The sequence below is a fragment of the Lactobacillus porci genome, from assembly GCF_009695985.1.
Lineage (GTDB): Bacteria > Bacillota > Bacilli > Lactobacillales > Lactobacillaceae > Lactobacillus > Lactobacillus absianus.
This window is the reverse complement of the sequence record NZ_VUMX01000008.1, coordinates 1-57671: the sequence shown is the minus strand read 5'-3', so window position 1 is coordinate 57671 and position 57671 is coordinate 1. Positions and strand designations below refer to the sequence as shown.

The following is a 57671-nucleotide window of genomic DNA, read 5'->3' as shown; positions in this document are numbered from 1 at the left end:
GCCAGAATCATGGTCGATGACCAGTATCTGGACGTCTGCTTCATGAGCCACTACCAAGGCCTGCGCGAGCGCGCCAAGATCATCCTGGCCATGAACCAGGTCGGCGAGCTGGCCTACCAGGAATTAGGCGGAACAATTTCATAATTATCCGCGCTGCCCGAACGGGAGACGCTTTAGAACACTCATCTCAGTTGGATGAGTGTTTTTGTGTGGGCTGGGGCACGCGCGGTGTTAGGTATTTTTTCAACATCGGTTTCCCGAAAAGTACCCAACTGAGACCAAATTGCTTTCTCCATGCAAAGTCAATCTCGTAATTGCCGCGCAGCGGGCCTTTCCAGCCACAATATTTTGATAATTTTTCAGAAATTATGATAAAATTGATAGTAACTGTTAATTTTATTTAAAAGTGGGGATTGCAAAACATGGACATCACTAATTTTTTCACGGTCGAGTCATCGGAGCTTTCCAAATCCGACCGTAAGATCATGAACCGCATGACCAAGGACTTGACCAACGTTGAATCCCTGACCATCAATCACCTGGCGGAAGAAGCCGGGACCAGCCTGGCCTCCGTACAGCGCTTTTGCCAGAAGATGGGCTATTCTGGCTTCAAGGAATTCAAGTTTCAGCTGCTGACCTACATCAAGAAGCAGGAAAGCCAGAGCGCCATGGTCTCGACCAGCGAATACCTGCAGGACTACCACGATGCCATCAATCAAGTCTGGACCACCAACGAGACCGATGCCGACGAGCTGGCTGACGTCCTGATCAACAGCTCCAACAATTTCATCTTCGGGATCTACTATTCTGAATTGCCGGCCCGCCTGCTCTGCATGGGGATGCGGGACCTGGGGAAGGCGACCTACTTCGGGGATGCCCTGGCTGCTGGCGAGCACCTCTTCCCTTTGAGCAATGAAGACTCAACTGCCGTCTTCTACTCGGTTTCCGGGATCTCCAAGCTTTTTGGCTCCTCCCCCCTGCCTAAGTCCATCTCACATTTCAAGCACAGCTACTTGATCACGATGAACCCAGACACGCCTTTGAAAAAGTACTTCAAGAAGGTCATCATCCTGCCAGGCAAGAACCTGGCTCAAGGGCTGCCGGTCGACCCGCAGTCAATCCCCGTCGTCTTTACCGAAAGAGTCATCGATATCGCCGCAACCAAATACCGCCATTAATCAGCTGCCGAAAGGCAGCTTTTTTGATTGGGCTGGAGGCGGCAGTTGGGGACTTTGCGGGGAACATTTTTTGAAAAATGACAACAGTTGGGGACTTCGCGGGGATTATTTTTTCAAAAATGACAACAGTTGGGGACTTTGCGGGGATTATTTTTTCAAAAATGACAACAGTTGGGGACTTTGCGGGGATCATTTTTTCAAAAATGACAACAGTTGGGGACTTCGCGGGGAACATTTTTTCAAAAATGACTAACTACATCGCAAATCAGCCCCTAAAAGTACCTAACTACTGACATTTTTACCAAAATGATCCCCTAAAAGTACCTAACTACTGACGTTTTTACCAAAATGATCCCCTAAAAGTACCTAACTGATGCAGAAATCACGTGGCTCAGTAATAAACGGGGATCGTTTTTCGAAAAGATCGCTTGGCTCAGTAATAAACGGGGATCATTTTTCGAAAAAATCGCTTGGCTCAGTAATAAACGGGGATCATTTTTCGAAAAAAACGTTTGGCTCAGTAATAAACGGGGATCTAAACAATAAATCAGCCCCGCTTTTACCGCAGCCAAAGCCAAATCAAACAAAATCAGCCCCGTTTTTACCGCAGCCAAAGCCGAATCAACAAAAATCAGCCCCGTTTTTACCGCAGCCAAAGCCAAATCAAACAAAATCAGCCCCGCTTTTACCGCAGCCAAAGCCAAATCAACAAAAATCAGCCCCGTTTTTACCGCAGCCAAAGCCAAATCAAACAAAATCAGCCCCGCTTTTACCGCAGCCAAAGCCGAATCAACAAAAATCAGCCCCGCTTTTACCGCAGCCAAAGCCAAATCAACAAAAATCAGCCCCGTTTTTACCGCAGCCAAAGCCAAATCAAACAAAATCAGCCCCGCTTTTACCGCAGCCAAAGCCAAATCAAACAAAATCAGCCCCGTTTTTACCGCAGCCAAAGCCAAATCAAACAAAATCAGCCCCGTTTTTACCGCAGCCATGGCAAAATCAACAAAAATCAGCCCCGCTTTTACCGCAGCCATGGCCAAATCAACGAAAATCAGCCCCGTTTTTACCGCAGCCAAAGCCCATGCCTAATTGTTTGCCAGGGCTGGCGAAGATTGTTAGAATTTTACTTAAGCATTTGGTTACTTTTTGTAACTAATCTGATAAAAGCAGCTGAAACAGGAGAAAATAATGGAATTAAACTACAAAGAACTCGCGGCAGCCAAAAAGGACGCCATCCTCAAGGACTTGGCGGAATTGATCGCCATCGACTCATCCGAAGACCTGGCCAAGGCCAGCGCGGAATACCCCGTTGGCCCTGGCCCGGTCAAGGCTATGACCAAGTTCCTCAGCTTCGCCCAGCGCGACGGCTTTGACACGGAAAACTTCGCCAACTACGCTGGCCGGGTCAACTTCGGTGAAGGCGACCAGCGCCTGGGCATCATCGGCCACATGGACGTCGTTCCTGCCGGCGATGGCTGGACCCATGACCCCTTCAAGATGGAAATCGACGCTGAAGGCCGGATCTACGGACGCGGCAGTGCCGACGACAAGGGACCAAGCCTGGCAGCCTACTACGGGATGCTCCTTTTAAAGGAAGCCGGATTTAAGCCCAAAAAGAAGATCGACTTCGTCTTGGGAACCAATGAGGAAACCAACTGGGTTGGCATCGACTACTACTTGAAGCATGAGCCAACGCCAGATATCGTCTTCTCCCCTGATGCTGAATACCCGATCATCAACGGCGAACAAGGGATCTTTACCCTGGAATTCACCTTCAAAAACGACGCCGCCAAGGGCGACTGCGTCCTGCAGTCCTTCAAGGCCGGCATCGCCACCAACGTGACTCCGCAGGTAACCCGAGCCACGATCACGGGGCCAAAGCTGGGCGACATGGCCGCTGCCTACCAGCTCTTCTTGGCCGACAATGGCCTGGAAGGCAGCTTTGACGTCAAGGGCGACGCGGCCGACATCGTGCTGGTTGGCCAAGGTGCCCACGCCTCTGCCCCGCAAGTCGGCAAGAACTCCGCCACCTTCCTGGCCTTGTTCTTGGACCGCTATGCTTTTGCCGGCAGAGACAAGAACTTCCTTCACTTCTTAGCCGACGTGGCTCACGAAGACTTCTACGGGAAAAAGCTGGGCATCTACCACAAGGACGACTTGATGGGCCAGATCGCCAGCTCCTCAACCATTTTTGCCTACGAACACGACGGCGAGGCCTTGATGAAGAACAACGTCCGCTACCCGCAAGGCACTGACCCTGACACCATGGTCAAGCAGGTCATGGCCAAGTTCGGCGGCATCCTGGACGTCAGCTACAATGGCTTTGAAGAGCCGCACTACGTGCCAGGCGACGATCCACTGGTTCAAACCCTGCTCAAGGTCTACGAAAAGCAGACCGGGAACAAGGGCCACGAAGTCGTTATCGGCGGCGGTACCTACGGCCGCCTCTTCAAGCGCGGGGTTGCCTTCGGCGCCCAGCCGGAAAACGGCCCGATGGTCATGCACGCGGCCAACGAATACATGATGGTCAAGGATCTGATCGACTCAATCGCGATCTACGCCGAAGCCATCTACGAACTGACTAAAGACGCTGATTAAACTGAAAAGCGGTGCGGTTGCATCGCTTTTTCTTTTTGCTAAAATTGCCTTAGCTCAAACCAATATCGGCAATTGCAAAAAAGCGAGGCAGATCATGAAATACACAACCGTGAACAAAATCAGCGACTTAGGTCCCATCAAAAAGCTCAGTCTTGTCAACAACCCCAAGATCATCCTGCAAACTTCTGAATTTTTGCCGGGTAATGACGTGCTCATCCAGGACTGCAAGCAGCGGCTCAGCTTAATGAGCAATGGCCATGGCAGCTATTCCGCCTTCGACTTGGTCACGGATTCCGAAATACCGCCACTTAGCTTTCCCATCCTGAATGCCAAGGTGCGCTGCCGGGAGCGCCACCGCTTCACCCTGCCTAAGCAGACGGCGAACTATCTTTTGACCAGCTTCCGCCAGTATTTCACTGAGCAGGAGGCAGCAGGCCAAGCCAGTGACCTAGACGACGCGCTGAAGCTGCGCTTTGAAGACGAGGACCTGCAGGTCTGGAAAGGCTATTTGCCTACTTGGACAGAACCATGCTTCAATGGCGCTGACCTGGCAGCCCTCTTGCGCAAGTCCCTGCCCGCCAGCTGCCAAGGCATCTGCTGGACAAACCGGATCCTGCCCGCGGCCGGCCAGCATGCCTTTGCCATCGTTGCCTTCACTGACGATGATGAAGACAGCGGCCGGGAGTACTGCTACCTGGCTGACCAAGTTCAGGCTTATGCAGGCGCGGTAGCCATCGTCCAGGCCGGCCAGGAGCTGAAGGCCGTCCGCGTCAAGCGCGTGGAGCTGCACGCCGCGCCTGACGCCCCCTATCCGCTGGACAAGTGCAAGCCGCTGCTTGGCCTCCTCGATTGCTAAATTAAATAGCAAGATCAGCAAACTGCCAGGCCTGCGTTCCTTTATTAGGAATGAAGGCCTGTTTTCTGTCATTTATAAGTTTTTTCCTTTACAAAGACAACTATTATCTATATTATGGATTTATTGTTTTGTTTCTAATTTAAATTTAAGGAGTCTTAACATGGCAGACAAAATCGAAAACAGGGACGGGACCATCCGCTCCCTGTCCAACCGCCACGTGCAGATGATCGCGATTGGCGGCACGATTGGGACTGGCCTCTTCTTGGGGGCTGGGACCACCATTTCGGCCACTGGGCCATCAGTCGTCTTCATCTATGCGATTATGGGGATCTTTTTCTTCTTTCTCCTGCGGGCATTGGGCGAGATGTTCTATTACGACTACAACAACCATACTTTCGTGTCCTTCATCAGCCGCTATTTGGCCACTTTGCCGGCTGGACCTACTGGATCGGCCTGCTTTTTTCCTGCATGGCTGAGCTTTCGGCAGTCAGCACCTACGTCCAGTTCTGGCTGCCTAACGTTCCAGCCTGGCTGATCCAAGTCGCCGCCTTAGTCCTCCTGACGACTTTGAACCTGACGGCCGCCAAGCTCTTCGGGGAAACCGAGTTCTGGTTTGCCATGATCAAGATCACCGCGATCATTGCCTTGATCGTGACTGGGATCATCATGGTCGCCGTCAACGCCAAGACGCCGGTCGGCCATGCCAGCCTGCGCAACTTTACCTATCGGTTCGCGCTGATGCCGAAGGGCCCATATGCCTTCTTTACTGCCTTCCCAATGGTCTTCTTCTCCTTTGCCGGGATTGAATTCGTGACCATCACCATCGGCGAGGCCAAGGACCCCCAGCACGTCATCAAGAAGGCCGTCAACGAAACTTTGCTCCGGATCCTCTTGTTCTACATCGCGACCTTGGTCGTGATCATGTGCGTCATCCCTTGGTGGACGATTTCCGCAAGCAGCTCCCCCTTCGTTCAGGTCTTCCAGATCGCCGGCTTCAACGCGGTCGCTTCCGTCTTTAACTTTATCGTCCTCACGGCAGCGGCAAGTGCCTTGAACTCCTGCATCTTCTCTTCTGGCCGCCACCTCTTCCAGCTGGCCGAAGAAGCGCCAAAGGGTTCCTTCCTTAAGAAGCATTTTGCCAAAATCTCACCAAATGGGGTGCCGGCCCGCGGATTGCTCGTTTCCGTCTGCTTCGTCCTCATCGCGCCGGCCCTGAGCTTCTCCAGCGCGGCGATTGAGGTCTTCAGCAAGGTTGCCGGGGCAACCAGCGACATGTTCATCCTGGTCTACGTTCTGGCCCTTCTGGCCCACCGCAAGTACCGGCAGTCAAGCGACTTTATGGAAGACGGCTTTAAGATGCCGCTTTACCAGGTGGCCAGTCCTTTGACCATCTTGTTCTTCTTGATCATCTTCTTCAGCCTCTTCTTCATTCCAAACGACGTCTTTGGCGCGACCCTGTCCGTCCTTTGGACCCTGTTTTTCGGCAGCTGGTGCTGGATCAGGGAACGGCGAAAAAAGGTAAATTCCTAGGCTTGGCTAATTTTATTTAGTTTTAGTCGACTGAAACAGAATATATTTAAGCTTAGCAGGTCTCCAACTTCATTTTGTTTTGGAGGCCTGTTTTTTTTACACTTTTGCAAATCGATTTTGCTTTACAAAAAATGCTGAAGATTATATTATAAAGCTACTGATTCTTATTTGTTTTTAATTTACTTGCATGAAAGGAATTGCTTATGGAAGATCGCAGCATTGAAAACGCGGACGGGACCATCCGCTCCCTGTCCAACCGGCACGTGCAGATGATTGCCATTGGCGGCACGATCGGGACTGGCCTCTTCTTGGGGGCAGGGACCACGATTTCCGCCACTGGCCCGTCAGTTATTTTTATCTACGCCATCATGGGCCTGTTCTTCTTCTTTCTCTTGCGGGCCTTGGGGGAAATGTTCTACTTTGACTGCAACAGTCACACCTTCGTCTCCTTCATCACCAGATATCTGGGCGACGCGGCCGGACGCTTTGCCGGCTGGACCTACTGGATCGGCATCCTCTTTGCCTGCATGGCGGAACTGACCGCCGTTTCGACTTATGTCCAGTACTGGCTGCCCAACCTGCCAGCCTGGCTGATTGAAGTCGCGGTCTTGGGCCTGTTGACCCTGCTTAACCTGACGGCCGCCAGACTGTTCGGGGAAACGGAATTCTGGTTTGCCATGATCAAGATCATCGCTATCGTCTCCCTGGTCGTGACGGGGATCATCATGGTTGCCATGAACGCTAAGACCCCGGTCGGCCACGCCAGCTTGAGCAACTTTACCGGCAATTTTTCCCTTTTGCCAAAAGGCAAGTATGCCTTCTTCACCGCCTTTCCAATGGTCTTCTTCTCCTTTGCCGGGATTGAATTCGTGACCATCACCATCGGTGAAGCCAAGAACCCGAAGAAGGTCATCAAGAAGGCTGTCAACGAAACCCTGCTCCGGATCCTCTTGTTCTACATCGCGACCCTGGTCGTAATCATGTGCGTCATCCCTTGGGGCAAGATCACGAGCGGATCAAGTCCTTTCGTTCAAGTCTTCAAGATTGCCGGCTTCAATGCCGTGGCCTCAATCTTCAACTTCGTCGTCTTGACGGCCGCGGCTTCTTCGCTTAACTCCGGGATCTTCTCAGCTGGCCGCCACTTCTTCCAATTGGCTGAAGAGGCGCCAAAGGATTCCTTCCTTAATAAGCACTTCGCCAAGATTTCCACCAACGGCGTGCCGGCCGCGGGGATCGCGGTTTCAGTTGCTTTGATGCTGATCGCGCCAATCATGAGTTTTTCAAGCACCGCGATTGAAGTCTTCGGCACCGTAGCTGGGGCAACCAGCGACATGTACATCTTGGTCTACGTTCTGGCCCTTTTTGCCCACCGCAAGTACCGTGCTTCCAGCGATTTCATGGAAGACGGCTTCAAGATGCCTTTCTACAAGGTCGCAAGTCCTTTGACCATCGCCTTCTTCCTGGTCATTTTCTTCAGCCTCTTCTTCATCAAGGCTGACGTCTTCGGTGCTACCCTGGCCGTGGCCTGGACCCTCTTGTTCGGCAGCTGGTGCTGGATCAGCGAGAAGCACCGCGGTGCCAACCCGCGCTTAAGCTAGTAAGTTAAAACATTGATTTCCGCACTCATCTAGGTCAGATGAGTGTTTTTGTGTGCCATCTTTGGTTGGGCGATTTTTTTAAAAGCAGTTGGGGATCTTTCGGGAAAAAGGCTTTGGAAAAGTACCCAACTAAAACAAAATCCGCGCCAGCCAATCCCCACAACTGCCGCAGACAAAGTCATATCGCATCATCAAGCAAACACCGACTGGTCAAAGTGCTATTTTTTCAACAAAAAGCGCTATGCAACTACCCTTGCATTAATAAGAGATACCAAATATAATCATTTCCGTAAGCGGTTTCCTAAAAGAGACGTAAAACAGTGAAAACAAGTCGTTATATACTGAAAACATATAACTAAAATGGAGGTTTCTTCAATGTACTCTGCAAAAATGCCAGAAGGATTTTTATGGGGCGGCGCGGTTGCGGCTCACCAGTTGGAAGGCGCCTGGGACGTTGGCGGCAAAGGCGTTTCAGTCGCGGACGTCATGACGGTTGGCTCAGCCACCAAGCCGCGGGAGATTACCGACGGCGTCCTGCCGGGCAAGAACTACCCGAACCACTCAGCCATCGACTTCTACCACCACTACAAAGAAGACATCAAATTGCTGGCCGGGATGGGCTTTAAGGCCTTCAGAACTTCTATTGCCTGGACCAGAATCTTCCCTAATGGCGACGACGAGCAGCCAAGCGAAGCAGGCTTGAAATTCTACGACGACCTGTTTGACGAAATGCACAAGTATGGCATTGAGCCAGTAATCACCCTGAGCCACTTCGAAATGCCCTTCAACCTAGCCAAGAATTATGGCGGCTTTACCAACCGCAAGACCATCGACTTCTTCGTCCGCTTCGCTGAAGTCTGCTTCAAGCGCTACAAGGACAAGGTCAAGTACTGGATGACCTTCAACGAAATCGATAACCAAAGTGCCTTCAACAACGACTTCCTGATGGCCACCAACTCCGGCATTCTTTTCAAGGACGGCATGACCGATGAAGAAAAAGAAGCCGCCATGTACCAGGCAGCCCACTACGAATTCGTGGCCAGCGCTTTGGCCGTCAAGATCGGCCACAAGATCAACCCGGACTTCAAGATCGGCTTGATGATCAACTACTCGCCAGTCCGGCCGCTCACTCCAAGCTCAGCTGATGCCCTTTTGGCCGACAAGTTCGAACAGCACCGGGACTTCTTCTCCGACGTGCAAGTTTTTGGCGAATATCCAAAAGCGATCGAAGCCTACATTGAAAAGCATTGCTACCGCCCAGACATCACCGATGAAGACCGGGTCGTCCTCAAGGAAGGAACCGTCGACTACGTTGCCTTCTCCTACTACCAGTCAACGACCGTTTCCAGTGAGAAAGTCGATCCTGACGACTTAAGCGACCTGGCCAAGGCCGTTGCCGTCAACCCAACCTTGGAAAGATCCGACTGGGGCTGGGAAATTGACCCGGTTGGCCTGCGGCTGGCCTTGAACCACCTGACCGACCGCTACCACCTGCCGCTGTTCATCGTTGAAAACGGCTTGGGCGCCTACGACAAGGTTGAAGATGGCAAGATCCACGACCCTTACCGGATTGACTATCTCAAGAAGCACATCAGCGAAATGGAAAAAGCCGTGGCAATCGATGGCGTCGACTTGATGGGCTACCTGCCATGGGGACCAATCGATTTGGTTTCTGCCGGGACCGGCCAGATGGACAAGCGCTATGGCTTCATCTACGTCAATAAGAACGATGCAGGCGTCGGCGACCTCAGCCGGACGCCAAAGGACTCCTACTTCTGGTACAAGAAGGTCATCGAATCCAACGGGACCGACTTGGATTAAGCGGAACAATTTTACTCGCATCTAAACAAAAAACGATCAAGACTGCGTTTGCAATCTTGATCGTTTTTTATTGGATTACGAAGTTTTTGGCTTTAGTTGGGAACTTTACGGGGATGAATTTCGCGATTTCAGCTTTAGTTGGGGACTTTACGGGGATGAATTTCGCGATTTTGGCTTTAGTTGGGGACTTTTGGGGGATGAATTTCGCGATTTTGGCTTTAGTTGGGGACTTTACGGGGATGAATTTCGCGATTCCGGCTTTAGTTGGGGACTTTACGGGGATTTTTTACCCCTAAAAATACCTAAATACGCCCCTTTTCAAAAATTTTATCCCCCAAAAGTACCCAACTGCCGCAGTTTTGACCAAAACAATCCCCCAAAAGTACCCAACTGCCGATATTTTGACCAAAATGATCCCCTAAAAGTACCCAACTACCGCTATTTTGACCAAAATGATCCCCCAAAAGTCCCCAACTACCGCAGTTTTGACCAAAATGATCCCCTAAAAGTACCCAACTGCCGACGTTTTGACCAAAACAATCCCCTAAAAGTACCCAACTACCTCGATTTTGACCAAAATGATCCCCTAAAAGTACCCAACTACCTCGATTTTGACCAAAATGATCCCCTAAAAGTACCTAACTGCCGACGTTTTGACACGCTCTACCAAAAAAAGACCCGGGCAACGCACCCGGGCCAAAGTTGTGAAAAGATAAATTAAGTATAAGAGCCAGACCCTAAGTCCTAAAACCTGGGGCTTTACGCCGGCTGCCATGGTTGGCAAGTGCCGACGCCGATCAGGACCAGCAGGTAGGCGCTGGTCCTAATCGCTTCATAAAGTATTCTACAATACTTTCCGCGGCAATAATTTTCATCTGAGCGAAAAAAGCGGTCATTTTTGGCTTGTCTTATGCAAAAAGAAAGCTGGATTTTTGGCAAAATATAAAGTAAAATGCAAACAGCCTGAAACGCTTTTCAAATGGCTAAGTCCCCGCCAGGCCTTGTTTTTTCCCGCTTGATGGCTTACCATTAACTATTATCTGTACATATAAAGGGGAGTAAGAAAAAATGATCAAATGTCCAAACTGCTGGGCGGAGAACAAGCCCAACGCCAAGTTCTGCAAGAACTGCGGCGCGCCGCTGGGCGATGAAAGCAACACGCCAGCCACAACTAAAGCCACGACCATCATGGGGACCAGTACCCAGACTCAAGGCAGGAGCAAGAAAAAGGCCGTCTGGGGCATCAGTGCCGCGGTCGTCGCCTTGGCCTTGATTGGCCTCTACTTCGTGGGCCGGGCCAACTACAGCAAGGACAAGCAGCTGGCTGAAATCAGCACGGCCATGAAGAACACTAGCCAGGACCTGTCGCCCTACGTGACGACTGACGACTCCAGTTTCGAAGTCAGCTCAAACAGCGTCCTGCCACTGCAGAAGTACTACCAGGCTCACCCTTCCAAGGCCAATGAGCTAATCAGCAGCTTCCAGAGTTCTGCCTACGTGCCACACTCCAAGGACAAGATCTCCTTGGTCACGAGCGGACGCTACTTCTTGATCTATCCAAAATACAAGCTGATGGTCAAGACCTACAAGCCAACAGTCAAGACCAACATGCCTGGCGTTCTTTACGTTGACGGGGCCAAGACCGCTAAGCTGGCCTCCGGAGCAACCAAGCTGCCTTCAAGCTACATTTTTGGCAACTACAGCTTCAAGCTGGTCGGTCCGCAACATGCTACCAAGACCGCTAAAGCGGCAGTTGACGGCAACACGACCGTGGACCTGACCCTGGACAGCAGTCAAGCAAGTCCAAGCGCTTCCGCCGCTAGTGCCGCCAGCTCAAGCAAGGCAAGCAAGGCCAGCTCCGCTTCCAGTGCATCCAGTGCCTCAGCTCATTCAAGCTCAAGATCAAGCCGGCCAGCCGAGGGAACCAAGAATGACCTGTGGAGCAGCGACCAGAATGATGAGCTTGGCGATGACTTCGATGATGAGTCTGAAGACGATGACGCACTTCAAGACCAGTCCTACGATTTCCATTACATGGGTGATAAATTCGACACCGTAACCAGCGGCAGGTTCCCAGCTGCCTTCAAGAGCGCTACGGTAGGCGGCAGTCCGGTTTCCATGGGCTGGAGCTGGAGTTCTGACTCAACCTACGACTACCGCGTCGTTGCCGTCTTCAATGACGACGATGACGAAGTCACCTACGTCTTTGCCTTTAACAAGGCTAACCACCCTGTCGTCCTGGTCGACACTGGCGCCAACCACGATGCTGAGAACCACACCTACTCAGGCAGCGATGGCAAGCCAAACTTCAATGTCTCACAAAACCAAGCCGCAAAAAACGCCTTTAATGACGCTATTAATGATTAAGACAGCGACGATATCAACAGAAAACAAATTAAAAAGCAAGCCGACGATTGGTCAGCTTGCTTTTTGCTTGTTTTGAATATGGTTTTGCGAAATATATCAAAAATGTAGGTAAAAGTTTAGTCTAACGAGCAAAATCCACTAGTTCATCTGCATGCTCCCTTTCATCTAGTTCCTAAATACTCGTGCGTATCGAAGTATATTGCCGGTAGTATTCCAGAATATCAGGAGAAACTTGGGGATTGGTAACCAATTCATCGATATCATACAGGTTGTAGAACTGGTAGAAGTCGCGGTGGTTAAACTTATACATGTCCGCGACGATGATCCGCCGCTGGGAATTTCGCAGGCCAATGCTCTGCGTCTGCCCTTCTTCGATGTCCGCGGTGAGCAAGGCCGCGTCGCTGATGCCATTGACGCCAACGAAAGCCTGGTCGTAGTTCATGGCATCCAATTCGTTGTTGGACAGGGCGCCGTAAAAAGTCCCGCTGACCCGGCGATAGGAACCGCCTACCAGAATCAGCTCGTAATTATGCGGGTTCTCCCGGGCTGCCTTAAAGACCGGCAGCGAATTGGTCACGATCCGCAAGTTCTCTTGTTTTAAGTCAGCGACCATAGTTTCCAAAGTGGTTCCGGGGCCAACATAGATCGTATCGCCGTCGTGTACCAGCGACGCGGCAATTTTAGCAATTTCTTGCTTCTCTTGGATGTGAATGCCCCGCTTCTGCTGGAAGCTCCGCTCCACCCCGTCCTGGCTGGAAATGGCTTGGGCGCCGCCATGCAGGCGGATCACCTTGCCAGACTTGGACAACTCGTCTAAGTCGCGGCGGATCGTCATTTCTGAGACCTGCAGGCTTTTTGCTAAATCAGCGACCGAGATGAAGTTCTCCTCGGTAACCATCTTCATTATCTGATCAAGACGTTCTCTTTTTAACATACTATATGCCTCTTGATAGCAGATGTTTGGCTATGTTCACTTACAAACATAATATAACATCTACAAACACTTTTTGCAAACTTTTCCACCGAGATGACTGTGTTTCCACTGCTCTCTCCTATAATTCTAAAACAAATGTATGAAAAAGCTGACACCTTTTTGACAAATTCGAACAAAAAAGCGTCAGCCTTAACAATGAATTGTTTATTTTGGGCCAAAATTGGCCTAATTACCACTTAATTAAAAGTAATCGACGTTGCCAGCAAATTGTACAACTCTGGGAAAACAACTTGTTCCCCTTTCTTTTAGCTCTCCCACCTTGCCATACTGATCTGACAACCCACGAAAGGCCTCAACACAGACAAAAGATGCCTGCTTCTTTTCTGGACTCCAAACGGCTAAGAAAGGAAAGTCGTGCAGATCCATGGTAATTGAGTGGGTATGACTGCTAGTTAGTTTAACAGTCGAAATATCATCAGCATTATAGATTTTAAGGCCTTTGTCCAGCATTGGATAGCTCAATGGCAGACTGGAGTCCTTGAGCTCAACCGCTGCTTCTTTTTCACTTCTAAATGGTGCTGGATCAATCAGCAAATCTGTCAGCTTCTCCTGTTCTGGTGCAAAGTCTAAGCGGTAGTCAGCCACATCGCCTTCAATATTGAAAGCAGGGTGGAAACCCAACGAATAGTACATCGTATTTGCAGTAAAGTTGTTAATTCGATTAGTAATCACTGGACAGTCCTCGCTGCAAAGAACCAGACATGGTAACCATAGAAGCATTATTGAGCAAGCCTTTGAAGTGATCCAAGAACTTGTCCCCATCTACTTCAGTTAAGGTTGGACCTGCTTCAAGCACTTCGGTCTGCTTACCACCATCATGAAGAATGGCAATGCAGCTGCGAGTCTCTTGGTCAATGTGATAGAACTTATAAGGCAGGTCCAGGTCAAAAAGCTGCTTTTCGATAAATTTACCAAAGTAGCCACCGGTAATCCCCGTAGCTAAAAGATCACAATTTAGAATGTTAATAACCTTGGATACGTTTAAGCCTTTACCACCGACAACTTTGCTGACCTTATCACCTCGATTGACGTCATCAATCTTCAGATGTTCACAAGTGGATAAGAAATATCAATTGATGGATTCATTGTGACCGTTAAAATCATTTTTCTGCTTCTTTCTTGTGTTAGCTTTCGATTATTTTGGGATTGAACTAAGAATTCATTAATAGTCAAACTTCCAGCTGACGTGTCGGCGCCAAGTCTTACCTGGCTCAAGCGTAATTTCACGCAAGTCATTGCTCGGAGCAGGCGCGTTTTGGGCCTCTAAGGTCAAGCCACCATATTGCGGCAGGTCCTTGACCAGCTTTTCCCCCTTGCCAAAACTGTTGGCCGTATAAATGACGATTGCTGGCGCGTTCGTGCTCATCTTCATGGAAACCTTGCCATCGCTAGCCACAACTTTAGCAGCAGTCTTTTGCCCATTCAAAATAAATGGATGATCCAGCCCCTCACGCAAGGCAATCTGTGCATCCCCGCTCTTTAAGGCTTCCCCCATGCTCTTGCCCTTTCTGAAGTCAAAAGCCGTGCCTTCAACTGACTCCATTCCGCCGACCGGCAAGCCATCTTCCTTCACTGGCAGATAATAGTCCGCGTCAAGAAACAGCCTGGTCTGGTTGATCTCGGTCCCCAGGCCGTCCAGGCAAAAGTAAGTATGGTTGGTCGGGTTAAAAATTGTCAGCTTGTCTGAGTACGCCGTCAAATCATACAAAAGTTCACCAGAATTATTCAAAGTGTAAGTTGCCTCCAGCTGCAGGTTGCCGGGAAAGCCATTATGACCATCTGGATCAAGCAAACTGAAGTGAACGGAGACAAAGTCTTCCCCCCGCTCTGGTCTGAAGGACCAAACCTGCTGGTCGGTCCCAAAGCCGCCGTGAATGTGATTTTCGCCATCGTTGATTGGCAATTGGAGGATATGGTCACCGTTCTTCCACTGCCCGCGCCAGACCCGGCCGGCAATCCGGCCAACCGTCCCGCCTAAGAAATTGCGCTCTTTGCTATAATCCTCTGCTTGCTTTAAAGAGAGGATGACATGGCGCTTTGCCCCATCTACCGGAACAGCCACGTCTTCTAAAGTGGCCCCGTAGTTCAGGAGCTTAACAGACATACCATGATCATTTTCCAGGACAAACTCGCAAAGGTCTCTCCCTTGAAGCCAGCCGTATTTTTTAAATGTTAGTCTCATATTTTTTGTTTCCTTTTTGATCAAAAATGTTTACTTTTTGTTTGAAAGCGGTTAAAATGTTAACTACAAACAAATTGTAACAAATGAGGACACAAAAATGAACACTGATTTTTTAAAAAATAATTTTGAACAGATTTTTAATCAACAAGCAGCCGACCTCTTCTTCTCACCAGGCCGGATCAACATCATCGGTGAACACACCGACTACAACGGCGGCCACGTCTTTCCTTGTGCCATCAGCTTAGGGACCTATGCCGCTTACGGTCCCCGGGCAGATAAGAAAATTGCCGTCTGCTCCGGTAACATGGATGACGACCTGGTTATTTTCGAAATTGGCGACCGCGAGTTAGAAAATGACCCTGACCACAAGTGGATCAACTACTTCAAAGGCATGACCGCCTACGTACAAGACGAGACAAGTGAAATTGACCATGGCTTCAACCTCTATGTTTGGGGCAACCTGCCATACGGGGCTGGCCTGTCATCATCAGCCTCAATTGAAATGCTGGTTGGCCACGTTTTAACTGAAGAATATGAACTGGAAATCGATCCAGTCAAGCTGGCTCAGCTCGGCCAGAAGACCGAAAACGAATTTATCGGTCTCTCTTCCGGGATCATGGACCAGTTTGCCGTCAACATGTCCAAGAAAGACCATGCTATCTTCCTTGACTGCGCGACTTTGCAGTATGACTACCTGCCACTGGACTTGGGCGACTACGAAATCATCATTATGTCCACCAACAAGAAGCACACCCTGGCTGACTCCGCCTACAATGACCGCGTCCGTGAATGCCAGGAAGCAACTTCCAAGCTGCAGGAAAAGCTCAGCATTGACCACTTGGGCGATATTGATGAAGAAACTTTTGACGAATACTCCTACTTGATCAATGACGAGACCCTGCTTAAGCGGGCCCGCCATGCCGTCTTTGAAAACCAAAGAACCATCAAGGCGACCAAGGCCATGGCAGACAAGGACTTAGACCGGCTGGGCCGTTTGATCAATGCCTCCCACGTTTCCCTGCACTTTGACTACGAAGTTACCGGCAAGGAACTGGACACCCTGGCGGGAAGTGCCTGGCAACAAGAAGGCTGCCTTTGCGCCAGAATGATTGGCGGGGGCTTTGGCGGCAGCGCGATTGCTATCGTCAAAGAAGACCAAGCCGAAGCATTCAAGGAAAAGGTCGGCAAGATCTACCAAGACACCATTGGTTATGCCGCCAGCTTCTATGAAGCCAAGATCGTTGACGGAACCCACAAGCTGTAAGAACTAAGGAGACAAGAAAGCAAAATGCTGATTGAGAACTTCGTGCAAAAAATTATCGCTAATACTGATTACCAGGAAATGGACCGGGTCTACCTTTTCAACCGCCTGCAGGCCCTAGTTGGCGACGGAGACGTTGAGGAGCAGGCTTCCGGCGAAGACAGCTTGCTGCAACTGGTTGACCTGGCCGTTGACAGAGGCAAGATTCCGGATGACGCGACCAGCCGGGAAATCCTGGCCGACCAGCTGGCCGACCTCGCGACCCCGGCCCCAAGCAAGGTCAACGAACTGTTCTGGAACAAATACGATGAAGATCCAAAAGCAGCCACGGACTGGTTCTATGACCTCTGCACCCACAACAATTACGTTAAGAAGACCGCGATTGCCAAGAACATCGTCTTCTCCGGCACCAGCTCCTATGGCCACCCGCTGGAGATCACGATCAACCTCTCCAAGCCGGAAAAGGATCCTAAAGCCATTGCCGCCGCGGCCAAGAAGAAGGACACCGACTACCCCAAATGCGACCTGTGCCTGGAAAACGAAGGCTACTTGGGCGACTATGGGAAGAACGCCAGAAGCAACCTGCGGATTATCCGGATCAATATCGGCGGGGAGAAATGGGGGATGCAGTACTCCCCTTATGCCTACTTCAACGAGCACTGCATCTTCTTGGACCAAATTCATGAGCCAATGGTCATCAACCAGCAGACTCTAATCAACCTGCTGGAAATCGTTAAGACCTTCCCCCACTACATGGTCGGGTCAAATGCTGACCTGCCAATCGTCGGCGGGTCGCTCCTGTCGCATGAGCACTACCAGGGCGGTGGTCACCGCTTCCCAATGATGAACGCGGCAATCAAGGAGGAGCTCACTTTTGCCGGCTACCCAGCAGTCCACGGCGGCATCGTCGACTGGCCAATGAGCGACATCCGCTTGATCAGCCAGGATACTGAAGCCTTGATTGAACTGGGGACTAAGATTATCAAATCCTGGCAAAAGTACAGCGATCCCGACCTGGGGATTGTGGCCGAAGACAAAACTGCCCGCCACCATACAGTCACGCCAATTGCCCACAAGGACGGGGATGAATATGTCTTAGAGCTGGTTCTGCGCGATAACAACACTAGCGAGCAATACCCTCTGGGCATCTTCCACCCGCACCAGGACAAGTGGCACATCAAGAAGGAGAACATCGGCTTGATTGAAGTCATGGGCCGGGCCATCCTGCCAGGCCGTCTGAAGGGCGAACTGGGCGAGGTCAAGAAATACCTGCTTGGCCAGGACAACCAAATCGCTGAGATCCACCTGCCATGGGCTAAGCAGCTGCAAGCAAAGCACCCAGACATTAGCCAGCAAAACGTTGATGAAATCCTGCAGCATGAGTTGCTTGACATCTTTGACCAAGTCCTCGCCGATGCTGGCGTCTACAAAGCCGATGCGGCCGGCGAGGCAGGCTGGCAAAAGTTTTTAGCCACGATTGGCGCTGAAAATAATTAAGCCGGAAATTAAAAGGCATGAATCCAATTGCTTGGATTCATGCCTTTTTTGGCCGCGATTTTTCCCTAGGCCTTAAACTTGCCCCAGTAGGCGCCGCCGTAGGCCCACTTCAAGTGGCTTGGCACGCCGATGTAGTGCAGGGAGTAAGTTCCGCCAGTATAAGAAACGGAGAAGCCGTAGTAGTCCCAGTCGCCATCATAATGACCGCCTTGGGTGTTCATCAAGTCACCGGCGTGGGACCATTCCCCGTACTGGCTGAGCTGGCTGACCTTGGCCAGATTGGCGGCCCGGTAGCCAAAAACCATCGTCTTCAAGCCAAAGTAGATGTCCTTCTTCATGGCCGTCATGGTCACCAGCTTGCCATCCTTGAAGCCCGCCATGTCTTCAACGTAGTTGTAGTTGCCAGGCAGGCGAAGGCCTGCCTTGTTGCAGGCCCGGACGATTCCTGGCACGTAGTGGCCGGTCGCGATCGTCTTCTTGTTGGCCACGTATTCGGCCGCAATGTACTTGGCCAGCGTCTGGCTGCCCTTGCTGTACTTCCACTTGGGCAAGCCCATCTTGCCCCGGGCATCGTTGATGAGGCGCAGAGAGTAAGTTGCCAAGGTCTTGGCTTGGCCCGGCGCCACCTGGCCATTCTTCAGGGTCACGACGGTCTTGTTGTCCTTAGCCGACTCGCCTTGGCCCTTTTGGTCAAAAGTATTGGCCTTCATCCCCTTGACGTTGATCTTGCGCCACTTCTTTAGCCAGGCAGCATTTTTCTTGTTCTTGAGCCACTTCTTCTGCTGGGACTTGGGCATTTCTGAATACAGGTACGCCTTCTTCAGATTGGCCTTCGTGTAGCCCTTCGGCAGCGTGAAGCGGGCCTTGGAATAAGCAGCCGCTTGTGCTGGCGCTGCTTGCATGGCCGCGAAGCCCGCGCTGGCCAGCAAAGCGATCAAAGCCGTCTTGACGATTTTCTTCATCCGTTAAACCTCAGTTCTTCTAATCTTTCCTAATATTCCCTCAATTTTATTATAACGCGGGTATTCTTTCTACGGCAAATTGTCTGTTTTTTGCAGAGAAAAAGCCCAAGCTTAAAGGCTTGGACTTTGCTCTAGATTATTAAGTTTTAGATCAGCTAATAAATTTTAGGCTTAGTACCAGCCGTTAGCTTCCCAGAAGGACTTGGCTGCAGTCCATGAGCCGTAGCGGCTTGCAACGTAGCTGTCGGCTGCGGCTTCTTGAGCTGCGGCTGAAGTGTTGCCACCCAAGAGGCTGCGTGAAAGTTGGTACTTGCCGTAGTAGTTGCCGTTTGAGGCAGTGTATGAGCCACCGCTTTCCTTGTTGGCGATCCAAGCCTTGGCAGCTGATTCTGATGAAGAAGCTGATGAGCTTGAAGTCGTTGATGAAGCTGATGATGAGGTATTTGCGGCTGAGCTGTAGCTATTTGAGTAGTTAGAGCTGGTATTTGAGTAGCTTGAAGCATTTGAGCTTGAGCCGTAGTTTGCATAGCTTGAAGCATTTGAGTTGTTGCTGTAGCTGTAGCTTTGCGTGTTTGACGCAACGTTTGACTTGTAGCTGTAGTTGTTGGCGCTGCTTGCAGTGCTGTTAGTCGTGTTTGATGAAGCGGCAGCATCGTGGGTGTACTTGGCCAAGATCCATTGACCAGCCCCGATCTTGTACCACTTGTGACCGGAAAGGTCCTTGGCAGTCTTTAAGACAGTCCATGAACTGCCGTCCTTGGCTGAACCGGTAACTTTGGCATTTTCGTAATTACTCCAGGTGGCAATTGATTGTCCATCAATGTAGTCAACGGTAACAGTTCCACCAACAGTGGCTGCGTCCGCTTGACCATTCGTGCCTAAGCTGATCGCTGCCACGCCAGTCAAAGCCAAGCCTGCAGCAAATACTGATTTAAGTACGTTAGATTTGATGTTCAAAAAAATTCTCCTTTGTGGCAGGGTCCTCTGGTCGCATCTGCGGTAGCGCCCTGCCGTAACTCGTATATGTCATTCCTGACAATGAATATAGTAACAGGGGAAAGTTGCAAAATAATTCCAAGCAAGTGACGGGAGAGTTAAGAGAATGTTACAAAACCGGACTTTTTTGTAACATTTGCCGAAAAAAGCGGCCCCCTGCCTTACTTGCCCAAGCTTTTGGACGATTGGACCTAAAGTGACGTGAAAGTGCTTTCTTCTGTCGAAAATTGGGAAAATCTGCCCCTTTTTTCCTGATTTTTGGGCAAAAAAGGACCCGCTTCACCCATTTTTAACCCGCAATTGCCCTGAATTTTACCTTCTGTTACATGGCTGAAAAGCAAAAAAAGAACACCAAGCAATGCTTGATGTTCTACGATGGGTCGTCAGGGGATCGAACCCTGGACACCCGGATTAAGAGTCCGGTGCTCTGCCAGCTGAGCTAACGACCCAAATAGGTTATTCAATTGTTCACGCCGAAGCATGGATGGGTCGTCAGGGGATCGAACCCTGGACACCCGGATTAAGAGTCCGGTGCTCTGCCAGCTGAGCTAACGACCCAAATGGGTTATTTGATTGTTCACGCCGAAGCGTGGATGGGTCGTCAGGGGATCGAACCCTGGACACCCGGATTAAGAGTCCGGTGCTCTGCCAGCTGAGCTAACGACCCGAATGGGTTGCGGCTGACTTTTCGTCAACCGACATTTATTTATTATACAGAAATACTAGGCCAATGCAAGACCTTTCTTCAAAAAATTGCAAATTTCCCTCTTTTCCCCTTATTTTAGCTTAAAATTCCCGCGACAAAAGGATTTTTTGGCCTGAACTTGTGAAAAAAGCTGCAGCAACCCACTCTTTTCGAAGCTATTTTCTATAGGTACATATTCGCACCTAATAGTACCCTACTGACGCGTTTCCCAAAAATACGCTCCGCACAACGCAAAAACTCCTGCCGACGTCTTGTCAGCAGGAGCTTTGCATCCCTAACTAGTCTTCCAGATACTTGACCCCAGTCGGGGCAACTTCCAGACGGCGGATTTCATCCTTTAACCCAGCCTCTCTGACCCCGTTGACGAAGTCATTGATGTGCTGCGGGTCAACCAGGCTCATGACCGTTGGACCGGCACCGGACAAGTAAGTGGCAATGGCCCCGTGCTTGTGGCCCACGTTGCGGATAATCTCCAGTTCCGGCACCAATTGGCTTCTGTAGCGCTCATGGAAGAGGTCGCTCTCCATCAATTCCCCGGCCTTCTGGTAATCTTGGGCAAAAAGCGCGGCCACGGCCGTATTGGCGACGGCGCTGGCCTGCACCGCATCCGCGAAAGTCAGGCTCTTGGGCAAAACGGCCCGGGAATCGCTGGTCTTTAAATTGTAGGCAGGAATGTAGGCAATCAAGGCAAAAGGCGGTACCGGCGCCTTAACCGCGGTAAAGTGCCCGTGGACCTTGCAGCCGACAACCAGGCTGCCCAGAATGGTTGGCGCCACGTTATCCGGGTGCCCTTCCATCTGCGCGGCCATCTCAATCTTTTCGTGGTCTTCCAAGCCCAAGTGGCCCAAGCGGTCAGCAATCTCAATCCCGCCCACGATGGCACTGGAGCTTGAGCCTAGGCCGTGAGCCAGCGGAATGTCTGAGTAGACGCGCAGCTTGTGCGGCGGCAAGTCCGGCTTCACCTTCAATGCGGAAGCGACGATCATGTTCGTTTCGTCATGAGGGATGTCAGTCATCTGGTGGTCAACGTACCAGTGGCTCGTTTCGCCCAGCACTTCAATGGTCAAATACAGGGAAATCGCAATCCCGATAGAGTCAAAGCCAGGGCCAAGATTGGCACTTGATGCGGGAACCTTAATCTTCATTGCTTTTTCTTACCTCGATTTATAAATACAAAAATTGACAGTTGGACCTTGCGGTCGCATTTTAATCATTTTATCATGCTTAGCCTTTTAGAAAAATGCTTAAGCCGTTATAATTGAGTCAACAACACCAAAATTTAATGATATTTATGATTTCGTTACTTTTATTAAAAATCAGGAGGTACCATGATTTATCGCAGTACTCGCAGCCATGACTGGCAAGTTTCAGCCGCTCAAGCCATTATTCAGGGCCTGGCCCCTGACGGTGGCTTGTTCGTGCCCGAAGAATTCCCCGCAGCCTTTACTGAAGACGAGCTCAAAGACCTGTTCAGCCTTTCCTATCAGGAGCTGGCTGAAAAAGTGCTTAGCCGCTTTTTGACTGATTACAGTCCTGAGCAGCTGCATGAAATCGTCAAGGGCGCCTATGGCGACCAATGGGATGACGACCGCATCGCCCCGGTTTCTGAAGAACGCGGCGGCAATTACTTCTTGGAGCTCTTCCACGGCCCAACCCTGGCCTTTAAGGATATTGCCCTGCAATGCCTGCCCCGCTTGATGAAGACCGCCTTGGAGATTCAACATGACAGCCATGAGATCGTCATTCTGACCGCCACTTCCGGGGACACTGGGACCGCGGCCATGCGCGGCTTTAGCCAGCTGGACAAGACCAGAGTCATCGTCTTCTACCCTTACCAAGGCGTAGCCCCAATCCAGCTGAAGCAGATGCTCAGTGAATCCGGCGGCAACACGGTGGCAATTGCCGTTAAAGGCAACTTCGACCAGGCCCAGACCAACGTCAAGCGCATTTTCTCTGACAAGGAATTCGGCGCCGAATTAAACGAACACGGCTTTGCCTTCTCCAGCGCCAACTCCATGAACGTCGGCCGCCTGCTGCCCCAAGTCGTCTACTACTTCTATGCTTACGGCCAATTGGTCAAGCGCGGGATCGTTCAAGCGGGCGGCTTGGTCAACTTCTCCGTTCCAACGGGCAACTTCGGCGACATCCTGGCCGGCTACTATGCCAAGAAGCTGGGCCTGCCAGTTGGCAAGCTGATCTGCGCCTCAAACAAGAACAAGGTCTTGACCGACTTCTTCAAGACCGGCATCTACAACAAGAACCGGGAATTCTACGTGACCAACTCCCCGTCAATGGACATTCTGGTCTCATCCAACCTGGAACGGCTCTTGTTTGACATCTGCCAGGATCCAGCAACGGTCAAGGGACTGATGGCTGAGCTGAATGAAAAAGGCCGCTACCAGCTTCCTAAGGCTATGTACGAGAAGCTGGGCACCTTCGCGGCTGACTTTGCCACCCCAGCGGAAATCGAGGGGGAAATCAAGCGCGTCTACGCGGCCAGCGGCTACGTGATCGATCCGCATACCGCCGTGGCTTCCCTGGCCGCCCACCGCTTCAAGAAGCAGGACGGCGCCCACCCGACGGTCGTCTTGTCAACGGCTTCGCCTTACAAGTTCCCGGAAACGGTCTACCACGCCATCAGCGGCCTGGAAGTCAAGCGGGCGGGGATGCCAGCCCTCAAGCAGCTGACCGACTTTACCCACTACCTGCCAAAGTCAATTGAAAAGTTCCTCGGCCACACCGGCGCGGAAACCGTCATCGAAGCCAGCGACATGCCGGCTGAAGTCAAGCAGATCTTGGGCATTTAAGTCAAAGAAAAAGCCATCATGAAGGAAATCATGATGGCTTTTCTTGTATATTGGATTGCTTAAAAAATAAAAAATGGAGGATATAGGGCTCGAACCTATGACCTCCTGCTTGTAAGGCAGATGCTCTCCCAGCTGAGCTAATCCTCCATATGACCCGTACGAGATTTGAACTCATGTTACCGCCGTGAAAGGGCGGTGTCTTAACCACTTGACCAACGGGCCATTATTTGTATTTGCCGTCCCTCACCGAGGCACGATTATTATTATACGGAACTGAGCCGAAAAAGCAAGCCTTTATTAGAAAAAAGCGCAAAATCTTTTTGCCAAAAAGGGCTTGCACTTTTCTTTCCCTCTGATATACTAATATTTGTGCTTGCGGGCTTGGCGGAATTGGCAGACGCGCAAGACTAAGGATCTTGTGACCGCTTTAGGTCGTGGAAGTTCAAGTCTTCTAGTCCGCACCAAAGACAGCCGGAGTCAATTTTGACTCCGGTTTTTTGTGCCCAATTTACAATTATTTCAGTTGTATTACGGTTAACGCCTATATTTGTACATGCTCTTGCATGCATGCTATAATTTTTCCAGAGTAAACGCTTTAGTGGCGTTATTTTTGTGTGAGAGCAACAATGTCTTAAGTCTTTGAGGAATCAGTCAATCATCAGGAGCTCAAAGAAAGGCAAAACAAAAAATCAAGAAAAATAGAAGAAACAGGTAGGAACTAACATGAGTAACATAATCAACCGCTGCGCCCAAGCCGAAGACAAGCCGGCTGTGCGCACTTTTTATATGGAAGTCTGCCGGCACCAGGTGTATGACGAATATGGTCCCAGTTGGCACTGGGGCAAGTACCCTACTCAAGACGGCCTGGCCGAAGCCGTCGACCAGCAGCAGTTCCTGCTCAGCTTGAAAGACAACCGCATCATGGCCGCCTGCCAGCTGACCGTGGGCAATGACCCCATCTACCTGCCCTTTGCCTGGCCAACGCCAATCAAAGACGACAAAGAGATCGCCATCATCCACTTGTACGCCGTCCACCCCGACTTCCGGGGCCAGGGCTTGTCAGCCGTGCTCTTGAACTACGCCAAAGAAGCAGCCAAGCAGCTTGGCTGCAAGGTCATCCGCATGGACTGCAAGTCCGGCAACCTGCCCGCCCGCAAGCTGTATGAGCGCAATGGCTTCAACTATTTTGCAACCGCCAAGGTCCGCTACAAGGATACCGGCCCAACCAGCTGCGACCTGCTGGAATACGTGCTGAAATAGCCTTAGAACACAAATGAAACCACAAAAGAACCAGCATCGCTGCTGGTTCTTTTTTGCTCATTTTTCACTTTTCTCGCTTTCCGGCCTACTCTTCGTTCTTGTAGATGGCTTCGGCCTCTTCTGGCCCAATGTCGTCATCCTCAAAGTCGTCAAAAGTATAGTCCATGTCCTTGTTGCGGTCTCTCAAGAAGGCGTAAGCCACTTCGCCAGCATAGATCAAAATCCCCAGAATCCCTAAGCACAGGGCCAGGGTCAACATCGTTTTTTTCTTGTTCTTGTCCATTGCAGTTACCTTCTTTCGTTTGCTAATCAATGCTGTTCTTACCTCGATTATAGCCTCCTTTTCGCACACATGAAAGCAAAAAAGAAAGCGCCAACAGGAAATTGGCCCTTTCTTCCGTATCTTTTGCAAATTATCTTTTTCATTTAGCTAAATCGTCTGGTTGCGCAAGAGCTTGACCGGCATGACGTAGCTGTTCTTGTCCAAATGTTTGTCAGGATCGGCAATCCGCTCATACAAGAGTTTGACCAGCAAGGCCGCCAGATCGCCGATCGGCTGGACGATCGTAGCCAATTCCGGCAGATAGGTCTGCACCAGCTTGGTCCCGTCAAAGCCGATCACCTTCAGGTCTTCCGGAACCCTGATCCCCAAACGCTGGGCCTGCTTGAGCAGCAGGATCGCGGTCAGGTCGTCTGAGCAGAAGACCCCATCAAGCTTGCGGTCGCTTTGCAAAAGCTCCCGCATGGCCATGGACTTGGCTAAAGGCGACTCATAGAAGGCTGACCGGGCCGTGTGCGATGGCAAGCCAGCCGACGCCATTGTGTCCATGTAGCCCAAAAAGCGCTTGGTGGTCGGATTGCCAGTCTTTGAGGGGTTGCCGACAAAATAGATGTCCTGGCAGCCGGCATCGATCAGGGCCTGGGTGGCCAGGCATCCCCCGTGATAGTTGTCTGAGGTGACGATTGGCACCTTATCCGACAGGTCCCGGTCAAAAGACACGATCGGCAGGCCGACACGCTGGTATTCCTCCAGTCCCAGATTGTGCGAGCCCGTGATGATCCCGTCGACCTGGTTGGCCTCCAGCATCTGCAGGTAGCGGTGCTCCTTGTCGCTGTCGCGGTCGGCATCGCACAAGAGCAGCCTGTAGCCGTCATCGGCCAGGGTCTGCTCAACGCCCGCCACCAGCTCCGCGAAGAAGGGGTTGGTGATATTCGGGACGATCATGCCGATCATCTTGGTCTGCTTGCCCTGCAAGGACCTGGCCAGGGTGTTGGGCTGGTAGTTGAGCTCCCGCATGGCCGCGAACACCTTGTCCTTGGTCTTCTGACTGATGTAGCCGTGATTGTTGATCACGCGCGACACCGTCGTTGGCGAGCAGCCTGCCTTTTCAGCAACGTCTGTAAGCTTTGGCCGCATAATTCTCCCCTTCCTCTAAAAAATGCAACTTGCTTAACTTTTTTGTCAAACTACATGTCTTTCAGCTGCCACAGGCTGCCCTTGTAGTCGATGCCCGTGCTCATCTTGGCGTAGGTGTTGCCAGCTGGGGCAAAGAAGCGGCCGGTCAAGACCTCCTGACCGCCGTCAACGAAGACTTCGATCAAGGAATGGTCGACAAAAATCCGCAGCTTCAGTTCCCGGTTCTTTGGCAGGGCCAGCGAGCGGGTGGTGCCGTAGTCAACGTTGACGTCAGCGCCGACATTGCCCCGGTCCAAGGTCAAGGAAGCGTGGCTGCCCGTTGAGAAGCTGAGCTTCAGGCCCTGCTCAAAGTTCTTGTCGGCCGCCAGGGTCAAGGTGCCTTCCTGATCCTTCTTGATGGCCAGCTTAAGCTCATACTGGCCGCCTTCATCAAATTCCAGGTCCCCGTCCAGGCTTTCCGGATAGCGGCGCAGGCTCTTCATGGCCGCAACCGGCTTTTGCACCAGCTTGCCCTTCTTGATGGACAGCTTCTTGACCTGGCTCAGGCAGTTGGCCCAGCCTTCATCGTCAGTCGGGTAGCTTGAGTCCGGCAGGCCGACCCAGCTGATGGCGTAGGCGTTGCCGTCCGGCGCGTTGAAGGCCTGGGTGGCATAGACGTCAAAGCCGTAGTCCAAGTTGATTGGGGCCTTCTGCTTGGTGACGAAATGGCCGCTGTCAAAGTCAAAGCTTTCGCCGATCCAGTACATGTTCGGGTACACGTCGTCATAAGCGGTGATCCGCTTGTCCAGCCCTTGCGGGCAGAAGATGAAGACCGGCTTGTCGTCAACGAAGACCAGGTTCGGGCATTCGATCATGTAACCCATGTCCGGCAGGTCAACGTAGCCCAGGTCTTCCCACTGGCCATCAATCTTGTCGGTGCGCCAGATGCTGATCTTGCCAGCCTGGTTCTTCTTGTCCTGCGCCCCTAAGATGGCGTAGTACTTGCCGTTGTGCATCAGAATCTGCGGGTCGCGGAAGTGCTCGGTCACGTGGTCTGGCGCCTCGATCAAAGGCTTGTCCAGCTTGGTGACCTTGCCGGCTTCATCCATCCAGGCCCCGATTTGGTAAGAGGTCCGGACCCAGTTTTGATCGCGGACGTTGCCCGTGTACATCAAGAAGAGCTTGTCACCAATCTGGCGGGCTGAGCCGGAATATGCCCCGTGGCTGTCCAGCTTGGTGTCCGGCAGAACGGCCTGGCCCAAGTTGGTCCAAGTCACCAGGTCATCTGAAACCAGGTGCACCCAGGACTTCAAGCCGTGAACGGCGCCGAATGGGTATGACTGGTAGAAGACGTGCCATTGGCCATTATAGTAGGAAAAGCCGTTGGGGTCGTTCAGCAGGCCGCTGGTCGGGTGAATGTGGTAGTGCAATTGGTACTTCGACTTGGCTGCCTGGCTCTGCAGCTTCAGCAGGGTTAAGGCTGACCACTTCTCATAAGGAAGATATCTTTGTTCTCTTGTCCACTCCATATTTGATTGCCTCGCTTCATTGCTTAATCTGAATTCGAACTGTTCTTAAATTCTCTGAACTACCATTCAATTGGTAGAAAACCACTTGTTCTCGCAGATCACAAATGGTTCTGCGATTATTTATATTGTATGAATAAAGCGCTAACATGTCAAACGGTTGACATGTTAAAAATACTATAAAATTGCTGGGCGGAAGATTTTTTTGTAAAATTTTGTGTCAAACGATTGACATATTAGCTGGTAACCGCTATCATAGTAATCGAAATCAAGAAAAGCGTTTTCAGATACAAGTTATGTAGTAAATAGTAAGGAGTGTTTTCTCGTGGCAATGGATTATAGCAAGGTTGCCGATCGCGTGATCGCCGATGTCGGTCGCGACAATCTGGTAGCCGCAGCGCACTGTGCTACTCGTTTACGTTTAGTCCTCAAGGACGACACGAAAGTTAACCAAGCAGCCTTGGACAAGGACCCTGACGTTAAGGGGACTTTCAAGACCAACGGCCAATACCAGGTTATCATCGGGCCTGGTGACGTTGACAACGTCTACGCCGAATTGATCAAGAAGACCGGCTTGAAGGAATTGTCAACCGACGACTTGAAGGAGGTTGCCGCTTCTGGCAAGAAGGTCAACCCAGTGATGGCCTTTATCAAGCTGCTGAGTGACATCTTCGTTCCAATTATCCCTGCCCTGGTTGCGGGTGGTTTGATGATGGCCCTCAACAACTTCCTGACTAGCCCAGGCTTGTTCAACCCAACTAAGGCATTGATTCAATTGAATCCTGCCCTTAAGGGGATTTCCGACATGATCCAAGTCATGTCAGCCGCTCCATTCATGTTCATGCCAGTCCTGGTCGGCATGTCTGCCGCCAAGCGCTTTGGCGCCAACGAATTCCTTGGCGCGGCCATGGGCTTGATCATGACTACTCCTGCCTTGGGCGGGGCTGCTAAGTACTGGAACATCTTCGGTCTGCACGTATCGCAAACCAACTACCAATACCAAGTTATCCCAGTCCTGGCTGCCATCTGGATCCTGTCCATCTTGGAAAAGTGGCTCCACAAGCACCTGCCTTCAGCAGTTGACTTTACCTTCACCCCACTGATCTCTCTTCTTTTGACTGGCTTCTTGACCTTCGTTGTCGTTGGGCCAGTGATGAAGACCGTTTCCGACTGGATCACCAACGCCTTCGTCTGGCTGTACAACACCGCTGGCTTCGTCGGCATGGGTCTGTTCGGTCTTTGCTACTCAGCCATCGTTATGACTGGTCTTCACCAATCATTCCCAGCCATCGAAACCCAATTGCTGACTGCCTTTGCCTCAGGCAAGGGGGCCGGGGACTTTATCTTCGTCGTTGCCTCAATGGCCAACGTTGCCCAAGGTGCCGCAACCTTCGCTATCTGGTTCTTAACTAAGGACAAGAAGATGAAGGGTCTGTCATCATCAGCCGGTGTCTCAGCCCTGCTGGGGATCACCGAACCAGCCCTCTTCGGGGTTAACCTGAAGTACCGCTTCCCATTCTTCTGCGCCCTGATCGGTTCAGGCGTCGCATCAGCATTGGCCGGCCTGCTCAAGGTTGAAGCCGCTGCCCTCGGTTCAGCCGGCTTCCTGGGCTTCCTGTCAATTTACCCAAAGACGATCCCAATGTACGTTGTCTGCGAACTCGTTTCCTTCGCGGTTGCCTTCGCCTTGACCTTCCTCTACGGGAAGAAGAACATGAAGGAAGAAGTTGCCGTAGTTGACGCCGCAGACGAAACTGCAACTGAAGAAGTTCCAGCTGAAGCTCAAGCCGAAGCTTCCAAGGTTTCAGCCGTTAAGGACGAAGTTATCGTTGCTCCTGTAGACGGCAAGTCAGAAGACCTTTCACAAGTCAACGACGAAGTCTTCTCACAGAAGTTGATGGGTGATGGCGCGGCCATCGTCCCAAGCGACAACACCGTCTACTCACCAGTAACTGGCGTCGTTTCAGTTGCCTACAAGACTGGCCACGCCTACGGCTTGAAGTCTGACGATGGTGCCGAAGTCCTGATCCACATCGGTCTGGACACGGTCAACCTGCAAGGCAAGCACTTCAAGTCCTTCGTAACCCAAGGCCAGCACGTCAATAAGGGCGACAAGCTTGGCGAAGTTGACCTTGACGCCGTCAAGAAGGAAGGCTACGACACGACCGTGATGGTTGTGATTACCAACACCAACGCCTACACTGACGTTGACCGCGTTGAAAGCGACAGCGTCAAGCATGGCGACAGCCTGGTAGCCGTAGCGGCCCACTAAGACTGACCGATTCTCATACTTGAATTTCTTTCTTCAAAATATTAATAAAAGAGTCATCCGCGTCACTTAAGCGGGTGGCTCTTTTTTCTAACAGAAATAAGTTTTTGTAACATTTGCTTCTTGCATTAAAGCTGTTACCTGTTTTAAGATTTATAGAAAAGAAAAGGTTACAGACAAAGCAAGTTAAACGGAGAGGTAACGACTATGACATTAAGAGTTGGAATTTTAACTTCCGGCGGCGACTGCCAGGCCTTGAACGCGACCATGCGCGGCTTGGCCAAGACGCTCTACAATTGCGTCGACGACGTTGAAATCATCGGCTTCAAGAATGGCTATTACGGCCTGATGCATGAAAAATACGTCAAGATGCAGCCAAAAGACTTCTCAGGCATCATCGACCAGGGCGGCACCATCCTTGGTACTTCCCGTCAGCCATTCAAGTACATGCGCGTCATCGATGACGGCTTTGACAAGGTCGCTGCCATGAAGAAGACCTACAAGAAGCTGAACCTGGATGCCTTGGCCGTTTTGGGCGGCAACGGGTCTTTGAAGTCAGCCAACATGCTGGCCCAAGAAGGCCTGAACGTGATCGGGCTGCCTAAGACCATCGACAACGACACCTGGGGCACTGACTACACCTTCGGCTTCCAAAGCGCCGTAGACGTCGCGACCCGCTACCTGGATGACATCCGCACCACGGCCCAGTCCCACTCCCGGATCTTCGTCGTTGAGGTCATGGGCCACAAGGTCGGCCACATTACCCTGCACGCTGGTCTGGCCGCCGGCAGCGACATCATTCTTTTGCCAGAAATCCCTTACGACCTGGACGTCATTGCCAAGAAGATCAAGCAGCGCGAAAAGCAAGGCAAGAACTTCACGGTGATCGCCTGTGCTGAAGGGGCCATCTCCAAGGAAGACGCCAAGCTGCCTAAGAAGAAGTACAAGGCCAAGGTCGCTGCCAGAAACGGGCAGTCAGTCGTCGTTGGCCTCGGTGAAGACCTCCAGAAGCTCTTCCCAGCCAAGGAAGTCCGGACCGCGGTAATCGGCCACGCCCAACGCGGCGGCGCCCCTGACGCGTACGACAGAGCCATCTCAACCCGCTTTGGGATTGAGGGTGCCCGCTTGATCATGAACCGGTCATTTGGCCGGCTGGTCGTCTTAAAGCGCGGCGAAGTCGACTCCATTGCCCTGGAAGACACCGCCGGCAAGCTGGCCTACGTCGATCCTGAAGGCAAGACCGTCAACAATGCCCGCCTGATGGGCGTTACCTTCGGTGACAAGTAGCTCCAACCAGTAAAAAAGGCCGCATTGACTCACTTACGTGAGCTAATGCGGCCTTTTTTGTGGTGCATGCGGCTTTTCGGGAACAGCTGGCACGTGGATTTTTGGTTTGATACGGGAGCTTTCTTATGCTCTAAAAGCCAAAATATGGTTCACATGGAGCCGATAAAGTTGCTGCCAGACCAATAGACTATGCCTAAAAAGATTGCCCCAGCAAGCAGGGCTTCAACTGTTAAGCCCCGTCTATGACTGACCCAGCCATAGACAGCTAAGCCAATGGTCACTCCAGCAACCAGCAGGACGAGAATCCCCACGAATGATGAAATCGGCACAGCGCTCACCCTCTTTTCTCATTGCATACACTTTTAATTTGCGATACCAGCAAGTTTTGGGCCAATTCTTATGTTTAGGATTTCCTGACCATGCATAACATCCTCCAAATAAAATAGATTATTTTTTGGTTAGATTGTATATCTACTTTTTAATAAAATCAACATTTTGAATAATCTCTCCCCACCGAAAAGTACCCAACTGCAGCTCTTGGAACAAAAATTCCCAGCCAAACAAAAAAGGAGCGCCTCATCGAGAGACAGCTCCTTTTCTGTTTAAAACTAGCAATCTAAATTCAATTCTATTCTTGGACTTACTTAAGCAATTCGCTGATTGCGTCTTGGAATGATTGAGCTGAAGCTTCAGCAGTTTCAATGTCCTTCTTGTTGACGCCAACGTAAGCCTTAATAACTGGTTCAGTACCTGATGGCCGCAGGGCTACCCAAGTTTCATCTTCCAGGAAGTACTTCAAGACGTTTGACTTAGGGAAGCCAGTCAATGGCGTTTCCTTGCCGTCTTCAAGCGTTACTTGTTCTTGGTAGTCTTCAGTCTTAACTACCTTGACCCCGTTGATTTCAGTCAAATGCTCGCTACGCAGCTTGCTCATCAATGCGGCCATCTTCTTTTGACCGCCAATCCCTGGCATTTCAATTGCCCGGGTGATTTCGTAGGCCACGCCGTACTTCTTCCAGATTTCTTGCAAACCGTCAAAAACAGTCATGCCGTGGCTAGCGTAGTAGCTGGCCACTTCGGCGAACATCAAAGCCCCTTGCATGGCGTCCTTGTCACGGGCAAATGGCTGGAAGAGGTAGCCGTAGCTTTCTTCAAAGCCCATCAAGAACTTGCCGTCGTTTTCCTTCTTCATTCTGTCGACTTCTTCGCCGATGTACTTGAAGCCAGTCAAAACTGACTTGGTCTTGATGCCGAAGTCCTTGGCGATCTTGAATGGCAGAGCGCTGGAAACGATGGAAGTTACGATTTCGTAGTCTGGAGTCAGCTTGCCTGATTCCTTCAAGTTTTGAAGCAGGTAGTATGACATCAAAGTGGCAATTTGGTTGCCAGTCAAGACTTGGAAGTCGCCCTTGTCGGTTCTTACGCAAGCCCCCATCCGGTCAGCGTCCGGGTCAGTAGCCACGATCATGTCGGCCCCGATTTCGTTGGCCAGTTCTACGCCAGGGTTGAAGACGTCACGGAATTCTGGGTTTGGCTTCTTGCAAGTCGGGAATTCTGGGTCAATGATGGCTTGACTTGGAACTGGCACCACGTTGGTGAAGCCGCCTTGACGGAAGGCCCGGTCGTACAGCATCTTCCCCGTACCGTGCAACGGCGTGTAAACGATCTTCAGCTTGTCAGCATTTTCCTTGATCATTTCCTTGTTCACGTTGACCGTGTCCAAAGCCTTCAAGTAAGCTTCGTCAACATCTTCGCCGATCAATTGCAAAGTGCCTTCGGCACGCAGCTTCTTGACTGGAGCAGCCTTAACGCTGAAGATGTCTTCAACCTTTTGCGCGTAAGCAAAGAGGCGGTCGGCGTTTTCAGGACCCATTTGGGCACCGTCTTCGCCGTAGGCCTTGTAGCCGTTGTATTGCTTTGCGTTGTGAGAAGCCGTGATGTTGATCCCGGCAAAGGTGTGCAGGTAGCGAACGGAGAATGACAATTCTGGCGTTGGGCGCAAGTCGTCAAAGAGGTAGACGTGAATGCCGTGGGCACCCAAAACGCGCGCCGCGTGCATGGCCAATTCGCGTGAGTTGTAGCGTGAGTCAAAGGAAATAACGACCCCGCGCTTCTTGGCTTCTTCCCCGTTTTCATCGATCAAACGGGCCAAGCCTTCAGTGACGCGGCCAACCGTAAAGAGGTTGATCCGGTTGGTCCCTGGTTCAAGCAGGCCACGCATGCCGGCAGTCCCGAAGTTGATGTCTTGACCAAAAGCGTCTTCAATCCACTTGTCGTCTTGGCCAAGTTCTGCCAACTGGTCAGCAAGCTCTTCTGGCAAAGGTGCTTTCTTCCATTGTTCATAGACTTCTTTTGCGTTCATTATTTTCTTTCTTCCTTCTCCATCATATCTGCTTTCTTAAGCAGAAAATCTTTCTTAGCTATTACTTCTTGATCAAGAAGATCACGTACTAGATCGGCGATCATCTCAGGCAAGCAGTAGGTTCTCATTTCACTCGCGTCGAGATCCACGTCTTCATTAGTCCGATTATAGCAATAAACAACGATTTCACGATCATTATAACGCACTAAGGCGTTGATTCCTAACCGAATCTTCACAAAGCCAACTTTGCCGCTGACAAGCGCGGGGTTGGCCTTGCGGGCGCTGGCCAGCATGGAGACCGTCTCCTCCAGGAAATGGCTTTCCTTACCCCATGGGAAGCAGCGCCGGTTGTCCGGGTCCTTGCCCCCGATCAGCCCGGCTTCATCGCCGTAGTAGATGCAAGGGACCCCAGGAGCCGCGAACATCAAGCCAAAGGCCATGGCTACCAGTTCTTCATCGCCCCCCAGCACGGTCTTGATCCGCTCCGTGTCGTGGGTGCCGATGTTGTTCAGGCAATTTTCCAAAAAGGCCTTTGGGTAGTTTTCCACTAATTTTTCCAAGTCGTTCATGGCAGAAATTTCGCCGGCCTCATCCTTGGCCTGCAAGAGGTTGATGATCAGGTTCCGCATTGGGTAGTTCATCACCCCAGTCAGGTTGTCCCCAGCCATGTAAGGGCGAAATTCGCTGTTGACGAACTTGTGGGAGGCGTCTTCCCAGACTTCCCCAATGACCAGCTGGCAGTTTTCTTTCTGCAGGCGGTCGCGGATCGCCCGCAGGAATTCCATCGGCAACTCGTCGGCCACGTCCAGCCGCCAGCCGTCAACCTGCATCTTGGTCCACTTGGCCAAAACGCCCTTAGGACCAGTGATGTAGTTGACGTACTGCTTGTTGTGCTTGTTGACCTCAGGCAGGGTCGTCACGCCCCACCATGACTGGTACTTGTCCGGGTAGTGGATAAAGTTGAACCAGGAGAAGTAGTCGCTGTTCTTGTCCTGCGTGGCCTTCAAGAAGTACTTGGAGTCAGCCCCGACGTGGTTGAAGACCCCGTCTAAAATCAAGTGCATCTTGTTGTCGTGCAGGGTCTGGATCAGCTCCTGCAAGTCCTGCTCCGTCCCCAGCATTGGATCAATTTTCATGAAGTCCTGGGTGTCATAGCGGTGGTTGCTGGAGGACATAAAGATTGGGTTCAGGTAGATGACCGTTACCCCAAGCTTCTTGAGGTAAGGCACCTTCTGGGTAATCCCCTTTAAATTGCCTCCAAAGAAATCCCACCGCGCTATTGCTCCGTGCTCATCCTTGATGTAGTACGGGGTGTCTTCTGGCGTGGCATACAGGAAGCTGTTCTTCTTGCGACCCGTGATCTCCCCGTGGGGGTTGCCGTTGTTGAAGCGGTCCGGAAAAATCTGGTAGACCACCCCCTGGGTATACCACGGCTCCTGTGGCACCTGCCGGTCATAGCAGGTGAGCTGGAAGGTACGGACATCAGTGCTGTCTTGGGTGAGCTCTGCCTCCCCAAACTGGTCCCTGGCCCGCTGCAGGAAGTAGTATTGGTTGTTCTGCTTGATGTTGAAGTAGTAGTAGTACAAGCCCGAGGTTCCGATGCGAATGCTGGTCTCATACATCTTCGTCTCTGAATTGTAGGTCATCGGGTAGGCCATATCGTCTTCGTTGATCTTCGTCAGCCAAAGCGTGACCTCCTGAACCTCTTCATCAATCGCCACGGACCACTTGACGCTGGTCCCGGCTTGAATTGCCCCAAAGGGCTGCCTGTATTTTCCGTCCCAAGAATTAAAAGTAGCTTTCATTGATTGTCTTTACTTACGATTGCGTGTTAACTTTTTCTACTAAATTAGGCCTTGTCCTCGATCTCAACCTTGTCCAGATGCCAAATTTCGCTAGCATAGCGTTCGATGGTCTTGTCAGAGTCAAAGCGTTCTGAGTGAGCGATGTTGACCAGGCTCTTTTGGGCCCATTGCCGCTTGTTCTTCCAAACCTTTTCCGCCAAGTCTTGCGCGTGCAGGTAGGCTTCAAAGTCGGCCAGAACCAGGAATTGCTCGTTATCGCCCAGGAAGTTGTCGTAAAGGGCGCGGCCTTCACTTTGGCAGCCAGGAATGGTGCCATCAATCAAGGCATCGACCGTCTTCTTCATGACTGGATCCTTTTCGTACATGTCTCTTGGGTGGTAGCTGTGGTTTGCGTAATACTTGTAGACCTCGTCCTTGTCCAAGCCAAAGGCGAAGATGTTTTCGCTGCCGACGGCATCCTTGATTTCAATGTTGGCTCCGTCCATGGTAGCGACGGTCAAGGCCCCGTTAGCCATCAGCTTCATGTTGGAAGTACCTGAGGCTTCCTTGGTAGTGGTAGAAATCTGTTCGCTCAAGTCAGCGGCTGGAATGATCTGCTCAGCCAGGGAAACGTTGTAGTTTTCCAGGAAGACGACCTTCAGCTTGTCGCCGATTTCCGGGTCATTGTTGACCATATCGGCAACTGAGTTGATCACCTTGATGACTTGCTTGGCGAAGACGTAGCTAGGAGCAGCGATGGCCCCAAAGATGACCACGCGCTTAGGGTGGCTGATGCCGGCCTTCAAGTCTTGGTAGAGCTTGATGACGTGGAGCAGCTTCAAGGTTTGGCGCTTGTAGGCGTGCAGGCGCTTGACCTGGACGTCAAAGATGGCGTCTGGGTCAACGACAATGCCGGTCTTTTCCTTGATTACCTTGGCCAGCTTCTTCTTATTGTCAGCCTTGATCTTGGTCAGGCTGCTCAAGGTTGCCGTGTCGTGGTAGTACTCTTCGAACTTCAGCATTTCCTTGGAGTCATAGCGCCACTTGCTGCCAATGGTCTTGTCCAAAAGCTTGGCCAGTTCCGGGTTGGCAATTTGAATCCAGCGGCGCAGGGTGATCCCGTTGGTCTTGTTGTTGAAGCGGTCTGGGTACAACTCGTAGAAGTCGTGCAAGACTTCGGTTTCCAGCAATTGGGTGTGCAAGGCGGCAACCCCGTTGACTGAGTGCGAGCCGATGATGGCCAGGTGGGCCATGTGGATCTGGTTGTCCTTGATGATGCGGGTTCTGTCGATCATGCCGCCGTCAACCTTGCCTTCAAGGGATTCAACGTAGCGGCGGTCAATTTCCGTGATGATGTCAAAAAGTCTTGGCAAGAGTTCCTTGAACATGTTGACGTCCCACTTTTCCAGAGCTTCCGCCATGATGGTGTGGTTGGTGTAGCTCATGGTCTTTTGGGTAATGTCCCAGGCAGTGTCCCAGTCAACGCGGTGCTCGTCAACGAGCAGGCGCATCAGTTCAGCAACCGCCATCGCTGGGTGGGTATCGTTGATGTGCACGGCCACGTACTTAGGGAACTCTTCAAAGTTGGTTCCCTTCAAGTCCTTGACGAAGTAGTTGACAATGCTTTGCAAGCCGGCCGAAACGAAGAAGTATTCCTGCTTCAAGCGCAGCAGCCGCCCGTCATAGTTAGAGTCATCCGGGTAAAGGATTGAAGTCAAGTCTTCAACCTTGCGCCGGTCAGCAATTGATGGGTAGTTCAATTCGTCCTCTGGCGCGATTTCCGCGTCCCACAGGCGCAAGGTGTTGGCCAAGCCGTTGCGGTAGCCAACCATGGCCACGTCATAAGGAACGGCCCGCACGATTGAAGCCCCATCGTATTGCGGAGTCATCCAGCCGTGGTCGTCAACCATGTTGTAGTGGCCGCCAAAGCGCACCAATACCGACTTGCTTTCACGTCTGACTTCCCAGTAGTCACCTTGCTGCAGCCAGTCGTTCGGCAACTCCTTCTGGTAGCCGTTGACGAACTTCTGCTTGAACAGACCGTACTTGTAGCGCAGGCCGTTCCCGTTGCCGGCATAGCCTGTTGAAGCCAGTGAGTCCATGAAGGCCGCGGCCAAGCGGCCCAAGCCCCCGTTGCCCAAGGCCATGTCCGGCTCAATCGCCGCGATCTTGTCAAAGTCCAGGCCCAGTTCCTTCATGGCCTCTTTGACAGTGTCCAGCCAGCCCAAGTTAAGCAGGTTGCTCTTCAAAAGCGTGCCTGGCAGAAATTCAATTGAGAAATAATAGGTTTGCTTGTGCTGGTTAGTGGTTTCCGCGATCCGGGTCCGGCGCCACTTGCTGGAATAGCCATCGCGCACAATTGAACAGATACATGCAAAAATGTCTTCATCAGAAGCTTGGCTCAAGTTTTCTTCAAAGTGGCGGTCAAGCTTTTCCTTCAAACGCTTCTTAAATTCTTCTTTAGTTAAAGTCACTTTTCAGTTTCCTCTTTAATCCTAATGCTCGTAGTTGCAGCCTAGCCCAGCAACTCGCCGTACATCCATTGGTACTTGCTTGCTGAGTTCTTCCATGAGAAGTCTGACTTCATCGCGATCCGCTGGCACTTAGCCCACTTCTCCTTCTCGTGGTACAGGTCCAGCATCTTCTTGATGGCCTCGACCATTTGATAGCCGTTGAATTCACGGAAGCCGAAGCCGTCGCCTTCATTCTTGGTCTTGTCATAAACCCAAACGGTATCGGCCAAACCGCCAATTTGGTGAACGATTGGCAAGGTCCCGTAGCGCAGGGCGATCAATTGTGACAGGCCGCAAGGCTCAAAGGCTGATGGCATCAAGAAGGCATCCGCGCCGGCATAGATCTTTTGCGCCAGCTTGACGTCAAAGGCCAAGACCAGCTTCAGCTTGTCCTCGTGCCGAGCCGCGATTTCACGCAGTGCGTTTTCATAGTATTGGTCACCATTGCCCAAGATCACGACTTGCACGTTGAATTGCAGGATGTTGTCCAATTCTTCCAGCAGCAATTGGCAGCCCTTTTGGGCCGTCAAGCGGGTAACCATGCCGATCACTGGAACATTGGCAACAACTGGCAATCCGACCGTCTTTTGCAGGTCGTTCTTGTCGCGCCGCTTGTGCTTCAAGTGGTTGACGTCATAGCGCACCTTGATGATTGGGTCGGTGGCCGGGTTGTACTTGTCAAAGTCAATCCCGTTCAGAATCCCGTTCAGCTTGTAGCTGACGCTGCGCAGGATGCCGTCCAGCCCTTGGCCAAATTCAGGGGTTTGGATTTCTTCAGCGTAAGATGGGCTGACCGTCGTTACCCGGTCAGCGTACAGAATCCCGGTCTTCATCCAGTTGACGTCGTTGTTGAAGCGAACCGTGCCGTTGTCGAACCATTCATAGCCCAGGCCGAAGAAGTTTGGCAGGGTTTTGGCATCATACTTGCCTTGGAATTCCAGGTTGTGGATGGTCAAGACGGTCTTGATGCCGCTGTAGGCGGAGACGAAGCCCCACTTTTCCCTTAACAGGAATGGGATAAATGAAGTGTGGTAGTCATTGCAGTGCAGGATGTTTGGAATGAAGTTGTAGCGCTCCATCATCATGATCACGGCTTGCTGGAAGAAGGCGTAGCGTTCGCCGTCATCGTAGTAGCCGTAGATGCCTGGCCGCTTGAAGTAGTATTCATTGTCAATGAAGAAGTACTTGACCCCGTTCATTTCCAAAGTGAAGATCCCGCAGTACTGGTCGCGCCAGCCAACTGGCACGTAGAAATTGCCTTGGTAGACCAGCTTCTCGCGGTACTTTTCAGGAATGTCCTGGTAAAGCGGCAGGGCCACGCCAACTTCGTCGCCATCCTTGGCCAATTGGTTAGGCAGGGCGCCCATCACGTCACCCAAACCGCCAGTCTTGAAGAATGGCGCGCATTCAGCTCCGACAAATAAAATTCTCACGTTTGCTCCTCCTAATCCAAAATAAAGTCCTTGTCAACGACAGTCCCCTTCTTGATGACGACTGGGCTTTCAGGCTTGCCTTTAATGGTTACGCCCTTTTCAACGACAACGTTCTTGTCGAGGATGGCGTATTCAACCTTCGCCCCGCTCTTAATATGGTCGCCAGCCATCAAGATTGAGCTTTCAACTTCGGCTTCCTTGCCAACCACTACTCTTCTGGAAACGACGCAGTTGTGCAGTCCGCCCTTGATCTTGCCGCCAGTGGCGATCAAAGTGTTCTTGACTTCAGAGTCCTTGTCGTAGTAGGTGCCGACTTCGTTTCTGATTCTGGTGATAATCTTCTGGTTGCCGTAAAGCAGGGAGTCGCGCTTGTCCTTCTTCAGCATGTCCATGTTGGCTTCGTAGTAGCTGGAAATGTCGTGAATGCTGCGCAAGTAGCCGGTGTACTCGTAGGCGTTGGCCTTTTCTCTGACGGCCAATACTGACAATCTTTCGGAGATGTCGTATGAAACCCCGCTCTTTTGCGCCTTGTCCAGTTCGTTGATCAGCCAGTCGGTGTCCATCACGTAAACGTTGGCTGAAAGGTTGAATGGACCTTCGCCATTCAGTTCAATGGCTTCATGGCTGGCAGCCACCACGTTGTTGTCGCTCAAAACAAAGGTGCGGTCGTCAGCGGCAATATCACAGCGGTTGACCCGCTTGAAGACCGGGGTAATGTGGTTGCCATTGCTTTGGTGGAAGTGCAGGACTGCCTTCAAGTCAAAGTTGGCGGCCATCTTGTTGCCGATGAAGACGGTGTATGGGACGTTGCAGGTCTTCAAGAAGATGATCAGGTCGTCAAAGTACTCTTCCCCTCTTGACCGGCGGGCCATCAAGTTCTGGTAGAAGTCCAGGTACTGGTAGGAGCCAATCGTGTCCATCCCCCATTCCTTACCGCCACCCCAGTGGTCCAGGTATGATCTGACCTTTTCCTGACTGATCAAGGTGTAGAGTTGGGTGATCCCGGAGTTGACGATGCTTGAAAGTGGGAAGTCCATCAAACGATATTTGCCGGCAAATGCTAAAGTTGACAAAGCTCGTTCATCAGTCAAAGGCTTTAATTGGCTGTATTCGTGCTGATTACTAAAGATTGCGCACATCTTACTTGTTTTCATTTGGTAACACTCCGATCTTTTCATGGTTGCCGACTACAGCAATCTTCCCATCTTCTTCTTCAACGACTGAACCATCGCCGATGATCGCGTTTTCGCCGACGATTGCCTTCTTGATCTTGACGTTCTTGCCGATCTTTGCCCCAGGCATGATGACTGAGTCTTCAATAACTGAGCCGCGCTGGACGTCAACATTGCCGGAAATAATTGAGTGCTTGATCGTCCCGTCAATGTAGCAGCCATCCACGATCATTGAATTTTCGACATCGGCGTTGTCGGTAATCATTTGTGGCGGGTCGATCGTGTTCTTGGAGTAGATCCGCCAGCTGCGGTCATCCAGGTTCAGGCCGTCAGTGCCGTCCAGGAATTCCATGTTGGCTTGCCACAAGGAGTCAATGGTCCCAACGTCCTTCCAGTAGCCGGAAAATTGGTAAGAGAAGACTCTTTCATCGCTCTTCAGGTAGTACGGAATGACGTTCTTCCCGAAGTCGACCATGTCATCGGCCGTTGCGAAACCAGCAGTCAAGACCTCACGCAGCCGCTTCCAGTTGAAGATGTAGATCCCCATTGAAGCGTGGTTTGACTTTGGCTTGGCTGGCTTTTCTTCGAATTCGATGATCCGGCCGGATGAGTCGGTGTTCATGATCCCGAAGCGGGGTGCTTCTTCCCAAGGCACGTCGATTACGGCGACCGTCAGGGAAGCGTGGTTCTTTTCATGTTCTTCGAGCATGTCATCGTAGTCCATCTTGTAGATGTGGTCCCCGGAAAGCACCAGCACGTATTCCGGATCCTGGCTGTCGATGTAGTCGATGTTTTGGTAGATGGCGTGGGCCGTGCCTTCAAACCACTTGGAGCCGCCATTGTCAGTGTATGGCTGCAGAATCGTGGCTGAAGCGTTCAGGCCGTCCAGCCCCCATGAAGAACCATTGCCGATGTGGTTGTTCAAGCGGAGTGGTTCATATTGCGTAATAACGCCGACGTTGCGGACGCCAGAATTGGCACAGTTGCTCAGCGGAAAGTCGATAATCCGGTACCGACCCCCGAATGGTACGGCTGGCTTGGCCTGATTCGCGGTCAGCTTGCCAAGTCTAGTCCCTTTGCCGCCGGCTAAAATGATACCTAGCATTTTTGTACTCATGGTAAGTTCCTTCCCTACATTTCTCATCTCTCGCGTCCAAGCTACTTGCCGTGCTTCTTGGAACGCTTTCTCTTGATAGTAACCTTGTCAGGCTGCAGAATCATGGCACTGAATCCTGGGAGATCCACAGTGATCTGGTAGTCATAATTCTTGAATTTTTCTTCTCTGGTCTTGACCTTCTGCGGCTTGGCCGTTGACGAGCCGCCAAACTCTGCCCAAGCTGAGTTCAAGACTTCTTTATATGAGCCCGGATATGGGACCCCGATTGAGAAGCTCTTGCGCTCAACTGGCGTGAAGTTCAGCAAGACAATGACAAAGTCGTGCCGTACCTTCCCTTGACGGATAAAGGACAAGACTGACTGATCCCGGTTGTCGGCATCAATGATTTCAACGGAGCGTTCTTCCTGCTCCAATTGCCACAGGGCTGGCTCGTTCAAGTAGAAGTGGTTCAAGCTCCGATTGAACTTCAGCATCTTGGCGTTGAAGTCATCGCTCAATTCAGACCATTCCAAGCCTTCCTTGTAGCGCCATTCCAGATATTGGCCGAATTCCCCGCCCATAAAGAGCAATTTCTTGCCCGGGTAGGTCATCAGCAGGGTATTCAGATTGCGCAGCTGGTCAAATTGGGCCGGCCGGTCGCCGAACATCTTGTTCATCAGGCTCCGCTTGCCGTGAACGACTTCGTCGTGCGACAAAGGCAAAATGAAGTTCTCGCTCATGCGGTACATGAAGGAGAAGGTCGACAGGTTGAAGTTGTCCTTTCTGAACAATGGGTCCATTGAGTAAAAGGTCAAAATGTCGTTCATCCAGCCCATGTTCCACTTGTAGTCAAAGCCCAGGCCGCCGTCTTCCACCCGGCCGGTAATCTTGACTTGGGCTGAGCTTTCCTCAGCGATCAAGAGCCGCTCTGGGTGAATTCCCTTCAAGGTCGTGTTGAACTTGTGGAGGAATTCGATCCCTTCAATGTTCCGGTTGCCGCCGTACTGGTCAGGCGTCCATTCGCCCGGTCCGCGGTCGTAGTCGCGGTACAGCATGTTGGAGACCGCGTCGACCCGCAAGCCGTCTAAGTGGTAGTAGTCCAGCCAGAAGAGGGCACTGGAGAGGAGGAAGGATTGAACTTGCGGCTTCCCCAAGTCAAAGTTCAAAGCCCCCCAGCCCTTGTTTTCAGCGCGCCACTTTTCGCTAAACTCATAGGTCGGCGTTCCGTCGTAGTAGGCCAGAGCATCATTGTTGATGCAGAAGTGGCCTGGCACCCAGTCCGTCAAAACCCCGATGTTTTCCTTGTGGCAGGCTTCCACGAAGTCCTGCAGGTCTCTTGGCTGCCCATAGGCGTGCTCCAAGGCAAAGTAGCCAATCGTCTGGTAGCCCCAGGAGGCGTCCAGCGGGTGCGCCGTCAGCGGCAGAAACTCAATGTAGTTGAAGCCCTGCTCCTTAACGTAAGGAATCAGTTCCTTCTGCAAGTCTTTCAACGTATACAGGGAGCCATCCTCATGCTGCTTCCAGGAATTGACGTGCACCTCATAAATGTTGATTGGCCGCGCGAAGTGGTTTGACCGCTTGTGCCAGCCAAACCAGGCGCCGTCAGTCCAATGCTTGGGCTCATGATTCACGATCACGGCAGCATTGCCAGGACGCTTTTCAAATTCCAGCGCCAGCGGATCGATCTTCATGATCTCCTTGCCAGATGCCTGCTTGACCAGGAATTTGTACAGTTGGCCAACCTGGGCCTGGTCGCTGTATGCTGACCAAACCCCATAAGCATCCTTGGACATTGGCAGACTCTTATCCCAATTATTGAAGTCGCCGACCAGCCAGACTTGCTGGGCATGTGGTGCCCAGACTCTAAAGGTATAGCCATTCCCATCAGCATGGCAGCCTAAGTAATCTTGCAAATGCAGCTCATTGCCGTTTACAAAATTCTGGAGATGTTGATCCAGCTCGTCCATTTCATACCCCACTTTCTGTTTCAAAAAATCTCGTTCTTCCTATAACTCTATTAAATAAATCACAAATTGCTGTAAGCGGTTTTCGCTCACTTACATTATAATGCATTTCGGAATTTTTTCACTATCTAAAATCATTTTATTAAAAAGAATAAAATTAGCGCCGACTTTGATCCCATCTAAGACGGTGCTTAACGTAAATTTCTTAAGGAAATTGCGAATATCGTTTTTTAGCATTAAAAGGCTTTTGTTTTTGTATATATAGCCTTTCATTTTCTTATTTATTTTTCACAGTATTGAAAATACGAACGTTAAGCGCTTTCGGTCGGTCAGCCCTGTTTTCACATAGACTTGGCTGAGTCCTTGTTGTTAGCGCTTTTACGCATGTGATTCGTATGATGGTCTTGGGCCAGCTTTAGCTTCCACTCGGCAAATTTTTTTGGCCCAAGCAGCGAATTGGTCTATTTTTGCGGGCGTGCTAAGCAAAAAAGGATGCCAGTTGAGACTGGCATCCTTAGAGCTAAGTTTAATCTTTAGCACATTTTTACTCTTTTTTAAAAGCGTTAGCAAAATTACAAGTTTTTTGCCCCTTTAGCGGCTAAAAAAGCTTTTATAGATAACAAAAAGGAGCAAAAGCCAAAAAATTACGACCGGAATGGCGTAATACCATTTCTTGGGCTTGCCGCCAGCCCACACCCCGGCACTCGCTTTCCGGCAGCGATCCCAGACTTCAGCTGGGATCAGCTTGCAAGTCAAGGCTGCCAAGGCCGGCAGGATGAGCAGGTCATCCAGGTAGCCCAAGACCGGTATAAAGTCCGGTACCAGGTCAACCGGCGACAGGGCGTAGGCCACGGTGATGGCCGCCAGCAGCTTGGCGACCAGTGGCATGGCCGGATCCTTCAGGGCCAAGGCCAGGGCCGGCAGGTCCGGCTTGAGTTTTCGGGCCGTCTGCTTGAGTTTGTTCATGCTTGCTGCTTGCCCCTTTCTTTGCTGATTCAAGACAGATTGCTGAAACAACTATAACACGCCGGCAGACAAAGTGGTGGCTTTTGCTCACCTTTTAAAGCAGCCATGTTATAGAATATCAGCAAGCAAGCGCGGACGGCAAAAAGGCCCAGGCATCGATGCTCGGGCCTTTTGCACCTTCAATCCAAATCCAGCCTGCTATCTAAAAACTATTTCTCCTGACAGAACGCGCGACTCCTGAAACCATGGAATGACGAGAAATGACATGGCGCCGCTTGAACCACAGGACGCCATGAAGGGTGAGAATGGTTTAGCCATGAGTACTGGAAGCATAAATTACAGCAATTTCCGCGGCGTTCTATTAGCTTTTGTTAATTTTAGCCTGGAGATGAATTGAAAGCAAAAGGATGTTTATCCTTTTCAGACTAGCGTAATAGCGCTAACCTGTGCTATTATCATACAAAAGCACGCGAAACACGTCAATGCACTTTCATAAGTCTTACATATTTTGCGATCTGTCAGACTTTTTAGGAGGGAAGTCCATGTATACTGGCAGCAATCCAACCGCCCTAAGGTCCCGCACCTGGCTCAAAGATGCTTTCTTGGACCTGCTTAAAGAAGAGAAGTATTCCGAGATCACCGTTACCGCCATCTGCCGCCGGGCCCACTTGTCCCGGCAGACTTTTTATCAGATCTTCAGCTCAAAAGACGAGGTCATGCACTACCAGTTCAGCTGCATGTTCATCGAGTTCCGCCGGCAGCACCGGGATTTGGACCAGATGCAGGTTAAGGAGCTGGTCACCGCTTCTTTTTATTTTTTCTACAAAGAGCGCGAATTTTTCCAAGAATTGATCGATAACGGCCTGAATGCCTTTATGGTCGATGAGTTTGAGCACTATCTACCCCAAATTTCCTGCTTGCAGGCCACGGCCAGGCAGGGACAGCACTTGGATTATTCCGCGGCCTACCTGGCCGGAGCCATCACGCAGATCCTGATTCACTGGTTTCAAAGCAACTTCAGCCTGTCGGTTGAAGAGATCAGCGGCTTGGTCACGGCCAAGATCAAGGGCAAATGGAACAAAGATGTCTGAAGAAGCCCAGCAACAGCGCCAGGCTTCTTTTTTCACGCTTTAGATGTTGTATAATTTTAAGCAAAAGCAAGCAGAAAATAAGCAGAAATAAAGGGCATGACGACGATGAGATTTAAAATGAGCCGCAGAAAGCAAGGAAAATGGCAGACCAGCATGGGACGCGACAAGTTCCTCCCCTGCTACTGGATCGGCGGCTTCTTGCTGCTCCTGGGCCTGATCGCCCTCTGGGTAAGACATGACGAGCAGACGGACAGCTACGCTGATCATGGCTTCACGTATAAGCAGCCCACGCTCACCTCGCCTGAGCATCAAGCTGCTTATCACCTGACCAGCAGCCAAGGCTGGTCCAACGACCTGCAGACGATCTATTATGACCAGCAGAGCCAGTCCTACCGGATCTACTTTTTGCATTCCAGAGATGGCGCCACCAAGCCTTTTGGCCCCAAGGGACAAAGCTGGACGGTAACTTCGACCAAGGATTTCATTCATTTTTCCAAGCAAAAGACCGCCATTAAGGCCACCTATTTGACCCACGCTGAGGCCTGGAAGTCAGCCTGGACCGGCAGCGTGATCCAAAACACCGGCTTGGTCCAGGGCGTGCCCAAGGGCGCGCCTGTGGCCTACTTCTCAGGCCTGAAGCGGCGCGACGGCTCCCAGAACGTCTGGGCCGCCTGGTCCAGCGACGGCGGCTTGACCTTCAGCCATCCGTTAAATGATGGCAAGCCCGTTTTGGACCACTCCTGGCCCTTTGCCTCCCAAAAGGCTGACCAAGAGCGGGATCCGGCAGTTTTCTACAATAATGGCAAAATGATCATGTATGTGGCTGAAGGCAACCAGTTCGGCGTCTACCAGTCCGCGAACGGCCTGACCTGGACCAAGGCTGACGAAAAAGGCGCGTCCAAGGTTCTGGGGACCAGCGTCCTGAACGGCTTCAACGAGCAAGACCAGCCCCTTGAGTGCCCAGTCGTCAGGTTCATGAAAAATGCCCAGGGGCAGGCCAAGACCGTCCTCTTCTTTGGGGCCAAGATGCCGCAAAACGGGCAGACCACGGGAACCTACTACATCGTGGGCCACTTGGACCAAAACGGCCTCTTCACTCCGGAAGGCTCCAGCCAGCGCCTGGACCAGGGGAGCGACTTCTATGGAGCCAACTTCACTGGCAGCCCTGATTCCGCTGCCCCAGACCAGGCCATCTATGCCATGGGCTGGATCGGCAACTGGAGCTATACGGCCAGCGGGATCTTGGCCGGCCAAAGCAGCCAGGCCAAGAAGTCAAGGCGCTTAGGCTCATACAGCTTGGCTAGAAAGCTCTTTTTAAACGGCCAGCAGCTGCTGCAAACGCCGGTGACGGCGAAACTGCGCGAAACGGCCGCCAAGAGCAGCAAGGGGCAGCTTTCCGGCAGCAACTGGAAGCAGATTGCCAGCCTGAAGCGCCAGCCCGCCAACAGCCACTACCAGTTAAAGCTGACCAAGTTCACGGGCACAGTCCAGCTGTTTTTGATCCAAGGCAGCGACCAGATCGAGCTGCAGCTCAACGCGGCAACTGGCACCTACCAGGTCACCAGAGTGGCCAACGAGCTGCTGGGCCAGGCCAAGGCCGACTACCAGGCTCAGCAAAACGGGCAGTTTCCGCCCAGCACGGAGCTGAATTTGAACGTCTACACGGACAAGAATTCAGTGGAAATTTTCTTTCCGGGCGGCCAGGCCTGCACCCTGGCCCGCTATTCCGTCAGCCGCCAGCAGGATCTGACCATCCTGGCCCAGGGCAGCCAAGGCCAGTTCACCTTCAGCTCCAGGCAAGCCGGGGCGGATTTGCCTGATTAAATCAACAAAAAAGCTTCTGCTCATGATATGACCCCCGAAATTAGTGTCCTAATTTCGGGGGTCATATCATCTTTCATTTGTTTCGACCTTTCTGTACTTTCTCAGTGACCGGCTCGCGGCATGTTGTCAAAGACCAGGCCCAGGATGGCGAGGATGATCACGCTGCCCCAGATTTTGGGACTTTTGGTGAAAAAGGCACACAGGATCATTACTACCAGCACCGTGAGCAGGTCGCGCGCGTTTTTTCGACTCATTAAATCCACCTGCTTTCTGACCATATTATAGCTTAAAACTGGACTTGTGGAAAAAGGCCGCGGCGATTGCCCCAATGCAGGAATGCGGCTGTTTTTCGAACTTAATGACACTGCCGTTGTCCCCTCGCGGGCAGCAAGTTATAAGATTTTTTCAAAAAATCTGCATCCCCGTAGCTACAATCGCTCTAGAAGCTATAATAATCATACTATTAGCAGTGTGCACATTAGGAGGAAGAAAATCATGTTTAAAAAAGCCATGATCGCGGCATCAGCCGCGCTGTGCCTGGGCCTTAGCGCCGGCCAGGTTAAAGCCGCCAAAGCCAGTTGGCAGATCAAGAACTACAAGGAAAGCAAGCGGTTCGCCAAGCGTTCAGCCACTTTCAAATACCAGCTCCCTGTCTTCAAGGGCAAGAGCAAGGCCATCAAGAAGATCAACCAGGCTCAGGTCAAGTCCTACCAAGCCGCCAAAAAAGATGCCAAAAGCCTATTCAAAGCCGCCCAAAAAGACAAGGGCAACGATTACGACTACTATTACGTCGTCAAGTCCAAGGTTACTTTCAACAAGCACGGCATCGCGTCAATCAAGCGCTCCAGCGACCACTACGCCGGCGCCAGCCACATCCGCTACGTTCATGGCGAGGCTTACTCGCTCAAAAGTGGCAAGCGCCTGTCCGTTTGGAAGGTAGTCAAGGGCGGCAAGAAGAACGTACAGGCAGCTTTGAAAAAGGAAGCCAGAGCCCTGGGGATGTCCGCGTCTGCCGCTGATTTGGTCGACTTGAATACGGTCGATTACTATATCAGCAAGAAAGGCACCGTCTACATCTACCCGCAGCTGACCGGTTCCCAAGCCACTAAGTCCGTCGCCGTCAAAGGGAGATACAAATAATAAAGTCAAAATAAAATATGCCAACTAACCAAAAAATCCGTTCCCAAGTTCTGGGAACGGATTTTTTACTCTAAGTCGGGATCGGCGGCTTGGCCATCATGCTTTTGCCACTGTTTAAGCATAAGCAAACTCGCTGCCAAGGTCAATCGGCCTGCTGGACAAGTTTTTTGAAAAAATGCTTCCGTCTAGCCACCAGACTGGCAAAAAAGAATATAATTTTATTAATAACAAGCAAAAAAATGAGGAAAAAATCATGACCGATAAGAAAATCAGAACTTTCGCCTTCGCGGTGCTGGGCCTAGGACTGGCCCTTACTGCCCACGCAGCCCACGTTCATGCCAGTTCCAAGGCAATTTATAAGCTGGAGACTGACCAGCAGGAATTCAAGATTGGCCGCCATGCGTTCACCTACTGCTACCAAAAGCCGGTTCTGGCTGGCAATACGAAAGCCATCAAGAAGATCAACGCTGCCTGGGAGAAAGACTATCAGCACAATCAGCATAACTTCGCCCTCCTGAAAGAGGCGGCAGTCGCCCTTAATGATCTCGACACCACCTGTTCCAGCCGCTTCCTGGTGACCGTTACCTATAACAAGCATGGGGTCATTTCTTTCCGGCAAGACGCGGAATTCTACCCTGTAGCCGCGGGCTATCACAAGTACAATGGCGGAGCCTACTCATTGACGACTGGCAACCGCATCCCCGTCTACGACCTGGTCAAAGGCTCCCGGGAAGTCGTGCTGGCCAGACTCAAGCAAGAGGCGGAGAAGCAGGACGCGCTCAACCTCTATGATGAAGCCGCCAGCAACCTGGACAAGCTCAACTACACGATTGCCCCCGACGGCATGGTCTACATCTACCCCCAGTTCTTCAAGGCCACGGGCCGGGACGCGATCGTCGTCAGCGGAATTTTTGAAAAAGAATAAGCTGGAGAAAAATTTCTGCCGCGGCATAGCCCAAACGAGTCGCGCCAATACAGCAAAAGCTGCATAGATGCCCTGGCAAGAAAGCCTAAGTTCACGGGCTTGCGGGGGCTTTGGCTGTCATTTTTTCCAAGACGCGGTCTGTGCAATAATCTTTTTTAACAGATCAGTGAATGCGTTAAAGGAGAAAAAATGAACACGAGCAAGGCAAGAAATTACGACCTGATTCTGGCTGACATCAAGCACGAGCTCCAGCTCGGCTATTTGACCGACTATGTTTGGTTCTACGATTCCCGCCGCTGCGGGCGGCATATTTTACCGGACGAGCAGGAGTTCCGCAGGATGCCTGACGGCTGCGTCTGCTTTATCCCCGTTGACCGCACCCTCGCCAAGTGCTGGCCGAATTTTGCCGCGATCAACCGCAAAAAGGTTACCGCGGCTGAAGCCTTGGCCTCACTGGAAATCGCGGCCAAAGAGCTTTGTTAGGAAAATTTGGATGAAAGATCACTGGTCTAGGAAAGCCTGCCATGCGTGTTAAGCGTGACAGGCTTTTTTGTTGGAAAATTAAGGATGCAGAATTGGCTAGTGAAAGGCTTGCATGGCGGGGATGCAATCGTCACGCCTAGCGCAAGAATGGCTCTACGGCGCGGTTTATCGGCTGCAAGCTGCAGTTTGCGGACACAATGGCCACTAGTGTAAGATGCCTGTTGGAAAATAAGCAGCAAAGGGAGTGAGCCCACCAAAAACAACGTTTCAAATGCATCCATTACTTTTCAAGAAAATAGTCCAATCCTTTGCAGGGGATTGGACTATTTTGGTTTATTTAACGTTTATTTTTGAGAACCAGTCCCCCCAAAAACCACCCCCAACTAAAGCAAAATCCGCATCCCCCTTCCCACTTTCTTTTTCGGCATTTTTTTGTCAAAATCTACTTAGCGAAGCGAGGTGCTCCTATGAAAATTATTATTTCCCCAGCCAAAAAGATGCAGGTTGACGCGGACTCTTTTTTGCCGCAAAGCCAACCTGAATTCATCACCGAAGCCAGCGAGCTGCTGGCCTTCTTGAAGACCCGGACCAAAGACGAACTGACGGCCATCTGGCAGGCCAGTCCCAAGATCGTGGATTCAGCCCTGCAGCAGCTGGACGCGCTAGACCTCAACCAGGCCCAAACGCCCGCGATCATGGCCTTCACTGGCATCCAATACCAATACATGGCGCCGGATGTGCTCCCGCAAGCCGCTCTGGACTACCTGCAGGAACATCTCCGCATCCTGTCTGGTCTCTACGGCAGCCTGCGCCCCTTCGATGCCATCAGTCCCTACCGCTTGGAGCTGCAAAGCAAGCTGACCGGGTTCAAATACTACAGCCTCTATGATTATTGGCAAGACAAGGTCTACCAGAGCCTGTACGCTGACAATGACGTCGTGGTCAACCTGGCTTCAAGCGAGTACTCCCGCCTGCTCAAGCCTTTTGTCACCAAGAATCAGCGCCTGATCGACATTGTCTTTCAGGAAAACAAGAATGGCCGCTGGCGCACGGCTGCAACCCACGCCAAGATGTCCCGCGGGGACATGGTCCGCTTTATGGCCGAAAAAGCTGTTATGGACGCGGAAGAACTCAAGAATTTTGCCGACTTTGGCTATGAATTCTGTCCACAGGCCAGCACGCCGGCCAAGTTCGTCTTCCGGACCGACTACGATTTCAAAAGAAAATGAAACGAGACTACATTAAAAATGTAGTCTCGTTTTCTTATTTCTCTTATGTCAAATCAAAATTTTAGTCCGGGAAAATTTCGTCCAACTTCTCGGCCAAAGTTCCATCCTTGGCCAGTGGCAGCGAGTCAACCTGCTTAAAGTGCTTGTCGCTAATGTCTCCCGCCTTGTCAAAGCCAAAAATGTATTCATGTGCAATCCGGTAGATGATCTCTGTCGGTGCCAAGCCGTATACCTGCTTTTCAAAGATGTGCTTTAAGCGGTCATGCTCTGAAGGATATAGCCGTTTCATCTCAGAAGAAGCCATCAGCCGCTTTACGATCTCGGTAATGTACAAACCGGACTTTACATAAAGATCCGCAAAAGTGGCATTAGCATCATCAAAGCAGTTAGGATTTTCTTCTTCCAGCATATCCACCATATCCTTCACAACCTTCTTAGGAGTAAAGATCTGGTTAGTCTTTTGCGGTGGAATATAGTCAAAAATATCCTCTTTATGGTCATCATCGAACCAATCAGCCAAATCCTCTTTCTTCTTCAAGAATTCAGCGCATGAATCGTTGAAGACCACCTTATCAAACAAGTGCCCGTCAAAGTGCTTGCGGTGCTCTTCGCCCGCTAGTTCATTGCCATTTTCATCTGTTTCTTGATAATCATAGCCATCTCGCAAGCGTCTGAACCACTCAATGGAAGTCCCTGTAACTTCTTCGAAAACATCCGGTGGTACAATCTTATCAAAGTTCTCCAGTCGGGTCTCCTGGTCTCCATAAGCCATCAAAAATGAAGGGATAGTTCGGGTAAAGCCTCTCAAGTGGTCACGGACAGAAGCTTCAATTTCACCCTTAAGCTCATTCTTCTTTTCGGTTTCTACTGTTTTAACAACAGTCTGAGCGGCTTGATCAATGAGTTTCTTGCTATTAACCTTCTTGTTAAGGTTTTCTAGCATCTCTTCCTTCATCTTCTGGCGCTCTTCATCATAGTGAGCATTAATATTGACAATATCAGCTATTGTAGCACCTTTTTTCTTTGCGTTATCCACAGCCGCTTTTGCCTCATAAGACTTCTGATTGTCCGCAATCTTCCAACTGCTATAAGTCTTAGCAACAATGTGATCCGTTGTGTTTCGCAATTGATGATCCAGCTTCTTTTGGGTTGACTTCTTCAGATCACGACCATAATGCTCCTTTGCTGTATTTACCAAAGTATCAGAAATTGGCTTACCGAATGTTTCTTGTAAGTTCTTAAGTTCTTTTTTCTCGCTATCTTCCTTAGTATTTTGAGTCTTAGTAAGCTGAGATATCGACTTATCAAGCTTTTCATCAACATCTTTGTAGATTTTTGGCCCAAAAACACCCTTAGCTGTACCAATTACTTCTTCATCAGAGATGTCTACTTCACCATCAGCGTTAATGTCCAGATCTTTCTTAGTGTCTTCGCCAGCATCAACCTTCTTAGGAGTTGGTTCTTCAATTGCTTCCCAGTTGTTGATCTGTTCTTGCACTTCCTTAGGAGCGCCAAAAATATTGGAGATATTGGTAAACAGGAAGTTGCTCATAAAGCCACGAGATACTACTTCTTTTGCGTGGATATGCCGAGGGATAGTCATAACCTTCTCGGCGTCCAGTTCGATCATTGAGCCATTATCATCTTCACCATACACAGGGAAGTAGTTAAGAAGCTCTCGAATATGCTTCTTTCGATGATCCACATCTCCCTTGCCCGCAGCAGTATCCGGTGACAGGTCGACAGCAAATTTCTCAAAGATATCCAAAGTTCTTGCTGGATCAAAGTCAAAGACGTAGGCGTTCTCTTTACGATATGAATCGCCATTAGCGTCTTGGAACAGACACGGATTCTGAGCACGGAAAGCCGCCTGCATGTACAAAGCTGGGCTCTTCATGTTCGAAAGCATCAAGACGGCAGTCCATTCCGGAATGGTGACACCAGTTGTCAGCTGTCCTACTGATAACGTAATAGTCTTATCGTGATTAGCAATTGCCTCTTTTACTTTATCGTAGGCCTTGATATTTTCATCATCTTCATCAAGCTTGCCATCACCAGCTGCCAAAACAATCTCATATTCCTTGAAGACATCATTTTCTTTCAACTTCTTAGCTAAGCATTTAGCAGAGCTAACCCGGTTAAGTAGCCAAAAAGTGTGCTTCAACTCATTTCTGAGTTCTGGAGTACTGAACGGGAACTTTTCCTGCGTTGTCAAAGCCGTTAGAAACTTATCCACATCTTCATCATGAACAAACTTAGTCCCAGCTTCATTGGTTTTAAAGAATTCATTCAAGTCAAAGGCATATTCTTCAACATCTCTGTCCGCTAATTCAATCCCAGCTTGTGCCTTATCCCGAACAATGTCGCTCATCTGGTAAGTCAGCATATTCAGCTTAGGCAGATTAGCATATGGATTCCCGTCTGTTGCATCGCCATCCCATTCTGCTTTCTTACGTTGCTCATCAGCATACGTCCAGTTGTAGATAGCATCATCATCAAACTTATCGTTGGCCAGAGCCTTAAATGGAGTACCCGACAAGTGCAAAGTGGCCTTACGCTTAATCTGGTCAAATGCAGCGTCAGTCTTGTAAGTATCAACACCTTCATGAGCTTCATCGATGATCAAGATATCCCATTCAGTGTGTGCTACCTCTTCCAGCTTTTCCTCGATTCCACCAAAATAGATCGATCGTTTCAAGTTTTGCAAGCTGACAAACTCAATACAGCCCAGGTCCTCATCATCTGACTTGATGGCCTTCTCTACGTACTCATCACGGCTAAAAACATATTTCTTATCCTTGATCCCGTCAACGACAGAAACGAACACGTAGCCCGACTGCGGCCCAAGGAAAGTCTCATAGTCGCTGTACCAGCTGTTAGCAATCGCCGGACGATTCGTGACGATCAGAATGCTCTTAGCCCCCATCTTCTTGCACAAATCATAGGCAGACAGCGTCTTCCCAAAGCGAGGCTTACAATTCCACAAGAACTGACCATCCTTGTGAGCGGCAAAGTAGCTCTTGGCTTTGTCAACCGCCTCTGCTTGTTCACTGCGCAAAGTATACGGAATGACAGCATCTGAAGGAACAGAAGTGGAAACTTCGCCATGGTTTTCCTGGAAGTCCTTAAAGTAATTCAATGCTGGATCCGGATCAATGTGAAACCACTCTTTTCCCTTCTTCCGCTCAACACCTTCCCGAGTTAGATACTTGTGGAAAGCTTTATCATCAAAAGAATCATAAGGCTCAGTTGTGAATTTGGCCAAGCGATGCCACCGAACTTTATAGTCGACATCAATCGTATTGGACTGTTCATGAATCCGTGTATCAACATCACGTTCAGTGTAACCGATCTTAGTCCAGCCATCATGAGCAGGAACACCCGGAGTTTGATAAGCATATATTTGCGGTGCTACTTTAGCAGCAGTCTTGATTTTCACACGCATCGTTACGCCATCTCCTTTTCCTTCATCATGTTGTTTATAAATTTTGACTCATCCTCACTTAAGCCAAAATGTTCATATAACATTTCATCTGTCCAATGCTGATTTAGGTCAACAATCGGTACAAATTGAAATTTATCTTTTGATAAATTAATCGAAGAAATGGCTTGAAGAAGTAGAAACCTAAAGAATTTGGTACATACGTACCTAGCAAAATTTTCAGCTTTATCTTTGGACAAAGACGCATACGCTACTAAATAAGAGTCGGTACACACCTCACCTGGTTGCAACACTTTAACTGTTGAAATAACTGTAAATTTACCATTCTTGTCGGGTTCTCCAGCATGTTCTGTTGTTAAACGGCTAATTATCACCTTATATCTGTTAATTAAGTCCTCGCCCTTTGTAATAGAATTGAATGGAACATAACCACGGCCACCGCTCGAATATACTGTACAGTCATCAGTAGATTTTTTATCCTTGGTTCCTCTTGCAGATGACGGCAGTCCAAATGAATTACGATAATCTACAGTTTCAGAGACAAGACTAGGATTATCTTTCAATACTTTGTGAAGAATATTAACCGATTCGTTATATCTAACGAGAACCGGAAACTCAGATAAATCTCTATTAACTGTTGATTTTCTGCCATCATGAATATTAGTAAATTCGCATGTTTTAGACTTCTTTAAGCCTGACCACAAAAAATAATTAACACCACCACCAATACTTGCATTCGGAAAACAATCTTTCGCATTAACAAAGTCAACAATTTTTACAAGATGGTGATCATTCAGCATTTCGGCTCTGAATGAATCTAATCCCTTTCCTCCGGCAAACCATTTTGACGGTGTAATTAAATCTATAGCACGGGGATTAAGCTTCTTAGCTTCATCAAAAAAATCTTGATATACAGGAGTTGCACTTGCACCTGCTCCACCATCACTCACTTGATAAGGCGGATTCCCAATAACATAGTCAAATTTCATTTTATATTCCTTCTTTCATCGAGTTATACGTTAGAGTTTTGTCTCCTCGCCAATCTCTAATCTTACATTCCTCATCGGGTTGGTCATCTTCTTCTATCCCCGTATCTTCACCATATAAACCAAGTCCTAGTTGCTCTGGCTCTCTAATTTTTCCGAATGGAACACAGCCAGTGAATCCATCCATCTGCCAGAAATTCCAAGCAATAATATTTGCCCATTCACGGATTTGCTTTTCATTAGTTTGACCGCCAAATCTCTGATCTCTATATTCACACAAGCTGTCTAACACGTTGATCCTGGCAATTACCAGGTTATCCCCTTGATATTCATAGCCGTAAGAAGATTGTAGCGCCTTTGTGCTCCATTTAAGCCATTCTTCTTCTGTCTCTGTGTTTTCCGATACAACCCTTAACTTTCTATCCAAGAAGCCAACTCTGTCCTTAACGGGGATTTCTTCACCAGTTGCCGTATCATATCTGCTCACAACAAAGGGAGCTTCACCACAGGTTATTTCTAATCTTCGCAATTTCACGTAGTCCTGCCAGCTCTGTCCTTCAGGGAACTGAATTTTTTCTTCACTAGTAATCCAAGTATGGTCTTCATTCTCAGTATTGAAGACTGCCTTGCGTCCAAACCAATCCTCATCACAATAGTTGTTCATCTGGTTGACAATCCAGCTAGGCGTAAATACCTCCGCCTTCGTTTTTGTCCGTTCAGCTTTTTCCTCAATGCTTTTTTCAACCCGAGGCTGTAACGAAATGATCTGTAATGTTTTCTCAGTAACACGAGTCTTGGCATCTATCGAATACGAATTGTAAATGTCAGTAGCAAAGATAATGTTCTTTCTAGTTGTCTTATCCTGTAACAGGATGTTTAAAGCGATCTCTACTGGATATGAGTCTAAATCGATCAGTTTCGCTCCCATATCGGTCCTTTCTTGCTTGTAAAAGCATTTCTTATAACATTTATTTTAGCGTATTTTATACGCTCCAACTTACAAATAAAGCATTGTGTTTATTAAAATTCGTGGCACACACAGACACACAGTTTTTAGCCAAAGAAATGCTGATATATCAAGCTTTGTAAGCTGGTTAGTCATAGCAGCTAACACAACTTTTATTTTGGATTTTACTCCAGTGTGCCAACCGTGTGTCTATTTCATTTTGCTTCAAATCGTTTCAAACTATTTCAAAGTTGTTCAAAACAGTAAAAAAGCCTATCATCACGGGCTTCTTTAGCCTTAGATGATAGACTTTCTTACAACTGTTTAATTCTCTTAGTGCCAATTATTGGTTACGTTTTTCAAGTTTAAAATGCTGATATATCAACGTTTTGAGGACCTAACCAAGAAATTGGTTAGGTTTTGGTTAGGCGTCTTGAGAAGCTAAAAACTTTTGCATTTCAGCCGGATCTTGGCTTGCATGAATATAGGTCCGTTGAAGTTGGCCAACGGAATTGCCGAGTCGATCAGCAACGAGCGGCAATTTTCCTGAATTTGCCCACTTGCTTGCAACGGTGTGTCGGCAAGTATAAAGTGTAATACGCTTTTCAAAGCCTAGCTCATTACATAGGTCATGTAAAAGTAGTCTGGGTGAGGTTTGTGTAATAGGTATGCCTTCACTTGCCTTTTTATAGTCGGTCATAACTGGAAACAACAAGTCCCCCCATGAACTAATACCTGCCAAAGTCATATAAGACTTTTGGACTTTTTTATACCGCATCAAAAAGTCATACGTTTCTTGAGTCAGTGGAAGAGTTCTATGAGTCTCACCGCGCATTCTTCCTTTCAAAGATAGCGTGAAAGACTTAGCTTTTTCACTCCATGCCCGACTTAAAAGAAAAGTATGTTTTTGATATGACCCCCGAAATTAGTGTCCTAATTTCGGGGGTCATATCAATTGTAAAATTAAACTGAACACTGTTCCGATCCAGTAAGAAAAATCGTTTTTACTAGATTAGAGCACAAAAAATCCATTTCAACCATCTGGTAGAATATGAATTACCACAAACATTTCTAGAGAGGTTAAAATGGATCATTCTTATTCTAACACTAAACCACACCAAAAGGGCAAGCACCTTAAGCTGAACGACCGGACTACAATCCAGGAGCTGCACTCTAAGGGCTACTCTAATCGTGCTATAGCTAGAGAACTTAACTGCTCACCAA

The 57671-nt window shown here is 50.2% G+C and carries 46 protein-coding genes, 6 tRNA genes and 2 pseudogenes (1 of these 54 running past the window's edge); 24 read left to right on the top strand and 30 right to left on the bottom strand.

The annotated features are described in order from the left end of the window. The 3 genes from FYJ62_RS04270 to FYJ62_RS04260 all read left to right on the top strand — a co-directional run. Positions 1-144 carry the 3' portion of a serine hydrolase gene (locus FYJ62_RS04270; RefSeq protein ID WP_154548064.1) on the top strand. Its footprint begins 615 nt before the window's first position, so the window shows 144 of its 759 coding nt (coding positions 616-759); the start codon falls outside the window, past its left edge; the stop codon is at positions 142-144. A gap of 278 nt (positions 145-422) precedes the next feature. After that, positions 423-1178: a MurR/RpiR family transcriptional regulator gene (locus FYJ62_RS04265; RefSeq protein WP_154548062.1), complete on the top strand. Its 756-nt coding sequence runs from the start codon at positions 423-425 to the stop codon at positions 1176-1178. Between the two features lie 70 nt (positions 1179-1248). Then, complete coding sequence (locus tag FYJ62_RS04260) at positions 1249-1431, top strand: hypothetical protein (protein WP_154548060.1); 183 nt, start codon at positions 1249-1251, stop codon at positions 1429-1431. A 103-nt stretch (positions 1432-1534) separates the two neighbouring features. Here the strand turns inward: FYJ62_RS04260 and FYJ62_RS04255 are convergent, their stop codons facing one another. Continuing rightward, entirely contained in the window at positions 1535-2254 is a 720-nt protein-coding gene (locus FYJ62_RS04255) for a hypothetical protein (RefSeq protein ID WP_154548058.1), read from the bottom strand. A 112-nt stretch (positions 2255-2366) separates the two neighbouring features. Here FYJ62_RS04255 and pepV point away from each other — a divergent pair, with 112 nt between their 5' ends. The 7 genes and pseudogenes from pepV to FYJ62_RS04220 all read left to right on the top strand — a co-directional run bounded on the left by pepV (position 2367) and on the right by FYJ62_RS04220 (position 11948). Next, positions 2367-3776 carry a dipeptidase PepV gene (gene pepV / locus FYJ62_RS04250; protein WP_154548056.1) on the top strand — a complete coding sequence of 470 codons (1410 nt, stop codon included), beginning with the start codon at positions 2367-2369 and terminating at the stop codon, positions 3774-3776. Between the two features lie 94 nt (positions 3777-3870). Further along, positions 3871-4632 carry a hypothetical protein gene (locus FYJ62_RS04245; RefSeq protein ID WP_154548054.1) on the top strand — a complete coding sequence of 254 codons (762 nt, stop codon included), beginning with the start codon at positions 3871-3873 and terminating at the stop codon, positions 4630-4632. A gap of 160 nt (positions 4633-4792) precedes the next feature. After that, positions 4793-6162: pseudogene (locus FYJ62_RS04240) on the top strand (amino acid permease). A gap of 203 nt (positions 6163-6365) precedes the next feature. Then, positions 6366-7760, top strand: coding sequence for an amino acid permease (locus FYJ62_RS04235; protein WP_154548052.1), 1395 nt, complete (start codon positions 6366-6368; stop codon positions 7758-7760). Between the two features lie 375 nt (positions 7761-8135). Continuing rightward, positions 8136-9581, top strand: a complete 1446-nt coding sequence (locus FYJ62_RS04230) for a 6-phospho-beta-glucosidase (protein WP_154548050.1) — start codon at positions 8136-8138, stop codon at positions 9579-9581. Positions 9582-9651: 70 nt separating this feature from the next. Then, positions 9652-10302 (top strand): hypothetical protein, encoded by a 651-nt coding sequence (locus FYJ62_RS04225; protein ID WP_154548048.1) that lies wholly within the window; start codon positions 9652-9654, stop codon positions 10300-10302. Positions 10303-10649: 347 nt separating this feature from the next. After that, a complete protein-coding gene (locus FYJ62_RS04220) occupies positions 10650-11948 on the top strand; it encodes a DUF4767 domain-containing protein (RefSeq protein ID WP_154548046.1) in 1299 nt (432 codons plus the stop codon). A 172-nt stretch (positions 11949-12120) separates the two neighbouring features. Here the strand turns inward: FYJ62_RS04220 and FYJ62_RS04215 are convergent, their stop codons facing one another. The 4 genes and pseudogenes from FYJ62_RS04215 to FYJ62_RS04200 all read right to left on the bottom strand — a co-directional run bounded on the left by FYJ62_RS04215 (position 12121) and on the right by FYJ62_RS04200 (position 15124). Next, entirely contained in the window at positions 12121-12882 is a 762-nt protein-coding gene (locus tag FYJ62_RS04215) for a DeoR/GlpR family DNA-binding transcription regulator (protein ID WP_154548044.1), read from the bottom strand. Positions 12883-13122: 240 nt separating this feature from the next. Further along, a complete protein-coding gene (locus FYJ62_RS04210) occupies positions 13123-13614 on the bottom strand; it encodes an aldose epimerase family protein (protein WP_154548042.1) in 492 nt (163 codons plus the stop codon). Then, positions 13607-14046: pseudogene (locus tag FYJ62_RS04205) on the bottom strand (PfkB family carbohydrate kinase); the annotation flags it as partial. The pseudogene FYJ62_RS04205 and the gene FYJ62_RS04210, both read right to left, overlap by 8 nt. A 58-nt stretch (positions 14047-14104) precedes the next feature. Beyond that, complete coding sequence (locus FYJ62_RS04200) at positions 14105-15124, bottom strand: aldose epimerase family protein (RefSeq protein ID WP_154548040.1); 1020 nt, start codon at positions 15122-15124, stop codon at positions 14105-14107. Positions 15125-15221: 97 nt separating this feature from the next. On the opposite strand from FYJ62_RS04200, the gene FYJ62_RS04195 reads away from it, so the two are divergent. Both FYJ62_RS04195 and FYJ62_RS04190 read left to right on the top strand, forming a co-directional pair. Beyond that, complete coding sequence (locus tag FYJ62_RS04195) at positions 15222-16388, top strand: galactokinase (RefSeq protein WP_154548038.1); 1167 nt, start codon at positions 15222-15224, stop codon at positions 16386-16388. Between the two features lie 24 nt (positions 16389-16412). Further along, the gene (locus tag FYJ62_RS04190; RefSeq protein WP_154548036.1) at positions 16413-17882 is read left to right on the top strand and encodes a UDP-glucose--hexose-1-phosphate uridylyltransferase; all 1470 of its coding nucleotides are present in this window, start codon (positions 16413-16415) and stop codon (positions 17880-17882) included. A 65-nt stretch (positions 17883-17947) separates the two neighbouring features. Here FYJ62_RS04190 and FYJ62_RS04185 read toward each other — a convergent pair whose 3' ends face one another. The 6 genes from FYJ62_RS04185 to thrB all read right to left on the bottom strand — a co-directional run bounded on the left by FYJ62_RS04185 (position 17948) and on the right by thrB (position 21691). Then, positions 17948-18844 carry an SEC10/PgrA surface exclusion domain-containing protein gene (locus FYJ62_RS04185; protein ID WP_154548034.1) on the bottom strand — a complete coding sequence of 299 codons (897 nt, stop codon included), beginning with the start codon at positions 18842-18844 and terminating at the stop codon, positions 17948-17950. A 171-nt stretch (positions 18845-19015) separates the two neighbouring features. Beyond that, on the bottom strand, positions 19016-19801 hold the full coding sequence (locus tag FYJ62_RS04180; RefSeq protein ID WP_154548032.1) for an aggregation-promoting factor C-terminal-like domain-containing protein: 786 nt from the start codon (positions 19799-19801) through the stop codon (positions 19016-19018). Between the two features lie 415 nt (positions 19802-20216). Beyond that, positions 20217-20289, bottom strand: a tRNA-Lys gene (locus FYJ62_RS04175). A 36-nt stretch (positions 20290-20325) separates the two neighbouring features. Beyond that, a tRNA-Lys gene (locus tag FYJ62_RS04170) sits at positions 20326-20398 on the bottom strand. Positions 20399-20434: 36 nt separating this feature from the next. Then, positions 20435-20507, bottom strand: a tRNA-Lys gene (locus FYJ62_RS04165). A 317-nt stretch (positions 20508-20824) separates the two neighbouring features. Then, complete coding sequence (thrB, locus tag FYJ62_RS04160) at positions 20825-21691, bottom strand: homoserine kinase (protein WP_154548030.1); 867 nt, start codon at positions 21689-21691, stop codon at positions 20825-20827. A 183-nt stretch (positions 21692-21874) separates the two neighbouring features. On the opposite strand from thrB, the gene thrC reads away from it, so the two are divergent. Further along, positions 21875-23353, top strand: a complete 1479-nt coding sequence (thrC, locus tag FYJ62_RS04155) for a threonine synthase (RefSeq protein WP_154548028.1) — start codon at positions 21875-21877, stop codon at positions 23351-23353. Between the two features lie 74 nt (positions 23354-23427). Here the strand turns inward: thrC and FYJ62_RS04150 are convergent. Further along, positions 23428-23500, bottom strand: a tRNA-Val gene (locus FYJ62_RS04150). Positions 23501-23503: 3 nt separating this feature from the next. After that, positions 23504-23575: transfer RNA gene (locus tag FYJ62_RS04145), tRNA-Glu, on the bottom strand. 153 nt (positions 23576-23728) lie between these two features. Between FYJ62_RS04145 and FYJ62_RS04140 the strand changes: the two genes are divergently transcribed. After that, positions 23729-23817 (top strand) — tRNA-Leu (locus FYJ62_RS04140). A 259-nt stretch (positions 23818-24076) separates the two neighbouring features. Continuing rightward, positions 24077-24613, top strand: coding sequence for a GNAT family N-acetyltransferase (locus FYJ62_RS04135; protein WP_154548026.1), 537 nt, complete (start codon positions 24077-24079; stop codon positions 24611-24613). An 85-nt stretch (positions 24614-24698) separates the two neighbouring features. Here FYJ62_RS04135 and FYJ62_RS04130 read toward each other — a convergent pair whose 3' ends face one another. The 3 genes from FYJ62_RS04130 to FYJ62_RS04120 form a co-directional block, all read right to left on the bottom strand. After that, positions 24699-24896, bottom strand: a complete 198-nt coding sequence (locus FYJ62_RS04130; RefSeq protein WP_154548024.1) for a hypothetical protein — start codon at positions 24894-24896, stop codon at positions 24699-24701. Between the two features lie 147 nt (positions 24897-25043). After that, positions 25044-26030, bottom strand: coding sequence for a LacI family DNA-binding transcriptional regulator (locus tag FYJ62_RS04125; RefSeq protein WP_154548022.1), 987 nt, complete (start codon positions 26028-26030; stop codon positions 25044-25046). Positions 26031-26080: 50 nt separating this feature from the next. After that, entirely contained in the window at positions 26081-27538 is a 1458-nt protein-coding gene (locus FYJ62_RS04120; protein WP_154548020.1) for a sucrose-6-phosphate hydrolase, read from the bottom strand. Between the two features lie 328 nt (positions 27539-27866). Here FYJ62_RS04120 and FYJ62_RS04115 point away from each other — a divergent pair, with 328 nt between their 5' ends. Further along, a complete protein-coding gene (locus FYJ62_RS04115) occupies positions 27867-29807 on the top strand; it encodes a sucrose-specific PTS transporter subunit IIBC (protein WP_154548018.1) in 1941 nt (646 codons plus the stop codon). 204 nt (positions 29808-30011) lie between these two features. Beyond that, positions 30012-31091, top strand: a complete 1080-nt coding sequence (locus FYJ62_RS04110; protein ID WP_154548016.1) for a 6-phosphofructokinase — start codon at positions 30012-30014, stop codon at positions 31089-31091. Positions 31092-31240: 149 nt separating this feature from the next. On the opposite strand, the gene FYJ62_RS04105 is transcribed toward FYJ62_RS04110, so the two are convergent. From FYJ62_RS04105 to FYJ62_RS04065, 9 genes are all read right to left on the bottom strand, one after another. Beyond that, on the bottom strand, positions 31241-31420 hold the full coding sequence (locus tag FYJ62_RS04105) for an acylphosphatase (protein WP_154548014.1): 180 nt from the start codon (positions 31418-31420) through the stop codon (positions 31241-31243). A gap of 311 nt (positions 31421-31731) precedes the next feature. Further along, positions 31732-33453 carry a phospho-sugar mutase gene (locus FYJ62_RS04100; protein ID WP_154548012.1) on the bottom strand — a complete coding sequence of 574 codons (1722 nt, stop codon included), beginning with the start codon at positions 33451-33453 and terminating at the stop codon, positions 31732-31734. After that, positions 33453-35258, bottom strand: a complete 1806-nt coding sequence (locus FYJ62_RS04095) for a glycoside hydrolase family 13 protein (RefSeq protein ID WP_154548010.1) — start codon at positions 35256-35258, stop codon at positions 33453-33455. The genes FYJ62_RS04100 and FYJ62_RS04095 overlap by 1 nt, the downstream gene beginning before the upstream one ends. Before the next feature lie 44 nt (positions 35259-35302). Beyond that, positions 35303-37711 (bottom strand): glycogen/starch/alpha-glucan phosphorylase, encoded by a 2409-nt coding sequence (locus FYJ62_RS04090; protein WP_326831991.1) that lies wholly within the window; start codon positions 37709-37711, stop codon positions 35303-35305. A gap of 41 nt (positions 37712-37752) precedes the next feature. After that, the gene (gene glgA, locus FYJ62_RS04085) at positions 37753-39183 is read right to left on the bottom strand and encodes a glycogen synthase GlgA (protein WP_206989456.1); all 1431 of its coding nucleotides are present in this window, start codon (positions 39181-39183) and stop codon (positions 37753-37755) included. A gap of 11 nt (positions 39184-39194) precedes the next feature. Beyond that, positions 39195-40337: a glucose-1-phosphate adenylyltransferase subunit GlgD gene (gene glgD, locus FYJ62_RS04080; RefSeq protein WP_195837387.1), complete on the bottom strand. Its 1143-nt coding sequence runs from the start codon at positions 40335-40337 to the stop codon at positions 39195-39197. Continuing rightward, complete coding sequence (locus FYJ62_RS04075; RefSeq protein ID WP_154548008.1) at positions 40324-41472, bottom strand: glucose-1-phosphate adenylyltransferase; 1149 nt, start codon at positions 41470-41472, stop codon at positions 40324-40326. The genes glgD and FYJ62_RS04075 overlap by 14 nt, the downstream gene beginning before the upstream one ends. Before the next feature lie 41 nt (positions 41473-41513). Further along, positions 41514-43418: a 1,4-alpha-glucan branching protein GlgB gene (gene glgB / locus FYJ62_RS04070; RefSeq protein ID WP_154548109.1), complete on the bottom strand. Its 1905-nt coding sequence runs from the start codon at positions 43416-43418 to the stop codon at positions 41514-41516. Positions 43419-44006: 588 nt separating this feature from the next. Further along, positions 44007-44381, bottom strand: a complete 375-nt coding sequence (locus FYJ62_RS04065) for a YkvA family protein (RefSeq protein WP_154548006.1) — start codon at positions 44379-44381, stop codon at positions 44007-44009. A 542-nt stretch (positions 44382-44923) separates the two neighbouring features. Here FYJ62_RS04065 and FYJ62_RS04060 point away from each other — a divergent pair. Then, entirely contained in the window at positions 44924-45472 is a 549-nt protein-coding gene (locus FYJ62_RS04060) for a TetR/AcrR family transcriptional regulator (protein WP_195837386.1), read from the top strand. 117 nt (positions 45473-45589) lie between these two features. Further along, the gene (locus FYJ62_RS04055; RefSeq protein ID WP_195837385.1) at positions 45590-47296 is read left to right on the top strand and encodes a GH32 C-terminal domain-containing protein; all 1707 of its coding nucleotides are present in this window, start codon (positions 45590-45592) and stop codon (positions 47294-47296) included. Between the two features lie 101 nt (positions 47297-47397). On the opposite strand, the gene FYJ62_RS04050 is transcribed toward FYJ62_RS04055, so the two are convergent. After that, positions 47398-47550 (bottom strand): hypothetical protein, encoded by a 153-nt coding sequence (locus FYJ62_RS04050; RefSeq protein ID WP_154548000.1) that lies wholly within the window; start codon positions 47548-47550, stop codon positions 47398-47400. Positions 47551-47791: 241 nt separating this feature from the next. On the opposite strand from FYJ62_RS04050, the gene FYJ62_RS04045 reads away from it, so the two are divergent. The 4 genes from FYJ62_RS04045 (at position 47792) to yaaA (ending at position 51073) form a co-directional block, all read left to right on the top strand. Further along, entirely contained in the window at positions 47792-48436 is a 645-nt protein-coding gene (locus FYJ62_RS04045) for a PdaC/SigV domain-containing protein (protein ID WP_195837384.1), read from the top strand. A gap of 253 nt (positions 48437-48689) precedes the next feature. After that, positions 48690-49361 (top strand): hypothetical protein, encoded by a 672-nt coding sequence (locus tag FYJ62_RS04040; RefSeq protein WP_154547996.1) that lies wholly within the window; start codon positions 48690-48692, stop codon positions 49359-49361. A 189-nt stretch (positions 49362-49550) separates the two neighbouring features. Next, positions 49551-49844, top strand: coding sequence for a hypothetical protein (locus FYJ62_RS04035; protein WP_154547994.1), 294 nt, complete (start codon positions 49551-49553; stop codon positions 49842-49844). A 467-nt stretch (positions 49845-50311) separates the two neighbouring features. Continuing rightward, positions 50312-51073 carry a peroxide stress protein YaaA gene (yaaA, locus tag FYJ62_RS04030; protein ID WP_154547992.1) on the top strand — a complete coding sequence of 254 codons (762 nt, stop codon included), beginning with the start codon at positions 50312-50314 and terminating at the stop codon, positions 51071-51073. Between the two features lie 61 nt (positions 51074-51134). Here the strand turns inward: yaaA and FYJ62_RS04025 are convergent, their stop codons facing one another. The 4 genes from FYJ62_RS04025 to FYJ62_RS04010 form a co-directional block, all read right to left on the bottom strand. Beyond that, positions 51135-54518, bottom strand: a complete 3384-nt coding sequence (locus FYJ62_RS04025) for a DEAD/DEAH box helicase family protein (RefSeq protein ID WP_154547990.1) — start codon at positions 54516-54518, stop codon at positions 51135-51137. A gap of 2 nt (positions 54519-54520) precedes the next feature. Next, the gene (locus FYJ62_RS04020) at positions 54521-55504 is read right to left on the bottom strand and encodes an Eco57I restriction-modification methylase domain-containing protein (protein ID WP_154547988.1); all 984 of its coding nucleotides are present in this window, start codon (positions 55502-55504) and stop codon (positions 54521-54523) included. 1 nt (position 55505) lies between these two features. Then, a complete protein-coding gene (locus FYJ62_RS04015; protein WP_154547986.1) occupies positions 55506-56429 on the bottom strand; it encodes a restriction endonuclease subunit M in 924 nt (307 codons plus the stop codon). 442 nt (positions 56430-56871) lie between these two features. Then, on the bottom strand, positions 56872-57282 hold the full coding sequence (locus tag FYJ62_RS04010) for a site-specific integrase (RefSeq protein WP_154547984.1): 411 nt from the start codon (positions 57280-57282) through the stop codon (positions 56872-56874). A gap of 250 nt (positions 57283-57532) precedes the next feature. Between FYJ62_RS04010 and FYJ62_RS04005 the strand changes: the two genes are divergently transcribed. Beyond that, positions 57533-57671, top strand: a 139-nt coding sequence (locus FYJ62_RS04005; RefSeq protein WP_154547982.1) for a helix-turn-helix domain-containing protein, incomplete at its 3' end; no start/stop codon positions are given.

Excerpts from the sequence above, each read along its gene's own strand:
- FYJ62_RS04265 (WP_154548062.1), top strand. The coding sequence starts at position 423 with ATGGACATCACTAATTTTTTCACGGTCGAGTCATCGGAGCTTTCCAAA.
- pepV (WP_154548056.1), top strand. The coding sequence starts at position 2,367 with ATGGAATTAAACTACAAAGAACTCGCGGCAGCCAAAAAGGACGCCATC.
- FYJ62_RS04245 (WP_154548054.1), top strand. The coding sequence starts at position 3,871 with ATGAAATACACAACCGTGAACAAAATCAGCGACTTAGGTCCCATCAAA.
- FYJ62_RS04235 (WP_154548052.1), top strand. The coding sequence starts at position 6,366 with ATGGAAGATCGCAGCATTGAAAACGCGGACGGGACCATCCGCTCCCTG.
- FYJ62_RS04230 (WP_154548050.1), top strand. The coding sequence starts at position 8,136 with ATGTACTCTGCAAAAATGCCAGAAGGATTTTTATGGGGCGGCGCGGTT.
- FYJ62_RS04220 (WP_154548046.1), top strand. The coding sequence starts at position 10,650 with ATGATCAAATGTCCAAACTGCTGGGCGGAGAACAAGCCCAACGCCAAG.
- FYJ62_RS04215 (WP_154548044.1), bottom strand. The coding sequence starts at position 12,882 with ATGTTAAAAAGAGAACGTCTTGATCAGATAATGAAGATGGTTACCGAG.
- FYJ62_RS04200 (WP_154548040.1), bottom strand. The coding sequence starts at position 15,124 with ATGAGACTAACATTTAAAAAATACGGCTGGCTTCAAGGGAGAGACCTT.
- FYJ62_RS04195 (WP_154548038.1), top strand. The coding sequence starts at position 15,222 with ATGAACACTGATTTTTTAAAAAATAATTTTGAACAGATTTTTAATCAA.
- FYJ62_RS04190 (WP_154548036.1), top strand. The coding sequence starts at position 16,413 with ATGCTGATTGAGAACTTCGTGCAAAAAATTATCGCTAATACTGATTAC.
- FYJ62_RS04185 (WP_154548034.1), bottom strand. The coding sequence starts at position 18,844 with ATGAAGAAAATCGTCAAGACGGCTTTGATCGCTTTGCTGGCCAGCGCG.
- thrB (WP_154548030.1), bottom strand. The coding sequence starts at position 21,691 with ATGAAGATTAAGGTTCCCGCATCAAGTGCCAATCTTGGCCCTGGCTTT.
- thrC (WP_154548028.1), top strand. The coding sequence starts at position 21,875 with ATGATTTATCGCAGTACTCGCAGCCATGACTGGCAAGTTTCAGCCGCT.
- FYJ62_RS04135 (WP_154548026.1), top strand. The coding sequence starts at position 24,077 with ATGAGTAACATAATCAACCGCTGCGCCCAAGCCGAAGACAAGCCGGCT.
- FYJ62_RS04130 (WP_154548024.1), bottom strand. The coding sequence starts at position 24,896 with ATGGACAAGAACAAGAAAAAAACGATGTTGACCCTGGCCCTGTGCTTA.
- FYJ62_RS04125 (WP_154548022.1), bottom strand. The coding sequence starts at position 26,030 with ATGCGGCCAAAGCTTACAGACGTTGCTGAAAAGGCAGGCTGCTCGCCA.
- FYJ62_RS04120 (WP_154548020.1), bottom strand. The coding sequence starts at position 27,538 with ATGGAGTGGACAAGAGAACAAAGATATCTTCCTTATGAGAAGTGGTCA.
- FYJ62_RS04115 (WP_154548018.1), top strand. The coding sequence starts at position 27,867 with ATGGATTATAGCAAGGTTGCCGATCGCGTGATCGCCGATGTCGGTCGC.
- FYJ62_RS04110 (WP_154548016.1), top strand. The coding sequence starts at position 30,012 with ATGACATTAAGAGTTGGAATTTTAACTTCCGGCGGCGACTGCCAGGCC.
- FYJ62_RS04100 (WP_154548012.1), bottom strand. The coding sequence starts at position 33,453 with ATGAACGCAAAAGAAGTCTATGAACAATGGAAGAAAGCACCTTTGCCA.
- FYJ62_RS04095 (WP_154548010.1), bottom strand. The coding sequence starts at position 35,258 with ATGAAAGCTACTTTTAATTCTTGGGACGGAAAATACAGGCAGCCCTTT.
- glgD (WP_195837387.1), bottom strand. The coding sequence starts at position 40,337 with ATGAAAACAAGTAAGATGTGCGCAATCTTTAGTAATCAGCACGAATAC.
- FYJ62_RS04075 (WP_154548008.1), bottom strand. The coding sequence starts at position 41,472 with ATGAGTACAAAAATGCTAGGTATCATTTTAGCCGGCGGCAAAGGGACT.
- glgB (WP_154548109.1), bottom strand. The coding sequence starts at position 43,418 with ATGGACGAGCTGGATCAACATCTCCAGAATTTTGTAAACGGCAATGAG.
- FYJ62_RS04065 (WP_154548006.1), bottom strand. The coding sequence starts at position 44,381 with ATGAACAAACTCAAGCAGACGGCCCGAAAACTCAAGCCGGACCTGCCG.
- FYJ62_RS04060 (WP_195837386.1), top strand. The coding sequence starts at position 44,924 with ATGTATACTGGCAGCAATCCAACCGCCCTAAGGTCCCGCACCTGGCTC.
- FYJ62_RS04055 (WP_195837385.1), top strand. The coding sequence starts at position 45,590 with ATGAGCCGCAGAAAGCAAGGAAAATGGCAGACCAGCATGGGACGCGAC.
- FYJ62_RS04050 (WP_154548000.1), bottom strand. The coding sequence starts at position 47,550 with ATGAGTCGAAAAAACGCGCGCGACCTGCTCACGGTGCTGGTAGTAATG.
- FYJ62_RS04045 (WP_195837384.1), top strand. The coding sequence starts at position 47,792 with ATGTTTAAAAAAGCCATGATCGCGGCATCAGCCGCGCTGTGCCTGGGC.
- FYJ62_RS04040 (WP_154547996.1), top strand. The coding sequence starts at position 48,690 with ATGACCGATAAGAAAATCAGAACTTTCGCCTTCGCGGTGCTGGGCCTA.
- FYJ62_RS04035 (WP_154547994.1), top strand. The coding sequence starts at position 49,551 with ATGAACACGAGCAAGGCAAGAAATTACGACCTGATTCTGGCTGACATC.
- yaaA (WP_154547992.1), top strand. The coding sequence starts at position 50,312 with ATGAAAATTATTATTTCCCCAGCCAAAAAGATGCAGGTTGACGCGGAC.
- FYJ62_RS04025 (WP_154547990.1), bottom strand. The coding sequence starts at position 54,518 with ATGCGTGTGAAAATCAAGACTGCTGCTAAAGTAGCACCGCAAATATAT.
- FYJ62_RS04020 (WP_154547988.1), bottom strand. The coding sequence starts at position 55,504 with ATGAAATTTGACTATGTTATTGGGAATCCGCCTTATCAAGTGAGTGAT.
- FYJ62_RS04015 (WP_154547986.1), bottom strand. The coding sequence starts at position 56,429 with ATGGGAGCGAAACTGATCGATTTAGACTCATATCCAGTAGAGATCGCT.
- FYJ62_RS04010 (WP_154547984.1), bottom strand. The coding sequence starts at position 57,282 with ATGCGCGGTGAGACTCATAGAACTCTTCCACTGACTCAAGAAACGTAT.